Below are 57,671 nucleotides of genomic sequence, written 5' to 3'. Positions count from 1 at the left end.
CTGGAAAGAGAATCACAGCCAACAGAAGAGCGAACTGAAGCAACTGGAACAGGATATCGGCAATCTGATTCATCAGGTGCGTTCGGTACATCCGGCAATTGGTCAGGTGCTCGAATTACTGAACCGCAAACTCAATCTGCTGAACGGCAACAGTACCACCCATCCGGAGCTCAACCTGTCGATGACGGAAGCCCGGGTAAGGGTCAACCTCAGCGCCTGTGGTATGGCTTTTAACACCGACGCCGACCTGCGCGGCAGCAGCCACCTGCTGTTTAACCTGCAACTGAAACCGTCCAATGCCATTCTGTCACTGGCGGGTAATATTGTTTCTATCGATGACAGCGGTGAAAGCGATGCTCCTTATATGGTGCGGGTTAACTTTGAAGGCCTGAAAGAAACCGAGCAGGAACTGCTGATTCAGCACCTGTTCCAGCTGCAGAGCCGGACCTTACGCCAGCAACGCGATCACGAATAAAATACCAGCGCCGGGCCAGCCTGGCGCCGCCCGATTCTCTGTCCACTCTCTGATTTCTGCACTTTTTTGTTATCATGCAGAGCTCTACCTTCTGCAGGAATCCGTTCATTATGTCCGGCCCCCGTATTTATTCTGCCGCCGATCTCAGCAGCGGTCTGCGCACTGAACTGGATGATCAGGCCTTTGCCCACCTGATCCGCGTGCTGCGCATGAACGACGGCGATCCTGTCCGCCTGTTTAATGGTGACGGCCATGAATACGCCGGACAACTGTGTGATGTGCAGAAAAAAAGTGCGTCGGTGCTGGTTGGCGACATTCTGCGCAGTGAAGCAGATACCCCACTTAAGCTGCAACTTGGGCAGGTGGTATCCAAGGGTGACCGCATGGATTTCACTATTCAGAAAGCGACCGAACTGGGCATCAGCGATATTACCCCGCTGTGGAGTGAGCGCTGTGAAGTCCGTTTAAAAGGCGAGCGACTGGATAAAAAAATGGAGCACTGGCAGAAAGTGGCGATTTCCGCCTGTGAGCAGAGTGGTCGTAACCGCATACCAACCATTCATCAGCCGCAATATTTTGCCGACTGGGCAAAAAACAATAACGCCGATGTGCGTCTGTTACTGCATCCTCACCGGCAGAAACCACTGCGTGACTATCCGCAGCCGGCAAGCGTCGCCCTGCTGGTCGGACCGGAAGGTGGATTCAGTGAACAGGAAGTGGAAATGGCCATGAGCAGCGGCTTTGCCGGACTGACACTGGGCCCGCGAATTCTGCGTACCGAAACCGCAGCCCTTGCAGCGCTGAGCGTGTTTCAGTTTCAGTGGGGAGATTTCAGCTGAGCAGACGCTCAGCTGAGATTTCAGAACTCAGCCGCGCAATATCTGTAAAACGTTCTGCACATGCTCGGCGGCATCCAGTCCCAGACTGGTGAGATAACCACCATCAGCCTGATCAATCAGGCCTTTATCAAACAACCGCTGTGCAGCAGCGACAATTTCCGGCGCGGCATCAGAATGTACTTTAATTCCCTGCTGCATGCTGTGCAGATCAAACTGTGCCAGCAGATTCATCTCCTGCAGTAAATCCTGAGAAATCGGCATAGGGTCTGTCCTCTTGTTCTTGTCAGTGAGCGGTTTCAATACACCCGCCAGGAAAACACAGCATAAACCGCTGCCGCCGCCGGAGCTATGATTCCGGTCAGTTATTCTGTATCTGTCAGGCGAAAATCCGCCCAGTCACGATAGCTGGTCAGGTAAAACAGCCCTATCAACAACGCCATCCACCATTCAACCACGTTTTTCCAGCGATCATCGCTATCGGCAACCTGCAGCACGATCATTACCCCAAGGAAAAACCACTGGGCATACACCAGAATAAATTTCTGCGGCAGGCTGGAACCAATATCCACACCGCGTTTGGCCAGATGTTTCAGCCAGTAAGTGATACGCGTCTGTACCATCAGTGAAATCAGGAAAAATAAAGCCGCACCAACGGTATGCAATATCCAGGGTAAATTGCCTTTATCGGGCCTTAATACGGCCGTTGCGATAATCAGGCAGACCGAGCTGATAATGCCGGCGGTTACCATATAACGTACCGTCCAGATCGGCCGCTCAGGAGCAATTTCAATCAGCCAGGCCTGCATGCAGTACCACCAGACAATAAACAGAACGCAGGCAGCAATTAAACCACCGCGAAAAATAAACGCCTGCGGATCGGGGATACCTGTAGCGGTAATGCTGGTACATCCGGTCAGATAAGGAATACAAATATCGGTTACCCCCCAGGCCATACTCAGCGCCAGAGTCAGCCAGAAGGTAAGATGTGATAACCAGAAACTGCTTAAGGCAATGCGTTGCGGTAAAGTCATGCGGTCACCTCCTGCAGAGTTTCATCCTGTTGCAACGCCAGCTCTTTTTCCCGCCGGGTCAGACGGAAATCGCGCCAGTCATGGAAGGTAGTGTAAAAATATAAGCAACTGAAGGTTGCCAGCCACCATTCAAAAATCTCTTCCACGCCATCGGTTTTTAAATCCAGCAGCAGAATCAGTACAAAGGCTGCCAGTAATAACAACTGCAAAACCGCCAGAATCTGTTTGCTGGCAATACGGCTGAATTTAATATTCAGCTCACGCTGCAACTGACGCATACGCAGCGTCATCATGATCTGGCACAACGCCGTTACCAGAAAAAACAACCCCGCCGTCACCGTGTGAAAACGCCATAAAAAACGATGATCAGAAGGCGGCAGCATATGCTCTCCCAGCACCGCAATGGAGGCGATCAGCAGCATGCTGGCAATAATGGCGAAAGTAACAATACGGTGAATCCACGGATGATGCTCAGGGCGGCCAACACTTTCCAGCCAGGCGCGCACGCAATACCACCAGAGAATAAACACTACGGCGGCACTGATTAACCCGGCGCGGAATACATAGGCCGCCGGATAATAAATACCGGTCGCGGTAATGGTGGTACACCCCTCAAAATAGGGAATACACCAAGGCTTATGTCCGCCCTGCACGGTAAGAAAATAACTCAGCGCAATAGTAATTATTGGCAGCAGGCAAGCTACCAGCGCCGTTCGTTGCGGTAAGGTCATAACAACATCCTTGTTCCGTTATTTTACAGTTGCGGTTTAATAATGACTGAGACGAACCCGTTGCCAGTCCCAATAAGAGGTCAAAAAGTACAGGCCAATAAAGAGCGTGGCCCACCACTCGATAATGCGTTTGCCGTTACTCATTTCCACGCCGACAGTCACACCGGCAAAGGCGACAAACATCAGCCAGAGAATAGCCATCAGTACGCTTTTGGCGATAAACGACGGCACTTCCAGTCCGGCCTTACGGGCGCGGAAAATCAATACATAGTTAATTGTCAGTGCAATCAGCATGCCCTGAAAAAACAGATTAGCGCCACGCACATGCACACCCCAGCGGGTTGCGTCTTTTTCCGGCACCAGCACCGCAGTCCCGACCAGCAAACCAACAGCAGCGATCACACCAAAAAACTGCATGGCATTTAAAGCCATACGGCCACTGTGTCCGGCCAGCCAGGTACGCATTACCTGCCACCAGACAATAAAAAATGCGCATCCGGCAATCATGCCACCACGGAAAATAAATCCGGCATCGCCTTTCATTCCGGTATGGGTAATGTCAGTACAGCCATCAAAGAAAGGATTACAGGCAACAGCAGTACCTTCGTTTACGCCAACGGCATAAGTCACGGCAATGGTGCCGAGTGATAGTACTGTGCAGATCAGGGCAACAAACTGACCAAAAGACATAACCAAAAAACTCCGGAGAATGTCCGGCGCACCGCGCCGGACGTTTTCAGATACAACCTGCTCAGAGAGCAGCTTTCAGCGCCTGCTCAACGTCGGCAATAATATCGTCAACGTGCTCGATACCAATCGACAGACGCACCAGATCGGTGCTGACACCGGCAGATGCCAGTTCTTTTTCATTCAGCTGACGGTGTGTGGTGGTTGCCGGATGACAGGCCAGACTCTTGGCATCACCGATATTTACCAGACGCTTGATCATCTGCAGGGCATCAATAAATTTAGCGCCGGCTTCGGCACCGCCTTTGATACCAAAGCTGAGAATCGCCGATGGCTTACCATTCAGCATACGCTGTGCCAGTTCGTGGTATTTGCTGGTTTTAAGGCCAGCATAATTCACCCAGGAAACCTGCTCATGGGCGGCCAGGTATTCAGCCACTTTTTGCGCATTTTCCACATGGCGATCCATACGCAGAGCCAGGGTTTCCAGCCCCTGCAGAATCATAAAGGCATTAAACGGCGACAGGGCTGCACCCATATTGCGCAGCGGCACCACGCGGGCGCGACCGATAAAGGCCGCGTCACCAAAGGCATCGGCATACACCACGCCGTGGTAAGACGGATCAGGCTGGTTAAAGTGCGGGAAGCGTGGGTTATCTTTCCATGGGAATTTACCGGAATCGACAATCGCGCCGCCAACGGTGGTACCGTGACCACCGATGTATTTGGTCAGCGAGTGCACCACAATATCGGCACCGAATTCAAACGGACGGCACAGGTAAGGGGTGGCAACGGTGTTATCGACGATCACCGGTACGCCATGCTTATGTGCCATATCGGCCAGCGCCTGAATGTCTACCACGTTACCCGCCGGGTTACCGATCGACTCACAGAATAATGCGCGGGTTTTATCGTCAATTAACGCTTCCAGTGCAGCAACGTCATCACCGGAGGCCATGCGTACTTCGATGCCCTGCTGCGGGAAGGTGTGGGCAAACAGGTTATAGCTGCCGCCGTATAACTGGCTAACGCTGACGATGTTATCGCCGGCACGGGCCAGGGTCTGGATGCTGGCGGTAATGGCGGCCATACCGGAAGCCATGCACAGTGCGGCGATACCGCCTTCCATCGCCGCAACGCGCTGTTCCAGCACATCGTTGGTCGGGTTCATGATGCGGGTGTAAATGTTACCCGGCTCTTTCAGGTCAAACAGGTCAGCACCGTGCTGAGTATCGCGAAAACTGTATGAAGTGGTCTGATAAATAGGCACCGCAACGGCACGGGTTGTCGGATCATCCGCAAAGCCGGCGTGAATCGCCTGAGTTTCAATTTTCATGCTGATCTTATCCTTATTGTCAGGTTTGACGGAAAGCAGGGAGTTTAACAATTTGTACCGCGCCGCCATAGGGAGAATGCAGCCTCTTTACCGAGCCTGACGATGAACACGTAACGGCCCTGACGCTGAACGCGCAATGCCTTACACTCTCCCCTTCCGCTTATTGCACAGAAATCGCTATGGCCAAGAAAAAAACCGCTTACGTCTGCAACGACTGTGGCTCTGAACACGCCAAATGGCAGGGGCAATGTACCGACTGTGGTGCCTGGAATACGCTGCAGGAATTTGTTGTATCGTCATCCAAAACCCCGTCCCGTGATGCCAGTTACGCAGGCTATGCCGGCGCCGCAGGCAGTCAGGGAATTCAGCGTCTGGCTGATGTCGATCTGGCCGAAGTGCCACGCATCAGCAGCGGCATGCAGGAGTTTGACCGGGTACTGGGCGGCGGGCTGGTGCCGGGCTCGGCCATTTTAATCGGCGGCCATCCCGGTGCTGGTAAGTCCACACTCCTGCTGCAGACTATGTGCACGCTGGCCGGGAATATGCCCGCTTTATACGTTACCGGCGAAGAAAGCCTGCAACAGGTAGCCATGCGTGCCAAACGTTTAGGCCTGCCAACCGACCAGCTGAATATGCTGAGTGAAACCAGCGTCGAGCGCCTGCTTAATACCCTGCAGCAGCATAAGCCGAAGATTGTGGTGATCGACTCGATTCAGGTGATGCACGTTGAAGGCGTAGAATCGGCGCCGGGCAGCGTGTCACAGGTACGCGAAAGCGCCGCCGCCCTGACCCGCTACGCCAAACAAACCAACACCGTATTATTTCTCGTCGGCCACGTGACCAAAGACGGGACCCTCGCCGGCCCGAAAGTGCTGGAGCATATGATCGATTGCTCGATCATGCTCGAAGGCTCCGGCGACAGCCGCTTCCGTACCCTGCGCGGTATTAAAAACCGTTTTGGTGCCATTAATGAGCTGGGCGTCTTTGCCATGCTCGACAGCGGCTTAAAAGAAGTCAAAAACCCCAGTTCGATTTTTTTAAGCCGCAGCGAAGAGCCCGCCGCCGGCAGCGTGGTGATGGTGATCTGGGAAGGTACGCGGCCGTTGCTGGTCGAAATTCAGGCGCTGGTCGATGACAGCCACTTTGGCCATCCGAAACGGGTGGCCGTGGGTCTCGACCAGAACCGTATGAATTTATTGCTGGCAGCACTGCATCGCCATGGTGGCGTGCATCTGGGTGACCAGGATGTGTATATCAACGTGGTGGGCGGGGTAAAAGTCGGAGAAACCGCTGCCGATCTGGCCTTGTTGCTGTCAGCGTTATCCAGCTTCCGTAATCAGCCATTGCCGCAGGAGTTAATCGTGTTTGGTGAGGTGGGTTTATCCGGAGAAATCCGGCCGGTGCCCTCCGGTCAGGAACGCATTAAAGAAGCCGCCAAGCATGGCTTTACCCGCGCTATCGTGCCGAAAGCCAATGTTCCGCGTCAGGCAATACCCGGCATGACCATTATTGGTGTGGATAAATTACAGGAAGCCATCAACGCCGTTTAACAGCAGCGCTGATAAGCCGGCAGGGAAATCGTCGCAGGAATCCGTTTTAATTCTGGCGGCGGCTTTCCACACCGGGAATCACATCACCGCGTTCAACCTGCTCAGCACCACGCAGCATGGCATGAATCAGTTCGGCGGCATCAAATTTCGTCAGCGCTTCATTGGCACCCACCTGATGGGCACGATCAACGCTGATTTCGCTGGAAAGCGAGGTGTGCAGAATAATGTACATGCCCTGAGTCGTGCTGTTATTACGCACTTCAAAAGCCAGTTCATAACCATCCAGCCCCGGCATCTCAATATCGCTGACCAGAATATCGAACGGTGTACCGCGTGCTGCAGCTTCGGTCAGCAGCGTTAACGCCTGCTTACCATCGGAGCAAACCTCAAACGGCACATCCACATGATTCAGTGCTTCCGCCAGCTGCCGGCGTGCGACGCTGGAATCATCCACCAATAAAATAGGATGCGCGCGCAAGCGACTCTGCTCTTCACGGCTGATATCAGCATGCAATGCTTCTTCGTCGGCCGGAAAGATAGTCGACAGTACCATCTCAATATCCAGCAGCTGAATCAGCTTTTTGTCATATTCAATAATACCGGTGGAATAAATATGCCGCCCGGCAGCACTGGGGGGCGGGCTGATATTGCGCCAGCTGTAATCAATAATGCGGTCAATTTTACGCACCAGAAAACCAACATTCTGCCGTTGGCAGTCGGTAATAATAATAAAGCAGTCTTTCATTTCTGCCGGACTGACCGGGCGATAACCAATAGCAGCCGCCAGGTCGATTACCGAAATAGTAACGCCACGGATATAAGCCGTACCGGCAACAACTGCATGGGATTGTGGAATAGAAGTTAATGGCTGCCAGGGCACAATTTCTTTTACTTTAAGAGTGCCGAGGCCAAAGGTCTGCCGTTCGTTGATTTTAAACAGCAGCAACCCCTGGGATTGCTGGTACTGACTGCCATTACGCATGTTGATTCCGGTGGTGATTTGCCCAGACGGCAGAATCTTCTCAGACTATATACTGATAAGTATAGCAATGATCTGTAATCTGCCCGGCGAAAATCACTCCGGTGTTTTCTGCTCTGCCGCCTTCGGTGCCAGTTGTGCATTTTTGCTGTGATCAAGCAATTTCACCCGGCGATGCAGTGCCGCCTTGGCCAACATATGTGCAGATACCGGCGCGGTAATAAACAAAAACAGGCTGATGACCAGCTCATGAATGCTCAGACGACCATCGCGCATGGTCGTCAGTACCATAGAGGCCAGCAGAATCGCGCCAATACCCATTGTGGTCGCCTTGGTTGGTGCATGCAGGCGGGTAAAAAAGTCAGGCAATTTCAACAGGCCGACAGAGCCGACAAAAACAAAGAAACCACCCGTTAACAACAGCACCGCAGCGATAATATGTACTACAGATTCCATAAGCATTACTCGATAATGTCGCCACGCAACAGGTATTTACACAACGCCGCCGTGCTGACAAAACCCAGCATGGCAATCAGCAGTGCGCCTTCAAAGTACAGGGCCGAACCGTTATACAGGCCAAGCAGGATAATCAGCGCAATGCTGTTTATGTAAAGCGTATCCAGAGCCAGAATACGGTCAGTGATATCCGGACCACGCAACATACGCCAGATATTTAAAATCAGCGCCACCACAACCAGAGTCGATGTCAGTAAAACGGCACCCTGCAATATTGTCAGGCTCAGCATGAAAATATCTCCTGCAGGGGTTTTTCGTAATGCTGCTTAATATCGTTAATCAGTGCCTGCTCATCGGTAATATGCAATGCATGAATATACAGCCACTGTTTATCTTCGGAAAAATCAACACTCACCGTACCGGGAGTCAGGGAAATCGTACTGGCTAAAACCGTCAGCGGAAAATCCCCCTGCAGTGCCAGGGGAAAAGCAACAAAGCCCGGCTGCAGGCTCCGGTTGGATTTCAGCACCCGCCGTGCGACATCAATATTCGACAACACAATATCCAGCAACAGACGCAGGACATAACGGATAACCACCAGTGGCTTTCCGGCCCGGCTCTGATGATCCGAATAAGGTGCGGTTAATAGCGGAATAAGCCAGGCGAGAAAGCCACCGAGAACAAAGTGCCCGGCAGAAAAACCATTCAGCAACAGCCAGACCAGCAATAGCAGCAAAGTGTGCAGTGGCATCGGTAACCAACGTTTCATTTCAGCACCTCCTGCACTGTGCTTACCGCCGGACTCAGCGGTTGGGGTAACCGGTGTAATTCATTGGCAGCGGCGATTGTCATATCTGTCAGAGCACCACCCCAGATCACCATCAAAGGCGACGTCAGCAATAACACAATGATCGCTGTAATCTGCAGCGGATGTGCCATAACCTGATTTTGTGACGTTCCCTGCACACGCCAGAATAAAGTGGTTCCCGCGCGGGAAAACATAATCAGCGCTGCCAGACCGGAAATAAGCAGCGGCGGCCAGATCCAGGCAGCGTCTGCTCCCGCACCCGCAGCCTGCAATAACATGATTTTGCCGACAAAGCCGGACAGCGGTGGCATACCGATTAATGCCAGAGCTGCGATAAAAAATAAGCCACCAAGCAGTGCCGGCTGGTTCACCGGACGCGAACGCACAAAACGATCCTGTGCCTGCCCGCGCTGTTCATGTACAAGGCCCGCAATCAGGAACAAAGCAGCGGCCATCAGCGTGCTGTGAATTAAATAATACAATCCTGCCGCCGTCGCCTGCGGAGTATTAAGCGCAATCGTCAGCAGCAATGAACCCGCAGAAACCACCACCAGATTAGCCGCCAGCATTTTCAGTGTCTGGCTGGCCAGCAAAGCGATAATGCCGGCAACCAACGTTGCCAGTGCCAGCGGCCACAACCAGCTGATGGCAATATTTGCCAGTTCACCACCAAATTCACCGAACACCGCCGTATGCACGCGCCAGATACTGTAAATGCCCACTTTGGTCATAATGGCAAACAACGCGGCAACCGGTGTGGAGGTATGGGCGTAAGTGCGCGGCAGCCAGAAGTGCAGAGGTAATAACGCGGCTTTAAGACCAAATACAACCAGTAATAACAGCCCGCCAGCTTTTGCCAGTGCGACATCTTCACTGTTTAACTGCGCAGCCTTATGCGCCATATCGGCCAGATTGAGCGTGCCGAACGTGGCGTAAATAATACCCAGACCAAAGAGGAAAAAGGCCGAGCCCACCAGATTCAGAAACACATAATGTACAGCAGCCTGAGTCCGCTGCTTACCACCGCCATGGATCAGCAACGAGTATGAAGCGATCAGCAGAATTTCGAAGAATACGAAGAGGTTAAATACATCGCCGGTTAAAAATGCACCGTTAATCCCCATCAGCTGAAACATAAACAACGGATGGAAAAAAGGTCCTCGCTGATCATCGCCGGCGCAGGCGTATAAATGCACGGCAAAGCCCAACACTGCACTTAACAGCAACATAATGGCCGCCAGCTTATCGTTAACCAGAGCGATACCAAACGGCGCCTGCCAGTTACCCATCATGTACATTTGCGGTTCGTGCTGCAGGCTTTGCTGCAACAGCAGCACGGCACTGGCCAGCAGCAGAATATTGACCAGAAATACGGTCACACGCTGGCGCTGAACATGCCCATGCAGTGGCGGCAGTAATAAGAAAATACCTGCCAGCAGAGGCAATAAAACCGGGAAAAAGATCAGATGCTGCAGCATATTCAGTCGTTATCTCCATCAACCTGATCATTACCCAGATCAGCACGGGCACGCAGTGCCAGAATCAAGGCAAAAGCCGTCATGGCGAAACCAATTACAATCGCAGTTAATACCAGCGCCTGTGGTAAGGGGTCGGCGTACACCTCCGACTCACCAAGAATGGCGGCCCCGTTAATGACCAGACGTCCACTGGCAAATAAGAACAGATTGACCGCGTAAGACAGCAGTGTCAGCCCCAGCACCACCGCGAAGGTGTAACCACGCAGCACCAGAAACACACCACCCGCAGTCATTATGCCTACACAGATTGCATAAATTGTTTCCATTATTTTCCTCCCGGCAGTGGCCGCTCACTGGTGGTTAGCTGACCAAGGTTTGCCAGAATCAGAAGTGTTGCACCGATCACCGTAAAATAAACCCCTAAATCAAATACCATGGCACTGGCCAGTTCGAATTTACCAATCCAGGGCAGCGAAAAATAATCAAACCAGGTGGTTAAGAAGGGTTGGTCAAACAGCCAGCTACCCAAACCAGAGAACGTTGCCAACAGTAAACCTGCAGCAATCAGCCAGTGATACGGGAAATTCAGTCTGATTTTCATCCACGCCACACCATGAGCTATGTACTGCTGGATTAAAGCAATGGCGGTAATCAGGCCCGCGATAAAACCACCGCCCGGCATGTTATGGCCACGCAGGAAAATATAAGCCGACACCAGCAAAGCGAGCGGCAGCAGACTCTGTGAAATCAGCGCCAGCATCATCGGGTTTTTATCTTTAGCCCAGGGCCGGCCTTCAGAATCTGCAGCAGGAACGTATAAGCGCATTCCGGCCAGCAGTTTATAAATACCCAGACCGGCAATCGCCAGAACGGTAATTTCACCCAGCGTATCGAAACCACGGAAGTCCACCAGAATCACGTTCACCACATTGGTGCCGCCGCCTCCGGTTTTACTGTTAGCAATAAAGAACTCGGAAATACTGTGCAATGGCCGGGTCAGCATGGCATAACACAGAGTACCAATCACCGCCCCCACCAGCGAGGCAATGCTCAGATCACGCACAATCCGCCGTGGTGAGCTGTCACGCAGTGGCGTTTTCTGTGGCAGAAAATACAGTGCCAGCAAAAACAGGATAATGGTCGCCACCTCTACCGACAGCTGAGTCAGGGCAAGATCGGGAGCAGAAAAGTAAGCGAAGGCGATAGCCACAATCAGGCCGACAATAGAAATCATAATCAGCGCCAGTAAGCGCAGATGACTGAAGATTACCGTTGCCAGTGTGCCGATAATCAGCAATCCGGCAGCCACCAGTACTATGCCATTAACCGGTAACTGTGGCCGGCTGCCCTGAGCATTTTCCAGCTGCAGCAGTGGCCAGGCGGTAACAAACAGCGAGAACATAATCAGCAGGAAAACATAACGCTGCAGTGAGGCATTATCGAGCCAGCGGTGAATAACGGCGGCTTTCTCGGTGGTCCACTGAATGCCTTTTTCAAATTCGATTTTTGCATCGAAGTCGGCAAATTGCCCCTGAAAGGCAAACAGATGGCGGCGGTTATAATACAGCGTAGCGCCACCAGCCACCGCCAGCAGGCTCATCAGCAAAGGGCCGTTAAAACCATGCCATACCGCCAGACTGAAATCCGGCAGTGGCTTATGCAGCACAGCACTGGCAGCCGCATTTAATAAATCACCAACGGCAAAGTCAGGGACGATACCGACCAGCAGACAGAGCACAACGAGAATTTCTACCGGTACACGCATATAGCGTGGTGGCTCATGAGGTGTGCGCGGCAGATTAATGGGTTCACCATTAAAAAATACGTCGTGAATAAAACGCAGAGAATAAGCAACCGCCAACGCTCCACCGATGGTTGCCAGCAATGGAATCAACCAGGATAACGACCCAAGCGTGGCCTGATGCAGAGTTTCGGCAAACAGCATTTCTTTCGATAAGAAGCCATTCAGCAAAGGGACGCCCGCCATGGATGCTGCAGCCACCATCGCTAACGTTGCGGTATACGGCATATATTTCCACAGACCATTCAGCTGACGCATATCACGCGAACCGGACTCGTGGTCAATAATCCCCGCCGCCATAAACAATGACGCCTTGAATACTGCGTGGTTAATAATGTGGAATACCGCGGCAATGGCCGCCAGCTCGGTATCCAGACCAAATAACAGCGTAATCAGACCCAGATGACTGATGGTGGAATACGCCAGCAGTCCTTTTAAATCGTGTTTGAACAAGGCGGTATAAGCGCCCAGCAGCAAGGTAGCCAGACCCACCATACTGACAATCACAAACCACAGATCAGTATCCGCCAGCACCGGATAAAAACGCGCCAGCAGGAATACACCGGCTTTCACCATAGTGGCCGAGTGCAGATAGGCGGAAACCGGCGTCGGTGCCGCCATGGCATGCGGCAGCCAGAAATGGAACGGAAACTGTGCTGACTTAGTAAACGCTCCCAGCAGGAACAGCACAATAATGACCGGATACACCGCACTCTCACGCAGTACATCACCACTCGCCAACACGGTGCGTAAGTCGTAGCTGCCCACCGTCTGACCAATAAGAATCAGCGCGCCCAGTAAAGCCAGACCACCTGCACCGGTGATGGTCAGTGCCATACGGGCACCCTTACGGGCATCGGTTTTATGTGACCAGAAACTGATCAGCAGAAAAGAGCTGATACTGGTCAGCTCCCAGAAGAACCACAGCTGCAGCAGGTTATTCGACAGCACCACGCCGAGCATGGCGGTCATAAACAGAATCAGATACGAATAAAAGCGCCCCATATGATCGTTATCAGACAGGTAATAACGCGCATACAGAATAACCAGCAGACCAATCCCCAGAATCAGCAGGCTGAACAGCAGAGCCAGACCATCAAGATGAAAGGCCAGATTAAGGCCAATCTGCGGAATCCAGCTGGCCTGCCAGGTTAAAGCCTCACCGGCAAAAACCGCCGGAATAGCCTGCACCACCAGAATCAGTGATATCGCCGGCAGTAATGCGGTCAGCGCGGCCGTTGCCGTACGACCAAAGCGATAGCTGAGTAATGGCACCAAAGTTCCCAGCAATGGCAGCAACGGAATCCAGAGCAGATTCATAAAAATGAAAGCCTCATACCTGAAGGTGACGGTCATCCACCATGACCTGAACCGCCAAAAGATAGCATGATCAGCGCCCGCGCTACACAAAAGGCGACATTGCGATGCAAAGAATTGTCAGCCGTGCCTAACCTGATAACCAGAATAAATACAAAGAAATCATACAGTTATAAAAAAGCCGGAGTTCCCTACGAAACTCCGGCCCGGATAGCTAAGGGATAATCGTCGCGCTCAGCCCTGGTGGTACTCAGGACTTAACTCAACCACAGCCTCAACAAAGGCCTTGGCATGTTCCGGATCGACAAACTGATGAATGCCATGACCCAGGTTAAACACATGGCCAGAGCCATTGCCGTAGCTGTCGAGGATGCGTTTAACTTCGGCACGGATGGTTTTCGGTGAAGCGTACAGCACAGACGGATCCATATTACCCTGCAGCGCCACCCGGTTACCCACGCGACCACGGGCGTTACCCAGATCCGTTGTCCAGTCGAGGCCCAGAGCATCGGCACCGGTATCGGCCATGGCTTCCAGCCATTGACCACCGCCTTTGGTGAACAGAATAACCGGAATTTTCTGGCCATCGTGTTCGCGGATCAGACCAGCCACAATCTGCTGCATATACTTCAGCGAGAATTCACGATAAGCAACATCGCTCAAACTGCCGCCCCAGGTATCAAAGATCTGTACCGCCTGGGCACCGGCTTTGATCTGTGCATTCAGATAATCGATAACCGATTTTGCCAGCACATCCAGCAGCTGATGCATCACTTCCGGCGTGTCATACATCATCGCCTTCACGTGGCGGAAATCTTTCGACGAGCCACCTTCAACCATATAGGTCGCCAGCGTCCATGGGCTACCGGAGAAGCCGATCAGCGGTACGCGGCCATTCAGTTCGCGGCGGATGGTGGAAACCGCTTTCAGCACGTAATCCAGATCGGCGGCGGTATTCACCACATTCAGACTCTGCACATCGGCTTCGGTGCGGATGATTTTATTGAAGCGCGGGCCTTCGCCGGTCTCAAAATACAGACCCAGTCCCATCGCATCAGGAATGGTCAGGATATCGGAGAACAGAATCGCCGCATCCAGCGGAAAGCGGTCCAGTGGCTGAATGGTGACTTCGCAGGCCAGCTCAGGGTTCTTACACAGCGACATAAAGTCACCGGCCTGAGCACGGCTGGCGCGGTATTCCGGCAGGTAACGCCCGGCCTGACGCATCATCCACACCGGAGTGCGGTCAACCGGTTGACGGAGCAAAGCCTTAAGAAAGCGATCATTTTTCAGTTCAGACATGGAATACCTAAATCAGCACCAGAGAATTTGCGCGCTATCATACCAAAAAATCGCCTAGGCGATTTTTGACTTTGCGCAGCAAAGGGCAGAACAGCGCCTGTCAGCAGATTGCAGGCACAAAAAACCCGGCCGGAGCCGGGTTTTTTGTGCCAAGGATGGTTACGGGAACAGTACATTCACGTAATTAGTAGATGCCCCACCTGGATACCCTGCAGAAGACTCTAGCAATATACTGATGTCTGTGTTTTTAGTAACAGTAAACTCATACACAGCAGCCCCCGCATTGAAGCTAGAAACCGGGAAGTTTACTCCAACCTGGTAAATGCTCTTTTTCGTCGCCACACCAATAGCTGCATCACCCGAAGTCGAGGCCGAAAAGACCACCATATCAGGCACAACGCCCGTATCGGGATCTTCGACAACAGCCCAGAAAGTCACAGGAGAGACTCCCAATTGCTGCCCTTCGTATAAGGCAAACTCCTCACCCAGATCGCTGGTATCACCATCCGCATTTTGGTCGGCATTGCTAGCCTGATACAGCAACCTCACTGTAGGCTCATTGCGAATTCCAATACTGGACTTTTTGGTTCCTCCAGCAAAGGATACCGATGTTTCAAGTGGTCCTCGCTTGGTTGGGTCATCAAGTGTAATCGACATGCCGTAGCGCGCACCACGCGTAGTAGGGAAACCTCCCAACGCGACCGGAACAGCTGCTTCGTTCAGGAAGCCAATGCTATTAGGAACGGCACCAGAATCGCCATTAATTTTATACCCCTCTGCGGAAAAGGTTGCAGACGTTCCACCTGCAGGAATATTCCCATTAGGATCTTGCAGTAAGACAACTACATAATTTGCATAGGTGAAGCCATCATCGGTTATTTCTGTGTAAGTACCATCCGTATTGAGAACAAAATAACGCACCGTCGGAGCAACATTTGCAACTGATTGAACGATGCGGCCACTTGCTCGCACATTCATCAGACCTGCACAGTTCCCTGCAGTCTTAGCCGCCTCAGAACACAAAAGTCCCTGGTAAACGGAAGGAGCTGCGGAGTAAGAGCCGTCATTATTAAAATCAGCAAAGAATTCAATTGGATTTCCACTGGTACCGTTATCAATCGCGATACTCCAGTTATCATCTTCAAACGCCTCTGGATAGCTGACAAACGGCTCACCAACATCGAACAAACCATTACCATTGCCGTCGGTATATCCACTTTCACCTTGTGTATAAGCCAGAATTGTCGTCATACCTTTAATCGTTTGAGTGGTAAAAGCGTCGTTTTCATTCACCCTTTGCAGGGCAGCGTCATGATTACCAGAACGCACCCCGGAGCTTTGCCAGTTAACGGAACATTTACCACCAGCCGTCTGACAAACCGAAGGGATCAACCCACTTTCTGCAGTAAAGTTAATAACGGTGCCATCTGGTACCGGGTTCTGGAACTGATCAGCAGCATAAACGGTGACAACAACGGTTGTACCATCCACATCGTAAGCGCCGGGATTAAACAAGCCGAAGGATATTGAAAAACTATCCTGATCTGCATATCCCGTCGTAACCGATAGCGGGAGTGAACTGGTGCGTAACTCCTCTCCAAGATCCGTTATCACTCTGGCGATTACGCTGAACGTCACATGCGCAGAACCAGCTCTTACAATCGCTGTTGCAATCCCACGAGCATCCGTAATGTCGGATACATTTGTAAGTGAGATACCACCAACATCACTGGTTAGTTCAAAAGATACTTCCTGATTCGCGACTGGATCACCATTCCTATCCAGCACAGCAAAGCTGACTTTGGACTGAGACGGAAGCGCCGGATTCCCAATTCCATCAATAGAGAGGAACTGACTGGAAGCAGAATCAAAAGCAATGGCGCCTATTTCAGCCTTGTTAACGGTAATAGTGCCAGAAGTAGTTCTGAGCAAACGAGTTTTATCAATCGCGCCATCTGTAATCGCGTAAAGATTGACCGTAAAGGAATCCGTACCCACACACCCCTTAGCGCTGTAGCTGAATCGCACTTCGCCTTGGTACACAATTGCTTCTGTTTCTGTGAACTCCGCCTGCCCTTGCAATGCACAATCACTAGTAATTGTTAAGCCATAAGCTTTGTTAGTAATTAGAACATCTGAGTTATTACCATCGACAATATTGGCAGATATCAGCGCCGTACCACCAGCAGCCAAAGTAGCGGGCGATACCTGCAGAGAATTTTCAATGAACGAACCTCCGGAACCAAGTCCTAACTTCGCATCAACCCCCAAAGAAACCATAATATCTTTAGTTGCTGTGGCTAATATGACAGACGGGGTGTTTCGCTCATATAAAGACAATGAAACTGTATCAGTACCAACGCAGCTATTGGGGTCGCTAAAATAACGGGTGCGAATATCTGGATCAGAAAGATTCTGCTCAGATAAAGTAAATATTCCAGTTCCACAATTAGAACTCCATACAAGCTCATAATTACTACCAGATACAACAGCATTATTGCTTAAGGGGTTTACTACGGTCGCTGACAACTCAAGAGAGTCGGAGCCCTCCAAAGTGTCATCACCTGTAATTAATCCATTAATAAAATCGGAATCTATGCCTGACCCCAATTTTGGTAAAGCTGTTTTTATCGCTAGAGTTGCTGATGCAGTGGCATTGGCATTATTAGATGTATCCACACCTGGAGCAAAAAGTCGGGCAGTAATCGTATCAGTACCATTACAATTGATATTAACATACTCACTAGCCCCAGCACCTGCACTTAACAACGATGCTTTACTCGTAAACTGAGCCGTACCAGCAGCTTCACAAGTTGAACTAAATTTATAGCTGTAGTCACCAGTCAGTAACGTATTACCTTTGTTCTTATCTACGGCAGATATCGAGATAGGCAGACTACCACCAGCGATAACCGCAAAGGAGTCTGCTGCGATTTGACTCTCTCTGAACGCTGCACCAGAACCGCTGCCCAGTGATGGCAAAGGCGTATCAACAGAAGGAACGGTACTATCAATACTTCCTGATGCCGAACCTATTAGAGTTGTCCCCCCAAAAGGATAAACAGAAACGCTAATAGTATCAGTAGTACAATTTGACGTGTTTCTGAAATGTTTGGTAATACTACTATTATTTTGGATGATTGCTTCAGCACCATTGACAGGTACAAAACAACTCGCAGCAAAGACGCCGCGGTAATTACCACTTACCGCTGCGCTGCCATTATTTTTATCAGTCACAGTAACAGTAACATCCAGATCTGTCGTTGACTCTGATACGGTGACATCAATTACTCCTGGAATAAAATCTGCACCAAAACCCGAACCGACCTGTAACACTACAGGAATTGTTGTATCCACCGGTGGAGTTATATCAGTGAGATCGACCGATGCAGTCCCGATTAAAGTTGTGCCGCCCAAGGGGTAAACATTGGCACTTATTGTATCCGAAGTACAATTTGCCTCATTCTTGAAGCGCTTGGTAATGCTGCTACTGCTCTGAATGATTGCGGTATCAGTATTCAGAGGAACCAGACATCCCGCCTCGAAAACACCGCGATAGTTACCACTGACCAGAGCATTAGAGTTATTTTGATCTGTTACAGTTACAGTTACGTCAATATCCGTTGAACCAGATACAGCAAGAAAGCTCATAACTCCTGACGTAAACCCGACACCATCCCCTGAACCAACCTGCAACACAATTGGGATACTGGTATCCGGGTTTCCATCGCCACCAGTACCAGGCGTATTATCATCAGGATCAGTATTAGATCCACCAACCACCGAACCACCACTATCACCACCACAGGCGGTCAGAAGAAGGGTCAGCAGAAGACTGATTAATGCAGTGGGCTTGAACATGCGCGCGCGCTCCATTTGTAATTGTCCCAACAGTATTCTTATTGCCGGTTAGGATAGCATTGCTGCGGTTAAAGAGGCCATAAACAAAAACGCGGCTACCCACCGGGTAAGCCGCGTTTTATGCCGTTTGTCACATTCTGCCTAAAACAGGCAGAAAATGGCTTATACGTCGAGGTAGTCGAGAATACCTTCAGCGGCGTTACGGCCTTCCCAGATGGCAGTAACCACCAGATCAGAACCACGTACCATATCGCCACCGGCAAACACTTTCGGATTAGAGGTCTGGAACTTGAATTCCTGCTCTTCCGGTGCAACCACACCATCCCAGCTGTTCAGTTCGATACCGAAATCCTTAAACCATGGCGCCGGGCTTGGACGGAAACCGAAAGCCACCAGTACCGCGTCTGCTGGCAGGATCTCTTCAGAACCTTCCACCACCTCCGGACGGCGACGGCCGTTTTCATCAGGCTCACCCATCTGCGTGGTCACGACTTTTACGCCTTCCACTTTGCCATCGCCAACAATGGCAACAGGCTGACGGTTGAACAGGAAGTTCACACCTTCTTCACGGGCGTTAACCACTTCGCGCTTGGAACCCGGCATGTTGTCTTCATCACGACGGTAAGCACAGGTTACTTTGGCTGCGCCCTGACGGATGGAGGTACGGTTACAGTCCATCGCTGTATCACCACCACCGAGAACCACAACTTTTTTGCCTTTAACGCTAACAAAATCCGCGGCGTCTTTCTCAAAGCCGAGGTTACGGTTGACGTTGGAGATGAGGAAATCCAGTGCGTCATGAACGCCCGGCAGATCTTCACCCGGGAAACCGCCCTTCATGTAGTTGTAGGTACCCATACCCAGGAACACGGCGTCGAATTCATCGATGATGCTCTGGAAATCAACGTCTTTGCCCACCTCAGTGTTCAGACGGAATTCCACCCCCATGCCTTCGAAGACTTTGCGACGGTTAACCATCACGCTCTTTTCCAGCTTGAATTCAGGGATACCGAAGGTCAGCAGACCACCGATTTCCGGGTACTTGTCGAATACCACCGGGGTAACACCGTTACGCACCAGCACATCCGCCGCACCCAGACCTGCAGGGCCGGCACCGATGATGGCAACGCGCTTACCGGTTGGCACCACCTTAGACATATCTGGTTTCCAGCCCATGGCGAAGGCCGTATCGGTGATGTATTTCTCAACATTACCAATGGTTACTGCGCCAAAGCCGTCGTTCAGGGTACAGGCCCCTTCACACAGACGGTCCTGCGGACATACACGGCCACAGACTTCCGGCAGGGTATTGGTCTGATGGCTCAGCTCTACCGCTTCCAGAATGTTGCCTTCGCTGGCCAGTTTCAGCCAGTTAGGAATGTAGTTGTGTACCGGGCACTTCCACTCGCAGTATGGGTTACCACACGCCAGGCAGCGGTGTGCCTGGTCATTAACCTGTTCCTGTTTGAAAGGCTCATAAATCTCCACGAACTGCGCTTTGCGCAGATCGATGGATTTTTTTGCCGGGTCCTGACGACCCACTTCGACAAACTGGAAATTATTGTTCAGACGTTGCGCCATCTCGAACCTCTCTCTCTCGTCCTGTACCGATTACTCAGGACGAGCACGGGTGTTATTCAGCAATTGTTGTAAGTCGGCCGCTTTTGGTTTCACCAGCCAGAATTTGCCGATGAAGCCATCGAAGTCATCCAGAATGGTCTGACCCCAGGCGCTGCCGGTCTCGCCGACGAACTCACGCAGCACGCCGCGCAGATGGCTGCGGTGTGCTTCGGTCAGTTCGTTGGAGATACGATGGATATCCACCAGCTCGTGGTTGTACTTGTCGACAAAGCTGTTATCGAGGTCGAGTACATACGCAAAACCACCGGTCATACCTGCACCGAAGTTATAGCCGGTTGCGCCCAGCACACAGACCATACCGCCGGTCATGTATTCGCAGCAGTGATCGCCTGCGCCTTCAACAACCGCATGCGCACCGGAGTTACGTACACCGAAACGCTCACCGGCACGGCCGGCCGCCAGCAATTTACCGCCAGTCGCACCATACAGACAGGTGTTACCAACGATGGAGGTGTCATTCGAGTTAAAGGCCGAACCTTTTGGTGGGAAGATCACCAGCTTACCGCCGGTCATACCTTTACCCACGTAATCGTTGGCATCACCTTCCAGCACCATTTCCAGACCACCAGCGTTCCACACGCCGAATGACTGACCGGCAACCCCGGTCAGATTCATGCGTACTGGCTTGTCAGCCATGCCCTGGTTGCCATAACGCTTGGCAATCTCACCGGACAGACGCGCACCGATAGAGCGGTCACAGTTGGTGATGCGGAAACTGAATTCACCGCCAGCTTTATTTTCAATAGCTGGCAGAACATCCTGCACCATGCGCTCAGCCAACAGGCCTTCATCGTACGGAGTGTTGCGCTCGACCTTAACGGTATGCGGCTTATCAGCAGGAATATGGTCGTTAGCCAGTAACGGCATCAGATCCAGATTACGCTGCTTGCTGGTCAGGCCTTCCAGCATATCCAGCAGATCAGTACGGCCAACCAGTTCTTCCATGCTGCGCACACCCAGCTGAGCCATCCAGCCGCGTACTTCTTCAGCGAGGAAGCGGAAGTAGTTTTTCACCATCTCGGCGGTACCGATGTAGTGCTCTTCACGCAGACCATCGTTCTGGGTGGCAACACCGGTCGCACAGTTGTTCAGGTGACAGATACGCAGGTACTTACAACCCACAGCCACCATTGGCAGCGTACCGAAACCGAAAGATTCAGCACCCAGAATCGCCGCTTTCACCACGTCCAGACCAGACTTCAGACCACCATCGGTCTGTACACGGACCTTGCCACGCAAGTCGTTGGCACGCAGCGCCTGGTGAGCTTCGGACAGACCCAGCTCCCATGGCGAACCAGCATATTTAATCGAGGTGATCGGCGAAGCCGCAGTACCACCGTCATAACCGGAGATGGTGATCAGGTCGGCGTACGCCTTGGCAACACCGGCCGCGATCGTGCCCACACCCGGCTCAGATACCAGCTTCACCGATACCAGAGCATTCGGATTCACCTGCTTCAGGTCAAAGATCAGCTGTGCCAGATCTTCAATCGAGTAGATGTCGTGGTGCGGTGGAGGCGAAATCAGGGTTACACCAGGCACGGAGTAACGCAGGGTCGCGATCAGGTCATTAACCTTACCACCCGGCAGCTGACCACCTTCACCCGGCTTGGCACCCTGAGCGACTTTAATCTGCAGCACATCAGCGCTGGCCAGATAGGCCGGGGTTACACCAAAACGACCGGAAGCAATCTGCTTGATCTTGGAGTTTTTGTTGGTGCCGTAACGGGCCGGATCTTCACCGCCCTCACCAGAGTTGGAACGGCCACCCAGTTCGTTCATGGCTTCAGCCAGTGCTTCGTGCGCTTCAGGCGACAACGCACCCAGAGACATCGCGGCGGTATCAAAGCGTGGGAACAGCTTCTCAGCCGGTTCCACTTCGCTGATATCGATTGGCGTGATGTCTTTACGCAGGCTCAGCAGGTCACGGATAGTCGCTACCGGACGCTTATTCACCAGATCGGCGAAACGGTCGTAAGCTGCCTGACTGTTGGTCTGTACGGCTTCCTGAATGTTTTTCACAACATCCGGGTTATAGGCGTGGTACTCACCGCCGTGCACGTATTTGATCAGGCCACCCTGGTCGATTTTCTTACGGGTCTTCCAGGCGTTCTTACGCACCAGCTCGAGATCTTCTTCGAAATCGGCAAAGGTTGCGCCCTGAATACGGCTGGTAACACCACAGAAGCACAAATCCACAACTTCTCTGCTCAGACCCACAGCTTCAAACAGCTGCGAACCACGGTAAGAGGCCACGGTCGAGATACCCATTTTGGACATCACTTTCAGCAGGCCCTTACGGATGGCTTTGCGGAAGTTCTGCTGAGACTTCAGCGGATCGCCCAGTAATTCGTTGGTGCGGTGCAGATCGGTCAGTACGTCATAAGCCAGCCACGGATAAACCGCGGTCGCGCCGAAGCCCAACAGCACAGCAAACTGGTGCGCGTCACGGGCAGAACCGGTTTCAACGATGATATTACCGTTGGTACGCAGGCCCTGTTTAACCAGACGGTGATGCACAGCACCGGTTGCCATAACCGCAGGAATAACCCATTGGCTGTCGTTCACATCGCGGTCCGACAGGATGATCATAACGGTACCGTTACGCATCGCCTGTTCTGCCTGATCGGCCAGGTTGATCACCGCCTGCTGTAGACCAACTGCCGGGTCAAATGCCAGTGACAGGGTGGTATGAGAAAACGCTTCCAGACCGGTGGTTTTCAGGCCATGGAATTTCAGCGGTGACAGTACCGGTGAGGTCAGGATGATGCGATTGGCATGATCAGCACCGGTTTCGAACACGTTTTTCTCGGCGCCGATGCAGGTTTCCAGCGACATCACGATAGCTTCACGCAGCGGATCGATCGGCGGGTTAGTAACCTGCGCAAACTGTTGGCGGAAGTAATCGGCCATATGGCGTACGCGCTGAGACAGCACGGCCATTGGCGTGTCATCGCCCATAGAGCCAGTCGCTTCCTGACCTTCTTCGCCCATAGGGCGCAGCACCTGATCACGCTCTTCGTTGGTAACCAGTTGCAGCTTCTGATGAGTATTGAGCTGATCGCCGGACAGCGCTTCTGCATCATCAACTTTTTGCAGCAACAGCTGACTTTCCATACGGATGGCATTTTCTTTCAGCCATTTTTTGTACGGGAACTCAGACTTCAGTGCATTGTCGATGTCTGCGGCGTTAAGCAACTTACCTTCTTTGGTATCAATCGCGAGGATTTCACCCGGGCCGACACGGCCTTTAGCCACGACGTCTTCCGGCTTGTAGCCGTAAACACCGACTTCAGATGCAACGGTGATGAAGTTGTCTTTGGTGATAACCCAGCGCGATGGACGCAGACCATTGCGGTCAAGGCCACAAACGGCGTAACGACCATCGGTAATAACCAGACCGGCCGGGCCGTCCCACGGCTCCATATGCATGGAGTTGTATTCATAGAAAGAACGCAGATCGGCATCCATGGTTTCGACGTTCTGCCAGGCAGGCGGAATCATCATACGGATGGCACGGAACAGGTTCATACCACCGGTAACCAGCAATTCCAGCATGTTGTCCATGGAGGAAGAGTCAGAACCTGTGGTGTTAACAATAGGAGCAAGATCACTCAGGTTAGGCAGCAGATCGCTCTGGTACTTACCGGTACGGGCATTGGCCCAGCTGCGGTTACCCTGAATGGTGTTGATCTCACCGTTGTGCGCCAGCATGCGGAACGGCTGAGCCAGCTGCCAGCGCGGCATGGTGTTGGTAGAGAAACGCTGATGGAATACGCAGATAGCGGTTTCCATACGCTCGTCACCGAGATCCAGGAAGAAGTTCGGCAGATCGACCGGCATGGTCAGACCTTTATAGGACAGCACGCGGTCTGACAGACTGGCGATGTAGAAATCCGGGTATTCGCTCAGTGCTTTCTCGGCGTAGCGACGCGCGTAGAACAGCTTCACGGCAAACGTGGTTTCGTCCAGCTCAGAGTCGGCAGCAATAAATACCTGCTCAAAACGCGGCAGGCAGTCGATAGCCATCGGTCCCAGGCAGTCATTATTGGTTGGCACGGTGCGCCAGCCCAATACAGACAGACCCTGACTGCTGAGAGCTTGCTCAACGGCGGTTTTCTGCTTGCTGAAAATGGCATCATCAAGATCCATAAACAGCATACCAACAGCGTACTGAGCCGGTAATTCAATACCTGCTTGTGCAGATACAGCACGCAGGAAAGAATCCGGCTTCTGGATCAACAGACCGCATCCGTCACCGGTTTTGCCATCCGCAGCAATACCGCCACGGTGTGTCATACAGGTTAAGGATTCGATTGCTGTCGTTAACAGCTTGTGACTCGGCTGCCCTTCCAGATGGGCTAACAAACCGAATCCACAGTTGTCCTTAAAGTCGCCTGGAGTATACAGACCAGTTCTCATAGAACAGCTCTCATCAGTAAAAACAATTGAAAAATCAAGGGCTTACAACAGCCTAATGCTCAAAATTTAAGCAGCATCGAGACAAAAGGACGCTCATTCTACACATCTGAGGGCCCTGTCACAAATATGAGCGTTTTTGCGTATTGTTGTAAGGCAGCGACGGAAGGCTGCCTGAGGAGTCAAATAGCAGTCAGAAAAGCCTTCTCAGCGCAGTACATCCTGCACCGCAGAAACCTCACGAATCCAGGGAGACTGCGTACGCAGTTCCCGCGGCAGCGCATTTACCGCAGCTTTGGCTTCAGCGCGATTGCCATAAACACCCGCCACCACGACAAACCACGGACGGTTATTATGCTCGGTACGGTACTGGTACAGCGAACCTGCAATCTGCGATTGCCACTGCTGGCGGAAACCTTTGGCATTCTCCGCCTGATAACTACCAAACAGCTGCACAACAAAACCACTGTTCGCTGCCAGCAAGGCACGCTCATCGGGGCTGCGCTGTGGTTTTACAACGGCAGGCGCGGTCACTTCAGCTGCAGCAGGAGTGCTGACCGGCTGTCTGGTCACCGGCGTGGCGATAGCGGTTGTTTCTGCAACCGGCACCTGAGTCGGCGCAGAGGCCACAGTTTCGGGCTGTGTTTCGGCACTTCCGGCAGAGGTTTCTGCTGCGGAATAATTGTAATCAGGCTCTCCGGCTGAACTGTCGGTTTTCACCACAGGTGGAGTGATTTCTGTTGTTTCAATACTTTCAGCTTCAATACTCTCATTGCCGCTCGCGGGAGTACTGATAAAAGGTGATTGCTCACTGTCAGTGAGTGTATCCGTAACCGCCAGTGAGTTATCCGACAAGGTGGCGGGAACAAGCGTCGCCGGCTCATCAGCATCGCGGTACAGAAAGGAAACAATCAGTGCCGCAGCCACACCGGCAATCGCCAGCATATGCAATAAAGGAAAACGGTTGGCCTGAGCCGTTGCTTTGGCTGCCGGTACCACTTCAGCCATTCCGGGTGACAGCAGGTAATCTTCAGCCTGATGCAACAGCGACTGCGGCCAGCCACCCGATTGCTGCCAGATAAACAGCAGTTCATCCTGACTCAGCGCCAATGGCTGGCCCGGGCTGAACACCTGCTGAATCAGCGCGGCGGAATCGTCGAGTGACAGAGGCTCAAGATGCAGTACGTGCACAGGCGCCTGCGCCGGGCTTTCGCGGAATGCCAGCTCAAAACCCGGCTGACCAAATAACGCAAAAGATATTGCCTGAGGGGCCAGCAGCGCAAAGTGAGCTATTTCATTAAGAGTATCGGCATCAAGCTGGTCGGCCTGATCAATAATCACCAGCAGGCTGATACCATCGTTGTAGCGCAGCAGAGCAATATCTTTGATGGCTTCGCGGGCATGAACAATATCATCAGCCAGCTGCGGCATATCCCAGTAGCGGGCAATCTGATTGAGGATGGCCGGCATACCCAGCATCAGATCTGCGGTAATAAACAGGCTTTCTTCCGGTTCTTCACGTTGAGCAGCCAGAGCCTGGGACAGAACGGTCTTACCACTGCCTTCAGGCCCGGTTACGGCAACCAAAAGCTCGCTGTAAGACGCCAGATGCGCAAGCAACTCGAGATGCTTGCGCTGACCAGACAGTAACTGCGGCAAAGGCAAATGGTATCCGTTTTCCGGATCTGCAGTGCTGCTGTTGCGATGCGCGTCCAGATCCAGATTAAAATCGGTTTCCATAGTGCCTCCTTCAGGGTCTGAGTTAAGCCGTACCGAGTTTATCCCCTGCCAGCAGGGTTTGCGTCAACAGGTCTTTTGGTACATCCGAGGTCATATAAGCCTCGCCAATACGCTGCAGCAGTACCAGGCGAATGCGACCGTCCAGCACTTTTTTATCCACCTGCATACGTGACAGATAGTCTTCCACTGACATATTGGCCGGACCGACCACAGGCAATTGCGCCGCCTGCAGCAATGAGCGCAGCTCACGCAATTCATCAGCATTGATATGCCCCATCCGCCAGCCAAGGTCAGCTGCCATCAGCATGCCGGCACCAACAGCCTCACCATGCAGCCAGTGACCATAACCCTGATGGGCTTCGATCGCATGACCAAAGGTATGACCCAGATTCAGAATCGCGCGAATACCGGATTCCGTTTCATCCTGCGCCACCACTTCGGCCTTATCCTGGCAGGATCGTTCAATCGCATACGCCAGAGCCTGCGGTTCACGCGCCATCAGAGCCTGAATATTGTCTTTAATCCACTGATAAAAAGCGGAGTCACAGATAAGACCGTATTTGATCACCTCCGCCAGACCGGCTGACAGCTCACGCTCAGGCAGGGTGTGCAGGGTAGTGGTATCGGCGATCACACACTGCGGCTGATGAAAGGCGCCGATCATGTTTTTACCCAGCGGGTGGTTCACGCCGGTCTTACCGCCCACCGAGGAATCTACCTGAGATAACAGCGTGGTCGGCACCTGAATAAAGTTCACCCCACGCTGATACGAAGCGGCAGCATAACCGCACATATCACCAACAACGCCGCCACCAAGGGCCAGCAGAGTTGTCGTACGGTTATGCTGCTTCTGCAGCAGGGCATCATAGATCAGGTTCAGTGTACTGAGATCTTTGTAGGCCTCACCATCCGGCAGGATGACTTCATCCACCTGATAATCCGCCAGCGCCGCTTTTACCTGCTGCAGGTATAAAGGAGCGACGGTTTCATTGGTCACGATAAGAACCTGGCGGCCTTTAATGTAAGGGGTGTATAACGCAGAATCGCCGAGCAGCCCGGCTCCGATAAAAATCGGGTAGCTGCGGTCGCCCAGATCGACGGTCAGGGTATTCATGTGTGTCAGCCTTTTATAAGCCTTTTAAGTTCCTGCACCACCCAGCGCGGGTTGCGCTGGTCGGTTTCAATAATGATGTCTGCAATTTCCCGATACAACGGATCGCGGGCACTGAACAGGTCGCGCAGAATACGCTCCGGGTTTTCAGCCTGCAGCAACGGACGGTTTTTATCCTTGGCCGTACGCGCAAGCTGTTGCTCGACCGAGGTGCAAAGATAAACGACCGTACCGCGTGCGCTCAGATGGCGACGGTTCGCTTCACGCATAACCACACCACCGCCTGTCGCGAGGACGATTGAGCCCATCTGAGTCAGCTCATCAATGGCCTGCTCTTCACGCTCACGAAATCCACTTTCCCCTTCCATATCAAAAATCCAGGGAATATTGGCACCACAGCGCTCTTCAATGACCTTATCAGAGTCAAAGAATTCCAGCTTGAGTTCAGCGGAAAGTAAACGGCCAATGGTGCTTTTTCCAGCACCCATTGGCCCTATAAGAAAGACGGATTGTGATCGCTTCATAGATTAACGATTGCTGAGCGAATCCTTAACCAGACGAGGGGTGATAAATACCAGCAGTTCGCTCTTGTCATCCTGGCGGTTGGTATAGCGGAACAGCGCACCGATTAATGGCAGATCACCAAAGAAAGGGGTCTTGCTGATGGATGTGACTTCTTCAGAACGGAAAATACCGCCCAGCACTACCGTCTCACCGTTATCAACCAAGACCTGAGTTTCTACCGCATTGGTATTGATGCTTGGGCCTGCCGAGGTCAGTTCGCCAACAGAATCCTGATTGATCACCAGATCCATAATAATACGGTCATCCGGAGTAATCTGTGGGGTCACTTCCAGACGTAAAACTGCAGATTTAAAGGCAACGTTGGTTGCACCGCTGGAACTGGCCTGCTGGTATGGAATTTCAGTACCGGACTCGATAGAAGCGGTCTGACCATCGGCAGTAATAACGCGAGGCTGCGATACGATTTCCGCACGGCCATCGGTTTCAATCGCTGCCAATTCCAGATCCAACAGATAGTCAGCAGTCTGGTAACCGACGGCAAAAGTCGTTGCTGCGGCATTGGTCACACCGAAGTTAACAACATTGGCACCGGTAAGATCAATACCATCACTGGTAGCCGCTGCACCTGTCGCACGATCAAATAAAATCTGATTACCTTCGGTCAGGGTCTGCTGACTACCGCCAACAGTAGTCCAGTTGCTGCCATTATTTTTAAAACCAGCACCGCCCCATTTAACACCCATCTCCTCACCGACACTGGTCGTCGCCACAACGATACGCGCTTCAATCAGAACCTGGCGCACCGGCACATCCAGCATATTCAATGCTTCGCGGACTTTTTCCAGATTACCAGCAGTGTCTTTCATCAACAGAGTGTTGGTACGCTCATCAACGACAGCCGAACCACGCTCAGATAACAAGCCCTGCTCAGAAGTCAGCAGCTTAGCCAACTCGCTGGCTTTAGCGTATTTCAACTGCATGTACTCAGTAACCAGAGGAGCCAGCTCTTCAACCTGCTTCACTGCTTCCAGTTCGATTTTTTCACGCGCAGCGATCTCCTCGGATGGCGCGATCAGCAGTACAGACCCCATCTGGCGCTTGCCCAAGCCTTTGGTTTTCAGCACCAGATCCAGCGCCTGATCCCATGGCACATTTTGCAGACGCAATGTAATACTGCCCTGAACGGTATCTGATGCCACCAGGTTCAAACCGGTGAAGTCGGCAATCAACTGCAACACGGCACGAACTTCAATATTCTGGAAATTAAGCGACAGTTTCTCGCCGGTAAACGGGAATTGTTTCTTACGTTCTTCTCTCTGCTCTTCCGGGACGACAGATACATTAATAGAAAGAAGTTTATCTGTCTGATAGGCCAGATATTCGAAATCATCGCCCGCAGGCTCAATCACAATACGGGTAGAGTTATCTTCACGCTTGGTGTCAACATAACGAACCGGCGTGGCAAAATCGGTGACATCCAGACGACGACTCAAAGCTTCCGGCAGGCGTACGCCTTTAAGATCGGCAATAATTTTATTGCCCTCACGGCGAATATTGGCAGATGCGCGAGGGTCATTCAGCATAATCTGAACCTGACCTTCTCCCAGCTCACCACGACGAAAATCAACATTAACTACTTTCAGGTCATTATTAAGCATGCCTGTTGGGGAACTGGATTTAACATCAGCAGCAAATACCTTGTCGCCTTCCGTCTGTCCAATCCGTAGCAGCAGAGTATTCCCCTCAACCTTAGTGGTATAACCCACCAGGCGGGTCAGATTCACAACCAGACGGGAACGATCTTTGGTAGATACCAGCGTGGCGCTGCGTGCATTACCGGAACCAATCTGATGGCGCTTTGTTTTCAGCGTACTGACCACACCTGGCAAATCCAGCGCAATACGGGCTGGCTGTTCAATGGTATAGCCACTGACCTGTGGCGGTGTTCCATCAAACTCCATCCGGATCTCGGTCACATCACCGGGTAAAGATGAAAAACGGAGATCATTAAGTGTCGTTGCAGAAGCAAGCGAGGCCATAAAAGCCAGCATCAGGACTGGTAGCGCCTTTATCATTGCGTGAAAACCTTTCACCGTATTCATAAAATTACTCTCCACCCAGTCCTTCCAGAGCCAAGGTTCTCGGCCGCTCAATCCAGCCACCAAGACCATTAGGTACAATTTCAATTAGATTTATTCTGTATTCAGAAATGGACAATATACGACCATGATTCTGGCCCATATAGTTGCCTTCTTTTACCCGGACAACGCTGTTATCGCCATCCTTGATTAAAGCCCAGAGCACTCCGTCGTCGCGCGCAAGCGTTCCCACCATAGAAAGAGAGCCCAGAGCGTATTGCTCAAGATGTTCCCGGGGGCGTTCAAGATCCGGACGAATGTCACTGCCTGGCTGCACGTTAATTTCCGTATCAGCAATCACTGGTAACTCGAAAGGAGAGCGTAAGCCGGCGGCACTATAGCTGAAAAACTCATAAGGCTTAAACACAGGTATAGGCTCAATTCGTCCACGGGGCTTATTCAGGGTATCTTCGGCAAAACGTTTCAGGTCAGAGGTATCTTCAGACCCTGAACATGACACCAGAAAAACAGACAAACCGGCGACGATAAGAGACGGCAGCAATTTATTCATATTACTTAACCTCCTCATCACCACTATATTGGTAAGTCTTAGCCAGAATATTCATTTTCAGAGCACCGTCATTGCCTGACTTTCCAATCGAAAAATCATGCAAGGTCACGATACGCGGCAGAGAAGCTACCGAAGAAACAAAAGCTCCCATCTCATGATAACCACCAACCACTTCAATATTGATTGGCAATTCATTATAAAACTCTGTCTTAGTCATTTTCTGCGGATCGATGGCATTCAGTTTAAGACCAGCACTCAACGCCGCCGAGCTGATATCATCAATCAGACCTGGGACTTCAGTATCCCGCGGTAACTGTTTAAGCAACGAGCCAAAGCTTTCTTCCATCTCAACCATCTGCGCTTTATATGCTGCCAGATTAGCGACCCGGAATGCCTTATTTTCGAAATCTTTCTTCAGCGTTTCCTCCCGCTGAACGGCACTGCTCAGAGTATCCAGATTACTTTCTATAAGGCCAAAATACCCGCCGGTCAGCACCGCAAAGAAAATCAGAACACAAAATACAACTTTACCGGGAAAAGGCCATGAGCCCATATTCTCCCAATCGATATTGTTCAGATCATCCAGCTGAAACTCATTCAGCTTTTCAGTCAGTGCCTTCAAATCTATTTTTTTCAGGTCAGCCATGCTGTCACTCCTCCGCCGCTTTTGGCTGAACACGCTTCATAGTAACCTCAAACTCATTCACACCCTCAGACTTTGCCTGCACCCGGATAAGGATAGGGTCAGAGAACCAGTCGGACTGATCAAAGTTACGCATTAACGCAGACACCCGATTATTCGACTTCGCTAACCCTTTAACCGTTACATCGGTATTTTTAATTTCCACTGATGTGAAATACAGATCTTCAGGAACCGAGCGGGCCATTTCATCGAACACACGCACGATAATTGGCCGGTTTCCCTGCAAAGCCTGAATAAGCTCCATCCTCTCGATTAACTTTTTGCGTGTATCCCGCAGCTGGCGGATCTCATCAATCTTGGCATCCAGCACTTTCATTTCATTCTGGATAAATCCATTACGGCTATTCTGCGTTGCAATACTGCTTTCATAATGACCGTTGATAAAATAAATAATCGCAGCCGCAGCAAAAGCGACCAGAGCAATCACGCCGTAAAATTCATTCTGTTTTTCTTTCCGCAGCGCCTGACGCCACGGCAGCAGGTTAATATTGGCCATTAATCAAAGCTCCTCATCGCCAGCCCGCACGCAATCATCAACGAAGGCGCGTCGCCATTCAGCAGATTTGCGTTAACCTTCTGCGATAACGTCATATTCACAAAGGGATTGGCAATCACAGTTGCGATACCCATCGCGTCCTGAACCTGGTCGGACAAGTGAGGGATAGAAGAAGTACCACCGGCAAGAATGATGTAATCAACATCATTAAACTGGCTGGACGAGTAAAAAAACTGCAGCGAACGGCTGACCTGCTGAACTACCGCACGGCGGAAAGGCTCCAGAACCTCACTTTCGTAGTCATCCGGTAAACCACCTTCCAGCTTAGCCCGTGTCGCTTCTTCTTCGCTGAGGCCATAGCGGCGCATGATATCTTCACTCAGCTGCTTACCACCGAATAACTGTTCACGGGTATAAATGGATTTGCCTTCATGCAACACGCTGAGCGTGGTCATAGTGGCACCGATATCCAGAATAGCGACGGTTTCAATCTCGTCACCATCCAGCTGACCTGCCAATAAAGAGAAGGCGCGCTCGGTACAGAAAGCTTCAACATCCACAACCGCAGCTTCAAGGTTAGCGTATTCAACCGCGTCTTTACGGCGCTCAACGGTTTCAGAACGGCAGGCCGCCAGCAGAACATCCACCATGTCATTGCCAGAGTCGGACGGGCCCTGGATTTCCCAATCCAGCGCGACTTCTTCCAGAGGATAGGGAATATACTGATCCGCTTCAGCGCGGATCTGAAAATCCATTTCATCATCTTTCAGCTTGCCGTTCATCTGCACTGTTTTGGTGATTACCGCAGAGCCGGCAACAGCAATAGCTGCACGCTTGGCACCGGCACGGGAACGACTCAAAGCACGACGTATTGCTTCGCCAACCGCTTCGTCATTGCTGATGCTTTGCTCAACCACAGCGTTGGCAGGCAGGGGTTCAGCGGCATAAGCTTCAACCTGATAGCGATCGTTATTGCGACTCAACTCAAGGACTTTTACCGAGGTGGAACTGATATCCACCCCGAGAATTGCCTTGTTCTTCTTATTAAACAAGTTAGCCAGCACGACAAAATCCCCATCAAATTCGCGAACTTGCACGCACAAGCTCACTCAGATCCTATATAGTCGAAGTCATTATAAGCACATTCCTATTAAAAGAACAAAAAACCCTTATAATGCCGCAACCCGCATATTCACTGGCTTCCCGAGGCGATGACAATCTTTTTTTATGACTAAGTCACACCCGCTCCTGCAATTGTTTTTTTGGCTCGTAATGTCCATTTTTGCCGGCGCCGGCATACTGATGATGGCAATTTACCTTTATCTCGCTCCGACCCTGCCGGATACCGAAGAACTGAAGGACATCGAACTGCAGACGCCACTGCGGGTGTACTCCGCTGACGGTAAGCTGATCAGTGAGTTTGGCGAGAAGCGCCGTACACCTCTGACCTTTGCTGAAACACCGCCACAATTCATCAATGCCCTGCTCGCCTCTGAAGATGACGGCTTCTTTGAACACTTCGGGATCGACCTGAAAGGCCTTGCCCGCGCGGTGTTCGAGCTGATTCGCACCGGCAAGAAAAAATCCGGTGGCAGTACCATCACTATGCAGGTGGCCAAGAACTATTACCTGTCATCGGAGAAGACCTTTGCGCGTAAATTCACCGAGATTCTGCTGGCTCTGAAAATTGAACAAAGTTTGAGCAAACAGGAAATCCTCGAGCTCTACATCAATAAAATCTATCTGGGCAAGCGCGCCTACGGTATCGAAGCGGCGGCGCAGGTTTACTACGGCAAATCCATCAAGGAGCTGAATCTGGCGCAATTGGCCATGATCGCTGGCCTGCCCCAGGCACCCTCAGCGGCCAACCCGGTTAACAACCCGCGCCGCGCCCTCGATCGTCGCAACTATGTACTGGCACGTATGCGCACCCTTGAAATGATCAGTGCCGAAGAGTTTGACCAGGCTGCGCGAGCTCCGGTTACCGCCCGCTATCATGGCGCAACCTCCGAAGTTCTTGCCCCCTACGTTGCCGAGATGGTGCGCCGCGAAATGGTCGAGCGCTATGGTGATGATGCCTACACTGCAGGCTACAACGTCTACACAACCGTTGATGCCAGCCGCCAGCTGGCAGCCAACCGGGCACTGCAGACCGGATTGCTGAAATATGACCGCGATCACGGTTACCGCCAGCCCAAACCGATGGCCCCGGTCATGACCCTTGAAGTGGCTGACAATCCCGAACTGGAACCCTGGCTCAGCAAGGCCGACAAGGCTCATGATACCGACTGGCCACAAACCCTCGACCAGTGGAATGACATTCTGCGCGATCAGGATGATATGGGGCTGATTTCTCCGGCAATTGTCCGCAGCGTCGAACACGATGGCGCCTGGATCTACCAGAACAACAGCGAACGCTGGCTGCCATTCAGCGGCATGCTCTGGGCCAAACCCTACGTTGACGTCAACATCATTGGTGCCGAGCCCAAGCAACCATCCGATGTACTCAGTATTGGTCAGCGCATCTGGGTAGAAGAAAGCCGCGACGGCCTGCTGCTCGCCCAGGTTCCCGAGGTTGAAGGCTCCATCGTTTCTTTGCGTCCAAAAGATGGCGCCATACAGGCTCTGGTTGGAGGCTTCTCTTTTGGCAGCAACAAATTCAACCGCGCAATCCAGGCCGAGCGCCAGCCAGGCTCTGCATTCAAGCCGTTCATATACAGTTCTGCGCTGGCTAACGGTTTCACCCCCGCCAGCATTATTAATGATGCGCCGGTGGTATTCGAAGACGCCAGTCTGGAAAACACCTGGCGCCCACAGAATAACAGCGGCAAGTTTTACGGCCCGACCCGTCTGCGTGAAGCGCTCTATAAGTCGCAGAATCTGGTGTCTATCCGTATTCTGAAGCAGGTCGGACCAGGCAAAGCCGTCAATTATATTGAGCCCTTCGGCTTCCCGCGCAGCAAGCTGAATGCCGACCTGTCGCTGGCTCTGGGGGCATCAGCCGTTACTCCTATGGAGCTGGCCACCGGTTACTGCGTACTGGCTAACGGCGGCTATGCCGTCGATCCTTATCTGATCAGCCGTATCGAAGACAGCAGCGGGAACATCCTGTTTAGTGCCAAACCCCGTACCGTGTGTCACGAGTGCGAGAAACAGCAGGCGACCGAAGCTGGCCAGGCACAACTTGCCGCCAGCGAATTGCTGGAGCAGCAACTGCAACAACAGCTGAACCCGGAAACAGAATCGCAGCCGGAAGAGCAGGAAGAAGCGCTGCCCACCGCACCACGCGTCATGGACTCACGCACCCACTTCCTGATGATCAGCATGCTGAAAGACGTGGTGCGCCTGGGAACCGGTAAACGCGCGCTGGCACTGAACCGTGATGATCTGGCCGGTAAAACCGGTACTACCAATGATCAGAAGGATGCCTGGTTCTCCGGCTTCAGCCCCGATCTGGTAACTACCGTATGGATTGGCTTTGACCAGCCGAAAACCCTCGGCCGCTGGGCATTTGGCTCCAACACCGCCTTGCCGGTGTGGGTCGATTATATGGGCAGCGCCCTGAGCGGTGTGCCTGAGCATCCATTCGAGCAACCGGAAGGAATCGTCAGCGTACGCATTGATCCGGAAACCGGCTTACTGGCAGCACCGGGGCAAAACAATGCCATTTTTGAATACTTCAGAGAAGAAGATGTGCCCAGCCAGCCGGTTAAAATCACACCGACCAATGGCAGTGGTGAAACTGAGCTGGTGCCGGAGCAGCTGTTCTAACGAGCGCTGCTGAGGACGAAATACAGACATAAAAAAGGCCGGATCAACCGGCCTTTTTTGTGCTTATTTCAAACGATAAAACGGCGCTTACAAATCCACCAGCTTACCCGGGTTCATCACGTTATTCGGATCGAATACCGCTTTCACCGCTTTCATATAAGCCAGCTCAGCCGCTGAGCGGGTATATTCCAGATACGGCTTTTTGGTCATGCCTACGCCGTGTTCGGCGGAAACCGAGCCGTCGTATTTCTGCACGATTTCAAATACCCATTTGGATACCTTGGCACAACGCTCGAAGAACTCTTCTTTCGCCAGCGCATCCGGCTTAAGAATATTCAGGTGCAGGTTGCCATCACCGATATGGCCGAACCAGATAATCTCAAAATCCGGATATTCACGGGTTACGATTTCATCAATATCGTTCAGGAATGGCGGTACTTTGGAAACAACCACGGAAATGTCGTTTTTGTACGGTGTCCACTCGGAAATGGTTTCAGAAATATCCTCACGCAGACGCCACAGATTCGCCGCCTGGGTTTCACTCTGACTGATCACACCATCAACCACCCAGCCGTTTTCCACACACTGCTCGAACAGGCTCATGGAAAGATCCATGTCGGCATCGGTGACGGCTTCAAATTCGATCAGCGCATAAAAATCGGCACTGCTGTCGAACGGCGCAGGCACATCGCCGCGCGCCAGTACTTTACGCATGGCTTTATCGGAGAAGAACTCAAATGCAGTCAGATCCATGCTGCCCTGGAACTGGTTCAGCACCTTCATCACGTCGTCCAGTTCAGGAATCGCCAGCACCAGTACAGTCAGGTTTTTCGGTGTACGGGTCAGGCGCATGGTGGCTTCCGTAATAAAGCCGAGCGTGCCTTCACCGCCGATGAACAGCTGACGCATATCGTAGCCGGTGTTGTTTTTCAGCAGGTCCTTATTCAGACGCAGAATTTCGCCCTGACCGGTTACTACGGTCAGACCAGCCACCCAGTCACGGGTCATACCCCAGCGGATTACTTTAATACCGCCGGCATTGGTGCTGATATTACCGCCAATCTGACTGGAGCCCGCAGAAGCGAAATCCACCGGATAAAACAGACCCTGCTCTTCGGCATAATTCTGCAGCTGCTCGGTAATCACCCCGGCACCGCATTTAACGGTACGGTCAACGGCATTAAAGTCGCTGATCTGATTCATATAATCGAAGGCCACAACGATTTCGCCATTGGCTGCCACCGCGCCGGCACTCAGACCGGTACGGCCACCGGATGGCACCAGTGCCAGCTGATGCTCATTGGCCAGCAGTACAATATCGCGCACCTGCTCGGTGGTTTTCGGGAACACGATCGCAGTTGGCTTGGGCGCGTAGATTTTGGTCCAGTCTTTACCGAAGGTTTCCAGAGAGTCTGCATCGGTACGAACCTTATCGGCACCAACAATGGCCGATAACCGTTCAATCAGGGCGTCTTGAGTCAGGGCAGTCATGGGAGATTCCGCATAGATGAATGTCATTCACCTCAAATTGAGTATTCTTCGCGATGAAAAGCGAGTTTGAGGCTCACGTTAACAGGCCGGGTATGCTAGCATACGCGCCTTATTTTTCGGAGTGGTTTTCGCTCCGGAAGTGAGTCCGGCGCCTGTCGTTACCTGTGCTGTACCGTGCAAGCACCGGCCGGATTCACCGCAACGGTTCTACATACTGCATATAGGTACCATCATGGCTCAAACCTCCCTCGATAAAAGCAAGATCAAATTTCTCTTGTTGGAAGGCGTACACCAGTCGGCTCTCGAGACCCTGAATGCCGCCGGTTACACCAACATCGAGTACCTGAAGACCTCGCTGCCGGATGACGAGCTGAAAGCCCGCATCAAAGACGCACACTTTGTCGGCATCCGCTCCCGCACTCAGCTGACCGACGAAATCTTCGAAGCTGCCGAAAAACTGATCGCCGTGGGCTGCTTCTGTATCGGTACCAACCAGGTTGACCTGAAAGCGGCCACCAAGCGTGGTGTTGCGGTTTTCAACGCACCTTATTCCAACACCCGTTCCGTTGCCGAACTGTCTCTGGCCGAAATCATCATGCTGATGCGCGGTATTCCTGAGCGTAATGCCCAGTGTCACCGTGGCGGCTGGAACAAGTCTGCGGATAACTCTTACGAAATCCGTGGTAAGAAACTGGGCATCATCGGTTACGGTTCCATCGGTACTCAGCTGTCTGTAATGGCTGAGAGCATGGGTATGGACGTGTACTTCTACGACGTGGTTACCAAACTGCCACTGGGTAACGCCAAGCAGGTTGGTTCCCTGAACGAACTGCTGAATCTGGCCGATGTTGTTTCCCTGCACGTACCGGAAACCGCAGCCACTAAGTGGATGATGGGTCCTGAGCAGTTCGCACAGATGAAACAGGGTTCTATCCTGCTCAACGCCTCGCGCGGTACCGTGGTTGATATCGACGCTCTGGCCGAAGCCATCCGCAGCAAAAAACTGCTGGGTGCAGCGATCGACGTATTCCCGGTTGAGCCACGCGCTAACGGCGAAGAGTTCATTACTCCGCTGCGTGAATTCGACAACGTCATCCTGACTCCGCACGTGGGTGGTTCTACCCTTGAAGCACAGGAAAACATCGGTAAAGAAGTGGGCGAGAAGCTGGCTCAGTACAGTGATAACGGTACCACTACCTCTTCTGTTAACTTCCCGGAAGTGGCTTTGCCAGGCAACAAAAACGTGCACCGTATCCTGCACATTCACCAGAACGTTCCTGGCGTGATGAATGCGATCAACAGCATTTTCGCCGAGAACGGTATCAATATCTCAGGTCAGTACCTGCAGACTGTTGAAGAAGTGGGTTATGTGGTGATTGATGTTGCTGCTGACGCTTCTGAACTGGCTCTGGAAAAGATCAAAACTGTCGAAGGCACTATCCGCGCCCGCGTACTGTACTGATCGGTTCCGCTGTAATCCCTGTGATTGCGGCAATAAAAAACGGCAGCCCTGGCTGCCGTTTTTTATGCCTGCTGTTTATCTGTTACTTCGTACCGCTATCACCAGCTCATCTGCCAGCCAAGGCGATTCAGCCAGCGCGGCGTGGTTTCATACAGTACCTGCTCAGGCAAGGCATCATACTGACTGCTGAGCGACCACTCTCCAAGCCAGGTACGCCAGCTCCAGCGTGCCAGCAAACGCTGCTGCCGGTAGCGCCCCTGTGCGATATAGCCCGGATCGTTCTCCTGCTTACCCGCATCCCAAATGATGCCAAGCATCTGCTCCTGCTGTTCGCCGCTATGGCTCCAGACAAGCCGCGCACTGCTCTCTGCCCCCAGCACCAGCTCTCCGGCGCGATTACTGTAACGCTGCTGGCGCAATGTACTAAACCAGATATTGTGATTAGTCAGCGGTTGCCACTGCAGCTGTGACTCAACACCCTTCAGGGTCATCTGGCCTTCGTTGGCAAGCGAGGCGCTGCTCAGGGTCACGTTACTGCCAATCAGATCATCCAGCTGTTCGCGGAAAACCTTGATATCCAGCTGCAATGCCGCCTGCGGTAAATGTAAAAAGTAGCCCAATTCCCAGGCCTGAATACGTTCATCGCGCAAACCATCACGCCAGCCATCGGCGTTGGCATTAATAAATAAGCCACCCTGATCCAGATTGAGATAATTAGCGCTGACATCACTCAGCACAGCGCGTCCGTTCAGATAACGCTCGGCAATATCCGGAGTGCGGCGGCTGCGCGAATACTGCACGCGGATACTCTGATCGGCGGCGGGCAGATAATTCAGCGCCAGTCGTGGCAGGTAGCTGACTTCCTCTTCGCTCTGATACTGTGCCATCAGTCCGGCTGACAGCAGCCAGTGTGGTGCCGGGCGATATTCCGCACTGGCAAAAGCCAGCCACTGGTCGTTGCGGACTTCACCCTGCAAATAAGTTGCTGAATTCACCAGATCACGTCGCAACCCGATCCCCTGCACCGAACGCAATTGCTCGCTCCAGCGCCGGGTATCCTGCAGTTCAATATCAAAGCGCTGCTCATAGACATCCAGATCACCACGCCCGCATAGCATCTGATCCAGAGCATTGGCAGCCACGGCACGCTGCACAATCTGCTGCGCCGAGCTGTATTCACCGGCCGTTACCGCCGCTGTTAATCCCAGCCCCCGCTGTAATTGCGCGGCATCAAATACACCCGCTGCCAGCCCCTGATAGAACTGAGTAATCGCACTGCGCTCGCTGCTGCTTAACGCCGGATTCTGCAGCGGCATCAGGCCATAACCGAGCTGCTCTGCCAGCTGCGGATGCTGCTGATACAACTCACTCAGCTGTGCATCAAATGCCATGGACGGCGCACAGGCGTGGTAATCCACTTCACTGTTATCGGCCTGCCAATAGGCCTGCAACTGAACTTCATGATCGGCCGAACGCTGACTGCGCCAGCGCAGCCAGCCCAGATCTGACTGTGCCCACTGCTGTGGCGAGTCGGTCTGAAAATTACTGTCAGCGAGATAATCACGCTGCAATTGCTGGCGCCCAATCTGCCAGCGCAGCTCGTTATCCATATCCGCCTGCCAGGCTCCGGACCAGTTCAGCCCACGCACCTGACGCAGATCCGGAAATCCACCCTGATCGCCAGCATCGGCATGGTAGCCACCATGCTCACCTTCCCTCCAGCCAAACAGACTGAGGCGGCTTTGTTGCTGCGCCCCCTGCTGGCTGATGCTGGCATAGAATTGCGGACGTTGCTCTGAGCCAAAGCTGCCATTCAGGCGCAAACGCGCACTGTCAGCCGGGTGTCGGGTAATAATGTGAATAACGCCCTGCAGGGCATTCATACCGTAACTGGCCGCACTCGGACCGCGGGTAATTTCAATGCGTTCAATATCCTGCAGGGCAATACCGAGCTGATCCCAGTCGACATTGGCAAAGGAGGCTTTATAAACCGAGCGGCCATCCACCAGAACTTCCAGCCGCCGCGCCAGTGATACCCCGCCACTGTGATAAACCACACTGGTGCGATTGGAATCCAGTTCGCGGGCGACAAACAACCCGGGAACAAAGCGGAATAAAGAAGGGATATCGGCCGCGCCCCAGAGACGGATCTGTTCGGCGGTAATAACGGTAACAGCGGCGGGAACTTCAGCCAGCGGTTGCTGCAGACGAACCGGGGTTAAAACCTGAGGGATATCGGGCTCGAATTCAAAGGCATCAAACTCTGCAGCCACAGAGGTGACGGATATTACCATGCATGAGCAAAGCAGTATCCGGCCCGCATACCCGCGCCTGTTCCCCGATTTCATTATGCATCCCTGCCCCATATAAGTGGCCAGATAGTACACAATTACGGCATGCCTGTTAATACCGTAACAAATCAGCCAGAGCCCATAAACACAGGGCGGAAGCTATACAGAATGCTTGTGCAGCAGCGATTCAGGACGACAGAACTTACCGACTGGTATCACTGACCTGACAATTTTTATGTGATGAATAATATTTTACGGCAGCTTATAAAAAAACAGACCGCCAATATGCGGTCTGTTTTTTTATTACAAGAAGAGCGTCGTTACTTAAAGTGCGTTTTCGATAACTTCCCGAATGGTTTTCGCACGATCCTGCACCTGATTCTCTGCATTGATAATTGGCGAGTGGTTAATCGTTAACACACCATCGCTGTATGAGGCACATTTATCGGAGTTATGAATATCGCCATCATTTTCAATAACTATTTTTTTCAGATCGGCCTGGACGGCTTCCTGGCAAAAATCATCGGCGCACAATTCTTTAAGTGCAATAATTACTGGCTCAAAATAAATCAAAGGCCAGGTTTGATCATACAGGTGTGAGTAACCATCAATGGTAATGGTGTCCCACTTAATTTCAATTTCGAACTCGAACTTAGCAGCTTCGAAGATCTGAGCCTTCAATGAATCCAAACGATCCTGTTCGAAATCACGTGCTGCTTTTTTTTCCTTAAGTCCCATTGTCATTCCTTAAATTCTGACAGGCTAATTAACATAAAAAGATCCGCCTCCCAGCGAATCTTTTTCATTGACCTGCAGAACCAGCATCACCGTTTCTGCAGATGGTCGTTAATCAAGCCGCATTTCGATGCCCGCCGCAGCCATATGCTGCTTGGCTTGCTGCACTGTGTATTCGCCAAAGTGGAAAATACTGGCGGCCAGCACCGCATCGGCATGACCGATCTTCACGCCATCCACCAGATGGTCGAGGTTGCCCACACCACCCGAGGCGATCACCGGTATATTAACAGAATCAACAATAGCACGAGTAACACCGAGGTCGAAACCCGATTTCACGCCATCACGGTCCATAGACGTCAGCAGGATTTCACCAGCGCCGAATTCAGCCATTTTTACCGCCCACTCTACCGCATTAATACCGGTCGCCTTGCGGCCACCGTGGGTAAAGATTTCCCAGTGATTATCACCGACCTGCTTGGCGTCAATCGCAACGACAATACACTGCGCACCAAATTTATCTGACGCCGCTTTAACAAACTCCGGGTTGTATACCGCGGCAGAGTTAATCGACACCTTATCAGCGCCAGCATTCAGCATACGGCGAATATCGTCCAGCTCGCGGATGCCACCACCAACGGTCAGCGGAATAAATACCTGTTCGGCGATGGCTTCCACCATATGCACCGTGGTGTCACGACCTTCGTGACTGGCGGTAATATCGAGGAAGGTAATTTCGTCGGCGCCCTGGTCGTTATAACGCTTGGCGATTTCCACCGGGTCACCGGCATCGCGGATACCAACAAAGTTCACGCCTTTAACAACACGTCCTTTATCAACATCCAGACAAGGAATAATACGTTTGGCGAGCGCCATATCAGGCTCCTGTTAACTCGTCAGCCAGCGTCTGAGCTTCGGCGACGTCCAACGTGCCTTCGTAAATCGCACGGCCGGTAATGGCACCCAGAATGCCCTGGCTGGCCACTTTGGACAGCGCACGGATATCTTCGATATTGGTGACGCCACCGGAGGCGATCACCGGAATGCCACCCTCAACCGCCAGCTGCAGCGTGGCTTCCACGTTAACGCCCTGCATCATGCCGTCACGGGCAATATCGGTATAAACGATGGAGGTTACACCGTCGTTTTTGAACTGCTTGGCCAGGTCGACAGCTTTAACGTCAGACACTTCAGCCCAACCATCGGTCGCCACAAAGCCATCCTGCGCATCCAGACCGACAATGACAGTGCCCGGAAATGCCTTACAGGCTTCTTTAACAAACTCCGGCTCTTTAACCGCCTTGGTACCGATAATCACATAGCTGACGCCAGCCTTAATGTAATGCTCGATGGTTTCCAGCGTGCGGATACCGCCACCAATCTGAATCGGCAAACCCGGAAACGCTTTGGCGATTGCCGTCACCGCTTCACCGTTAACCGGAGTACCGGCGAATGCACCGTTCAGATCCACCAGATGCAGGCGGCGACAGCCGGCATCGACCCAGCGCTTGGCCATAGAAACCGGATCATCACCAAAGACGGTAGAATCTTCCATACGGCCCTGACGCAAACGCACACACTGACCATCTTTTAAATCAATCGCAGGAATTACCAGCATTGTTTTACCTTACATTCTGAATTTGGAATCAGGCCTGACCATCCCAGGCGAGGAAGTTTTTCAGTAACGCCAGACCGGCGTTGTGACTTTTTTCAGGGTGAAACTGCACCGCAAAGACGTTGTCTTCGCCCATGGCCGCCGCAAAGTCGACGCCGTAATGGCCACGGCCTTTCACCTGGGCAGCATTAGCCGCCTGCACATAATAGGAATGCACAAAGTAGAAACGGCTGTTATCGGCGATACCGGCCCAGAGCGGGTGCGCAACCTGCTCAACACGGTTCCAGCCCATATGCGGGACTTTCAGCTGTTCGCCGTTTTCCACCAGATCATTGCCGAAGAATTTTACTTCGCCGGGAAATAATCCCATGCATTCGACGCCGCCGTTTTCTTCGCTGCGTTCCATCATGGCCTGCAGGCCCACACAGATGCCCAGCAGTGGCTTGCTTTTACGCACTTCGGCCACGACCTGATCGATTCCCTGGCGGCGGATTTCTGCCATACAGTCACGGATAGCACCGACACCGGGCAATACCACGTGATCGGCTTTGCGGATCACGTCGGCATCGCTGGTAACCACCACTTTGGTATCCGGCGCCACAGTCTGCAGCGCGCCATGGGCGGAGTGCAGATTGCCCATGCCGTAATCGATCACTGCACAGAGTTTACTGCTCATTCATTTATCCCTTGTGCTTACAGGCAACCTTTAGTGGACGGCATCACACCGGCCATGCGTGGATCCAGCTCCAGCGCCATACGCAGTGCGCGGCCGAAGGCTTTGAAAATGGTTTCGGCCTGATGGTGGGCGTTAAAGCCTTTCAGGTTATCGATATGCAGAGTCACACCAGCGTGGTTAACAAAGCCCTGGAAGAACTCCCAGAACAGCTGAGTATCCAGCTTGCCGATGCTGGCGCGGGTGAATTCTACCTTCATATCCAGACCGGGACGGCCGGAGAAGTCGACAACCACCCGCGACAACGCCTCATCCAGCGGCACGTAGGAATGGCCATAACGGACGATGCCTTTTTTATCACCGACGGCCTTGGCGAATGCCTGACCGAGGGTAATACCGATGTCTTCCACGCTGTGGTGATCGTCGATGTGGTTATCACCTTTACAGGTGATATCGAGGTCGATCAGACCATGGCGGGCAATCTGATCCATCATATGTTCCAGAAAAGGTACGCCAGTATCAAAGCGTGCTTTACCGGTGCCGTCCAGGTTGATGGTGACGCTGATCTGGGTCTCCAGCGTATTACGCTCGACCGTTGCGCTGCGGGCCATGGGCTTGCTCCAACTCTCGCAAAAAGGAAAAGAAAGCATTATAAAGCAAAGCGCTTAAGAAAATAGGCCGGGACAAGGCGGCGGGACAAATTCCCGGCAATATTCCGCTCCGGCCTGCTATCCCGCCATCCTATGGAGCCATGCTGTGCCCGTTAAATTGGAACATATCCAGTCACCGGCCGATGCCGACTGGAACGATCTCGACAAAATTCATCAGGAAACCGCAACCAACGGCCTGCTTTCTGACCGCACCGCACTGGAGCAACACCTGCAGAGTGGTGGCTGGATTATGGCCGGACGTTTTAACGACCGTATTATCGGCGTGATTCTGGCAAACGAAAGCAACGAGGGAGTACTTCTGCAACAGGCGGCGGTACGCACCATCACCCAGCGCCGTGGCGTGATGCACCAGTTACTGCATTTTATTCAGCAGTGGGCGACCGGCGAAGGTAAAACACTCCGTGTTGAAGCCTGCCCGGACGACCTTACTGCTGCTCTGCAGCACCGCGGATTCACGCTGAAAGATAACTTATGGACATACAATCCAGACAAATAACCCATCATCGTTGCATGGACGCAACAAAAAATTCATAAACCGCCACCTTTTCATCTCCGGCGCCGATAGCCATACTGGTCAAACTGTAAGTCTCCTGACGGATAACCAATATGCGAATCGCCATCCAGACATTATCAACCTTTGCGGTTTTTTTAGCCGCATTGCTTGCCTGCTCCGGTGTTGCAGCCAATGAGACTGGTACGACAGCCGTTACGGCTGAAGTTGCACCGCGCGATGTAGTTGCTTCAGCAACGCTGGGCATCATTAACGAGCTGAACAAACTGCAGCCGGAACAGCGCACCGAAGAGGAAGTCCGCCGCCTGGTGCAGACCTATATCGTGCCAGCTATCGATCAGGAAAAAATAGCCATGGGCGCACTGGGCAAGTACTGGCGCCGCGCCAACCCGGAGCAGCGTCAGGCTTTTATTGACCGTTTCCGTGAGCTGCAGATCCGCACCTACAGTGGCGCCTTTAAAGCCTTTAATGGCGAACAGTTTGAATTTGATGAAGCGCGCTTTAACGACAGCGGCGATAAAGCACTGGTTAAAGGCACGCTGAAACAGAACAATGGCAACACAATTCCTGTGGACTTTCGCCTGTACCGCGATAAAGACAGTCAGGAATGGCGTATCTACGATGCCGTCATTGCCGGCCTGGGTATGGTGAAAACCTACCGCGAGCAACTGAGCGAGCGTCTGCAAAATATCAGCATGAATGAACTGCTGGCGGAACTTTCTGCACAGGACGCCAACTAAGTTACAGCAAGTCTCTCTTTCTTGTTTTTTTCCTCCCCTATTACTGGCCCTTGCGGCCAGTTTTTTTATGCCTGCGTTTCGCCAGACAATGGTAATCCTCACACTCCTTACCTAAGCTGAAGAAGGTGCCGTACGCAGGCGGACATACTCGGCAAAGCCCGCCTCCACCGCGAAGGAATCTCTTCCGCAATCCGGCACAGCAGTTTATTGTCTGTCTCCGGCCGCCAGAATCATGCAGATGCCTCTGTCGCGGCCACTCAACAGGATTGTTGGCAGGTATTCAGCCTGGGGCATATTGCCAGCAGCAGGGAATCGGAGAGTGTTGTGCAGCAGGGTCGCATGAGCAGTTTTATTCAACGGGAGAATCGTATCCATCCGATGATTTGCACACAGGGTTATCCCGGGCATGCGCAGGAGAGTGAGCTGTGATCCGCTCTCTCAGCGCACAGTCGCTGCGCCGTAAGCTGGTTATCATCGCTCTGATTACCACAGGCCTGACCCTGCTGGTTTCAAACCTCGCCTTTATTTCTCTCGAATACTATCTGAGCCGCCAGGACACCCAGAAAAAACTGACCGTACTGGGTGAAGTTATTGCCAACCGTGCTACCGCCGCCCTGACCTTCAGCGACTTCGCCTTACTGCGCACCAATCTGAATACCCTGCGTGCCGATAGCAGTGTTGTGCGTGGCTGTATCTATGCCGAAAGCCAGGCGCTGGCAGCGTCTTATCATCCGGAAGACGGCGCAACACAGTGCCCGGAAATCCTGCAGGGCCTGCAAAATAATCAGCACAGTAATTTCGCCCAGTTTTTCCCCATTCTGCTGGACAACAACCCCATAGGTACTCTCTATATAGAGATCAGCCACAAAGACCTGCTACAACGAATTAATCAGTTTCTGATTTTTTCACTGCTGATTCTCGCAGCAGCGGTTTTGCTGGCAATTTTCCTGGCGACCAAGCTGCAGGACGTCGTCGCCAGGCCCATGAAAGACCTGGGCAATACCCTGCGCCATATTATGCTCAACAAGGACTACTCCATCCGCGCGGCCAAAGAAAATAACGATGAACTGGGCGATCTGGTCGATCTGTTCAACGGTCTGCTGCTGACTATTGAAGACGAAAACGCCTCGCTGAAAACCAGCGAAGAACGCTTCCGCAAACTCACCGCCCTCTCACCCGTTGGTATTTTTCAGGTCGATGGCAAGCAGCGTTTGCAATATGTGAATCAGCGCTGGCGCGATATTCATGGCATCCCCGATGAATTACCCAGCCTGCAGGACTGGTTTGCCCGTATTCACCCGGATGATCTCAGCACCACCCAGCAAGCCTGGAACCGGCTGATCTGCGAGCAGGAAAGTATCGCACTGGAATTGCGTCTGGTACGCCGCGATCACAGTCATACCTGGATTCAGTTACTGGCCAGTGCCCTGCACGACCGTCATGGCGAATTATTGGGTTATTTAGGGGCTATTTCAGATATTTCCGAGCTGAAAGCCGCCCAGATTCAGATGGAAAACCTCGCCTTTTACGACCCGCTGACCGGCCTTGCCAACCGCCGCCTGTTTAAAAACCGTCTGGAAAAGGCCGTTAAAAGCGTACTGCGTTCCGGCTCTTCGATGGCGCTGATGTTCCTCGATATGGATCAGTTCAAACGCATCAACGACACTCTGGGTCACGATGCCGGCGATATTCTGCTGAAAGAAGTTTCCAACCGCTTAAGCGCTACCGTGCGCGAAAATGACACCGTATCGCGCATCGGCGGTGACGAATTCACCATCCTGCTGACCGATGTTCATCACACCTCCGACGTATTGGTGGTCGCCGAAAAACTGCTGCTGGCACTGGCCAAGCCTATCCGCATCAAAGGCCAGGACATCGTCACCACCGTCAGTATTGGTATCACCCTGACACCGGATGACTCGACCGACGTTAACACCCTGATGAAAAACGCCGACCTGGCCATGTATCGTGCCAAAGAGCTTGGACGCAACAATTTCCAGTTTTTCTCCGAGGATATGAACCAGTCGATTCTCGAACACCTGTCACTGGAAAAAGAAATCAACGAAGCCATTAACCGCGAACAATTCAGTCTGGTATTCCAGCCTAAAATCAGCCTGTTCGATTACAGCGTTACCGGTGTCGAAACCCTGATCCGCTGGCAGCACCCGGATAAAGGCATGATTACTCCCGACCGTTTTATCCCCGTTGCCGAAGAAACCGGACAAATTATTGAAATCGGCAGCTGGGTACTGGAACAAAGCTGTCGTCAGATCAGCTCACTGATCCGCAGCAATGTACTGCCCAATACCGCCAAGGTTGCGGTTAACCTCTCGGCCCGTCAGTTTACCGACCCGAGCCTGCTGGCCCGTATTAACAGTGTGATCGAAATCAGCCAGATCCCGCCCCACTGTCTGGAGCTGGAAATTACCGAAAGCACGCTGATGGAAGACGTAGAAAGCGCGATTCAGATCATGCAGGAAATCAAGAAAATCGGCGTGGCCATCGCCATCGATGACTTTGGTACCGGCTACTCCTCTCTGGCTTATATCAAACGCTTCCCGATTGACGTACTGAAGGTCGACCGCTCCTTTGTTATGGATATCCCGGACGACAAGAACGATATGGCAATCACCGCCGCGGTAATCGCCATGGCGCATAAACTGAGTATGACGGTGGTAGCTGAAGGCGTTGAAACCCAGGAGCAGCTGCACTTTTTACGGCAGAACAACTGCGACGAGGGCCAGGGCTATCTGTTCAGCCGGCCACTGTCTTTGGGCCAGCTGCATCAGTTCCTCAATGAAAATGAGCGCATGCGTCAGCAGGGCAACCATATCAGCCTGCTGCAATAAGCCCTCGTTCCACAACGCTGAAATACCTATACTGGCGCCCAAATCTTAATCATCTGTATTTATGACGCGCTCATTTTCTTTCGCCGATGCCGTGCTCGGCTGGTATCACAAACACGGCCGCAAAGACCTGCCCTGGCAGCAGCAGATTAACCCTTACCGGGTCTGGGTTTCCGAAATCATGCTGCAGCAAACTCAGGTCAGCACCGTTATTCCCTATTTTGAACGCTTTATGCAGCGTTTCCCCGATGTGCAGGCGCTGGCCGCCGCGACTCAGGACGACGTTCTGCACCTTTGGACCGGCCTCGGTTACTACGCCCGCGGACGCAACCTGCACGCCTGCGCTCAGGCCGTGGTGCATGACTTTAACGGCGAGTTTCCGCGCAGCGTCGAAGCCTTAAGCGAACTGCCGGGCATCGGCCGCTCCACCGCCGCCGCCATCGCCTCCATCAGCATGAATATCAATGCGCCGATTCTCGACGGCAACGTCAAACGCGTTCTGACCCGCTTCTTCGCGATTGAAGGCTGGCCCGGCGAAACGAAAGTACAGAACCAGCTGTGGACGCTGGCGGAAGAACTGACGCCGCAACACAGTTCACGCGAATACACCCAAGCGATGATGGATCTGGGCGCCACCCTCTGCACACGCAGCAAGCCCGCCTGTGGTATCTGCCCGCTGCAGCCACAATGTGAGGGCTTACAAACCGGCAAGCCAACACAGTTCCCGAACAGCAAACCGAAAAAGGAAAAACCGGAAAAGCACAGCCTGTTGCTGATGATTCAGAACCCGGCTGGCGAATACCTGCTGCTGCAGCGTCCGCAGAAAGGTATCTGGGGTGGCTTATGGAGCTTTCCGGAGGCGCAGGACATACAACAGGCCCGGCAACTGCTGCAGGAACAGCTCAATCATCACAGCGGCGATGATGAAGAGCAGTGGCTGACCCCTTTCCGCCACACATTCAGCCACTATCACCTGCATATTCAGCCGATACTCATCCGTCTGCCGCACAGCCATCTCGCCGTAGGCGAAACTGGCGACCAGCAGCAACACTGGTACAATCCCCGCAACCCCAGCACGCTGGGCCTGGCAGCACCGGTAAAAATGCTGCTGCAAAGCATGGCCGGCACCAGCGCCGAATCCGGCATACCGTCCGAGGAATTGTTATGACCCGCACCGTTTTCTGCAAAAAGTACCAACAGGAACTTGAAGGCCTGAGCAGCCAGCCCTTCCCCGGCCCGAAAGGCGAAGAGATCTTCCAGCATGTGTCAAAGAAGGCTTGGGATGAGTGGACCGTGCACCAGACCCGCCTGATTAACGAGAAACACCTCAATATGATGGACATGCAGGCGCGCAAATATCTGACCGAACAACGGGACAAATTCTTCAGCGGCGACGAGTTCGACAAGGCCGAAGGCTATGTTCCTGAAAATAAAGATAAATAAACCGATTGCGAGGGGTTGACACTCCCTCAGCCAACGGGTTTAATACGCGCCACTTGACGAACACAACGTTGTTCAACAAGACGCCCAGATAGCTCAGTCGGTAGAGCAGGGGATTGAAAATCCCCGTGTCGGTGGTTCGATTCCGCCTCTGGGCACCACGAATATTAAAGAGCCCGCATAGCAATATGCGGGCTTTTTTATTGCCTGAAATCCGGCGTCATCTCAGGTTCGATTCATCAGAGCCACCTATAGCTCTCCTCCTGCGGACAGTCTGCGGCTGTGCAAATCTGTTCCCGGCCGATTTGTTCACCTCTGGGCACCACGCTTTCTAAGAGCACTCGCTAGTGCGCAACTTTTTTATGCACGCCTTTCAGCTTGTCACACATATGGTACACATTTGTGAGCCTCTCTGATCAGGCTCAATTCCGTTTCTACTTCAATCGCCGATTGCACGGCAAGCGCCTCTGCTTCTCTCAGAGAGTCACAGAGAACAGGCAAACAGGACGAATAAAAAACGACCGCCGGTTTGATAGCCCATTGGTTGATAATGATTTACTGCCGCCCATATTAGTGTGCACGATATCCTTATAATAAAATCTACGTCACTCCATCCTGAGTAGCTATACAACCCTTGCTAATAACTGAATTGCCGCGTTTAAATCTTCTGGCTTGCAATAGCTAAAGTTAAGTCTGATAGCCGGAGATTGAATGTCATCAGCACTATAAAAAACATCTCCTGGCACAACGGCTACGCCTTTCTCCAAAGCATTTTTTGCAATTTCCATTGGATCTCCCTGAGCAAGCCTCAACCAGAGAAACATGCCACCCTCAACTTCCGCATATGATATCTCTGACGGAAGATGCTGATTAATTGCCTGTGCCAGCGCTTGATAACGCTGGCGATAGTGGCTTCGAACATTACGGAGATGCGCTTCAAATTCAGGGTGAGTGAAAACTTCCAGCAAAACAGCCTGCATCGGTAAACTGCTATGCAGATCAGATGTCTGTTTAACCCTTATCAGGTGAGTAATCCATTCCTCTGGCCCGGTTACAGAACCAAGCCGCAAACCCGGCGCTGATATTTTTGATGATGACCGTAACACCATGGCATTTTCAGGGCAGAAAGATGATACGAGGGGAAGATCTTCACCTGAAAATCTAAGGTCCCGGTAAGGGGCATCTTCAATCAGCGTAACATTAAAAGCCTGACACAGATTTGCTACCTTTTTGCGAGTTTGCAATGACCAGCTGATGCCGGTTGGATTATGAAAATCCGGTACGGCATAAAACAGTTTGACTGGCCTTGATGTAAATAATTGTTCCAGCGCCATGAGATCCGGGCCATTTGGCGTCTGAACTACGGTATTGATGTTTGCCTGTGCCAGGGTAAATACCTGCAAAGCACCAAGATAACTCGGAGCTTCCAGAACAATGTGATCCCCTGGATTAATGTACGTTCTGGCAATAAGGTCTAATCCCTGCTGAGACCCGGTTGTCACCAGCGTGCCGTGCGATTCCTTCAGATCACAGGTTACCCTCAGGTGCTCCAGCAGCGGTGCATAACCCCGCGTCTCGCCATACTGAAAAACCTGTTTATTACCTGCCACCTTAATCATCGCTTCCTGCAGCAAGGCATGGGGAAATAAATCCGCCGCAGGCAGGCCTCCGGCTAAAGATATAACGCCATCAGCAGTGGCCGCCCGGAGAATTTCGCGTATATAGGATGAGCGCAGTTGTTGTACGTGTTTTGCCGTCTGCATATGGCTCTCCGCCTGAATCAACTCTGTTATTAGTAATAAAAGACGGTGTTGATAATATACTTCTCAAATAATCTGAAGATTGTTGGTATAACGCACATCTATTGTCGAAACATGCGCTTTCACATGTCGATATATGATGTCGGGGGAGAGAATCTGTTGGACTATCATCAACGATCGCGGATAAATAATGCGCTGTACGCTATCCACAAAGACATCTCAGCAGAACTGACAGCTAAAGCATTGGCAGATGTTGCCTCTTATTCCGAGCAGCACTTTCATCGTATTTTTCGTCAAGTTGTTGGTGAATCTGTTCATCAATACATCCGCCGCACACGGCTGGAGCATGCCGCCAACCAACTGATGTTTGAGCACCGCAGCAGCGTTCAGGAAATTGCCGAAAAGTGTGGCTTCCATTCGGTATCCTCATTCAGCCATGCCTTTAAGCAACTGTTTTCCGTTTCACCAGGAGCCTGGCGCTCTACCGGAAGCAAAAGTACCGAACCGCCTTATCTGAACGATCCTGAAATTTCAGCCGGCTATCAGCGGGTACAAAGTCGGGAATTACCTCAGCCGGATATTGTCATCCTGGAAAACCAGCCCGTTGCCTATGTCAGACACCAGGGCTATGGGCGAGACATTCGCCAGGCCTGGCAGACACTACAAGCCTGGGCGGCATCAGAAGGACGCGATAGCACACAACAAATCGCACTCCACCACAGCAATCCGGCCTGGGTGCCTCTGCCCAGATGCCGTTATGTTGCATGCATTGGCATTGAAAAGCCGCTCACTCGTAGCGGAGTTGTGAACAGCATGGTTATTCCGGGAGGCGTGCATGCAGCATTTCGTCTGGAAGGTTGCTATGGCGATTTATTACCTTATCTGAGTCGTATTATGGAGGAATGGCTCCCTCAGTCCGGTTTTAAGATGCAGACAACTCCAGCGCTGATCTGCTATGAAAAGAATCACTTTTTAACTGAAGATGCTCATTTCAGGCTGGTCTTCAATTTGCCGGTTTCACTGATGTAAAGCCGTGGATAGATCAAACCAACATTGGCTGATGCTGCAACTCAGGACATTTGCCAAACACAAGGCATAAGGCCTCTTTAGCAAAACAGACCAACTCCTCTCCTGAGAAACGACCATCGAAGCCTGGCACGCTCTTACTTCAACTGACTCCTCAGCCAAGTTCGCCGGCAAAGACAAAGCAAACTCTCAGTTAGTGTCAGGATTTCCGGACATAAAAGTGGCGCCTTAGCAGCTTTACTCTGTGCCATTCTTTAGCATCCTCCAACATGTCACGGAAAAAGGCATAATCGCTGTTTGCCCGAATGAAAGCGTCAAACTCAAACGTATTAAGATCTTCTTCCTTCAGCACCCCTCCATACTTTGATATCAAGTCTGAGAAACTTGAAAAAACCGTATGGTGAGAAAGAAACTCCTCGTTCAGCAGATCTTTCAACATCACTTTCTCTGAGGGTAAAGGCAGGGCCGCACAACGAGCACAAACCCTAACAGCATCATCCCCGATCCTGAACATTATCCCCTCGGAAACTTCCAATGAGGCTCCGCATCGAACACATGCCTCCGCTTTTCCACCAATCAACCAAGCCTGAAAGCACGGATTGCAACAGGCCTTCTCTTCCAGTTTTTCTGTTTTTGGATTGGTGACAAACAGTGTCCAGCGCAGATCACTGGTGGGAAGATATTCCCGGCATACACTGCAACGGCTCTTACTTGAGAATCTGTATACAATATAGCCAAAGAAGGCCGTTAATAAGCTGACCAGCACTGCTTCCAGAGCTGCTGTATATGCTGCATCCATCCTGTTTACCCTCCTCACTGTTCAATTAAGAGCCACACAAGCTCAGACGCAACAAATAGTCCCTGAACAGTCTGATACTCTTTCTCACTCGCTTAGTGATAATTTATAGCTTTAATCTATATTCCATAAAATACACAAGCCCACAAAGCAGCCATCAAATCCAGCTGGATATTGCAGTATTAGCCAACCTCCTCGCTTCCTTCGCTCTGATTTTCATCGGGCTGCAGATTGATTATTTTTTAAACAATTTAAACGGGTGTTACAAAGCGTGGGGGACAGGGGGATTTTTCTTCAACTTATACTCAAAGTTATCCACAGATTCTGTGGGTAAACCGTAACAGAATCGCCATATAAAGAGTTTTTCTGTTAAAAACAACTCTTAATTCTGCTGATTATTAAAAAAAATGACTTGCCAACGCATTACTCTGAAAAACCTGACGGCTGTGTAAAAAACACCATAAAAGCCTTGATTTTCAAGGGTTTCCGGTAATCCGGCCGATGCCGGACTGGCACCATGGCAAAGCGTTGCAGGCCTGTTGCGGGCTGCAGGCAGTTATCGCCAGCTTATCCCTTAGTTATACACAGCATTCTGTGTATAAATAAACAGACTTTCACTGAACAACCTCTGTCAGGGTGAAATTCCGATCAGGTTATTCACACAAAGAACTGCTTTTTCAGCGACTTAGATCAACGTCTGCAGATACTGCTACAGCAATTTCCCTTGCTGAACAAAAGGCCATTGGGTTAACTGACAGCTCTGCCCGGAACTACAGGATTACCCCCGTTGGAATTGCTCAAGCGCATGCTCTTTCCGGTCATTATGCTGCTGCTGGCGTTCAGCCTGTGGAGCAGTCCCCAGCTGCAGCAGATTGCTGCCGGTGTCGCTATCTTCCTGTTCGGCATGCTGTCACTGGAACGTGGCTTCCAGAGTTTCAGTGGCGGCCTGATCGAACGTGTCCTGCAGCGCTCCACCAATACCACCGGCAAAGCCCTGCTCTTTGGTGTGGCCGCCACCACCCTGATGCAATCCAGCTCACTGGTATCGGTGCTGAGCATCTCCTTTCTGTCGGCCGGGCTGATCAACCTCGGTGCCGGACTGGGCGTTATTTTTGGTGCAAATCTGGGCACTACCACCGGCGCCTGGCTGATTGCCGGTTTTGGTCTCGATATCAACCTTTCCCAGCTGGCGATGCCAATGCTGGTGTTTGGCGTCATGCTGCTGTTTCAGCCCAATCAGAGCCGCGCCGGTATCGGCCATATTCTGGCCGGCATGGGGTTTCTGTTTCTCGGCATTGATTACATGAAGGATGGCTTTGCCACGCTGCAGGGCAGTCTGGATCTCAGCACCATCAGCCCACAGGGCATTGCCGGGCTGCTGCTGTTCACCCTGTTCGGCATTATTGCCACGGTGGTGATGCAATCCAGCCATGCCACGCTGGTATTAACTCTGACCGCGCTGGCGGCCGGTCATGTGCAGTATATGGATGCGCTGGCACTGGCTATCGGCGCCAACGTAGGCACCACGGTTACCGCCGTGCTGGGCAGCCTTGGCGCCAATACGGCAGGCAAGCGGCTTGCTCTCGGACATTTGCTGTTTAACCTGCTGACCGGTGTGGTGGCATTGGTGTTAATGCCGGTGCTGTTGTGGCTGGTTGAACATCTCAGCGTGCTGCTGGGTATCGGCGCCGATAACTACACACTGAAGCTGGCCCTGTTCCATACCCTGTTTAACCTGCTGGGCGTCATGCTGATGGTGCCTCAGCTGCCACGTCTGCAAGGCTGGTTGTTGCGTCTGGTGCCGGAACGGGCCACCAGCCGTATGCAGCCGCAATATCTGAATCAATCGGCGATGGAATCCCCTTCTGCTGCCGTTGCGGTAACCCGCAGCGAAAGCATCCGCCTGTACGCGTTATCCACCGATCTGGTACTGCAGGGGCTTGGCTGGCAGGCCGATGAATTTCACCGAGGACAGCCTATTGCACTGTTAAGCGACCAGAGCCACTCAGCCATTCATACCAACCTGCAACAGCTGTACGAACAACAGGTGAAAGGGATTTACTCGGCCATCATCAGTTTTATCAGCAGCGCACGGGAAAAAGCCAGCGGTCGCCAGGACGAACAGCTGCGCGAGTTGCGCGCCGCCGATCACTATCTGATTGAGGCTATCAAGGGCGTCAAACATCTGCAGCGCAACCTGCTGTTTTATATTCACAGCGAAAACCCGGATATGGCGCAGGCCTATCAGCAATTGCGGCAGCAGATCGGCGACGTGCTGCGCGCCATTCAGCAGGTACGCCAGATCGATGACGTGGTGGAAAGCCGCCTCGCTCTAGACCACCAGCTGCTGCTGACCGAACGCGAGCGCGAACAGTCCGACAGCCTGATCGAAGGGTTAATCCGCACCCGTAAAATCAGCGCTGAGATGGCCACCTCACTGATGACCGATAAAGGCTACTGCCAGGAAGTCTGCCGCGCGCTGATTCAGGCTGCGCGCTATCTGTTTATTGATGAGCAGAGCCCACAGGGCGACACACCGGAAAGCCTGCAACTGGAACACGCCGACCTGTCAGCCATTAACAAGCAACTGGAACAGCAACGCAGTGATGAAGACACTGCCACCCCGCCACCGGAGCAAGGCTTATGAAATTTTCCCGACTGGTGAAAAAGCTCAATGCGCTGTTTAACCAGCAGCAAAGACACCAGCAGCGCCAGCGCAAAGAGCTGGCTGCCGCGCTGAATAAGCTCAAACACAAACAGCATGAACTGAAAGCTAAGTTACAGAATTGCGACAGCGAACTGGAACGGGCGGAACTGGAAGAAAAGATTTCCATTCTCGCCACACAACGGCGCAAAGGGCTGGAAATGCTGCGCGAACTGGACAATAACGAAGACGATAACCTTTAGCCGCGCCCCGCCCTAAAGAGGTCCGCTGCGTCCTTTACCCGCAACGCAGAAACCGCTAGAGTCTTTGCCGCTTGCATGACTGCACGATTTATCTGGCACCAGAAAAGGAATTCACTATGTCGAACGTCGCCGGCAAAGCCTATGGTATGAATGTACTCACCCCGCTGCGGTGGTGGACTGCCCTCTGGCAAAAACTGATTTTCTGGGTGGTGGTAAAAACCTTCCCCTACTTCCTCAAGGGTTTACTGACCCTGTCGCTGATTCACTACGCACGCTGGACCATTATTAACCGCTGGTCATTTCCACGCTTAGACAAAAGCCAGCCGAAAGAAAAACTGACCTACAGCTACATGCTGTTTGAAAGTAATTTTAACGGCAGCTGGGATCAGTACATCGACTCCTTTTCTTTTGCGATTCCCTCCGGCCTCGACATGTTCTGGCGCTGGAATATCAAGTATCCGAAATCCATTCCGCTGCACGATTTTTATAACTACATCCGTTTTAACCAGATAGAGAGCGGCCATTACTACAACGCCTATCCGCTGGCCGCGGCCAACGATGTAAAAACGGCGCAGAAGTTATTCACCAATCTGAACAATTTCCAGAAAAATACTGCGAACCTCAGTGACGAAGAGTTTTTCCAGGCTTACCAGCAGTTTCTTGCCAGCAACCAGCACAACCTTGGCAGCATGGGTGAAAGCCCGCTGATGAGCGCATCGCACGAACTGGTGCAGGAACACCAGCACGCCAATCTTATGATGGCCCGCGTGGCCGGCAAGCAGGAGGCCTGAGCATGGCAAACACTTTCGGAAATTCCTACGGCCTGACCACGCTCTGTCCGCTGATCAACGGCGTCCATGACGAACAGACCTCATTCGACAAAATTACCCGTCGCCGCATTCAGCGTCTGGAAGAAGATGCCGGCAGCCCTTTTGCCCGTATTCCCAATACCTATTTTGCCCGTCTGTTTATTCTTAACGACGTGTTTTTTCAGCAGGGTA

General features: G+C 52.2%; 48 protein-coding genes and 1 tRNA gene (2 of these 49 cut by a window edge). 16 read left to right on the top strand and 33 right to left on the bottom strand.

The features are described 5' to 3' along the window. Window positions 1–475 carry the 3' portion of a PilZ domain-containing protein gene (locus tag HUF18_RS12410; protein WP_145470781.1) on the top strand. Its footprint begins 83 nt before the window's first position, so only the last 475 of its 558 coding nucleotides appear in the window; its start codon lies beyond the left edge, outside the window; the stop codon is at window positions 473–475. A 110-nt stretch (window positions 476–585) separates the two neighbouring features. Then, window positions 586–1,314, top strand: a complete 729-nt coding sequence (locus HUF18_RS12405; protein ID WP_225692416.1) for a 16S rRNA (uracil(1498)-N(3))-methyltransferase — start codon at window positions 586–588, stop codon at window positions 1,312–1,314. Window positions 1,315–1,341: 27 nt separating this feature from the next. On the opposite strand, the gene HUF18_RS12400 is transcribed toward HUF18_RS12405, so the two are convergent. From HUF18_RS12400 to HUF18_RS12380, 5 genes are all read right to left on the bottom strand, one after another. Beyond that, complete coding sequence (locus HUF18_RS12400; protein WP_225692415.1) at window positions 1,342–1,575, bottom strand: TIGR02647 family protein; 234 nt, start codon at window positions 1,573–1,575, stop codon at window positions 1,342–1,344. 101 nt (window positions 1,576–1,676) lie between these two features. Beyond that, the gene (locus tag HUF18_RS12395) at window positions 1,677–2,345 is read right to left on the bottom strand and encodes a Frag1/DRAM/Sfk1 family protein (protein ID WP_225692414.1); all 669 of its coding nucleotides are present in this window, start codon (window positions 2,343–2,345) and stop codon (window positions 1,677–1,679) included. After that, window positions 2,342–3,076, bottom strand: coding sequence for a hypothetical protein (locus tag HUF18_RS12390; protein ID WP_145470773.1), 735 nt, complete (start codon window positions 3,074–3,076; stop codon window positions 2,342–2,344). Before HUF18_RS12390 ends, HUF18_RS12395 begins: the two co-directional genes overlap by 4 nt. Window positions 3,077–3,112: 36 nt before the next feature. After that, window positions 3,113–3,766: a Frag1/DRAM/Sfk1 family protein gene (locus HUF18_RS12385; protein ID WP_225692413.1), complete on the bottom strand. Its 654-nt coding sequence runs from the start codon at window positions 3,764–3,766 to the stop codon at window positions 3,113–3,115. 61 nt (window positions 3,767–3,827) lie between these two features. Beyond that, window positions 3,828–5,099, bottom strand: a complete 1,272-nt coding sequence (locus HUF18_RS12380) for a bifunctional O-acetylhomoserine aminocarboxypropyltransferase/cysteine synthase (RefSeq protein ID WP_225692412.1) — start codon at window positions 5,097–5,099, stop codon at window positions 3,828–3,830. A gap of 179 nt (window positions 5,100–5,278) precedes the next feature. On the opposite strand from HUF18_RS12380, the gene radA reads away from it, so the two are divergent. Further along, complete coding sequence (gene radA / locus HUF18_RS12375) at window positions 5,279–6,649, top strand: DNA repair protein RadA (protein WP_225692411.1); 1,371 nt, start codon at window positions 5,279–5,281, stop codon at window positions 6,647–6,649. 46 nt (window positions 6,650–6,695) lie between these two features. Here radA and HUF18_RS12370 read toward each other — a convergent pair whose 3' ends face one another. The 19 genes from HUF18_RS12370 to HUF18_RS12280 all read right to left on the bottom strand — a co-directional run bounded on the left by HUF18_RS12370 (window position 6,696) and on the right by HUF18_RS12280 (window position 33,032). Next, window positions 6,696–7,631: a chemotaxis protein gene (locus tag HUF18_RS12370; RefSeq protein ID WP_225692410.1), complete on the bottom strand. Its 936-nt coding sequence runs from the start codon at window positions 7,629–7,631 to the stop codon at window positions 6,696–6,698. Window positions 7,632–7,724: 93 nt separating this feature from the next. After that, complete coding sequence (locus HUF18_RS12365; RefSeq protein ID WP_145470763.1) at window positions 7,725–8,084, bottom strand: Na+/H+ antiporter subunit G; 360 nt, start codon at window positions 8,082–8,084, stop codon at window positions 7,725–7,727. A 5-nt stretch (window positions 8,085–8,089) separates the two neighbouring features. After that, window positions 8,090–8,374 carry a K+/H+ antiporter subunit F gene (locus HUF18_RS12360; protein ID WP_145470761.1) on the bottom strand — a complete coding sequence of 95 codons (285 nt, stop codon included), beginning with the start codon at window positions 8,372–8,374 and terminating at the stop codon, window positions 8,090–8,092. After that, window positions 8,368–8,853, bottom strand: coding sequence for a Na+/H+ antiporter subunit E (locus HUF18_RS12355; protein WP_225692409.1), 486 nt, complete (start codon window positions 8,851–8,853; stop codon window positions 8,368–8,370). Before HUF18_RS12355 ends, HUF18_RS12360 begins: the two co-directional genes overlap by 7 nt. Continuing rightward, window positions 8,850–10,370 (bottom strand): monovalent cation/H+ antiporter subunit D, encoded by a 1,521-nt coding sequence (locus tag HUF18_RS12350; protein WP_225692408.1) that lies wholly within the window; start codon window positions 10,368–10,370, stop codon window positions 8,850–8,852. Before HUF18_RS12350 ends, HUF18_RS12355 begins: the two co-directional genes overlap by 4 nt. Before the next feature lie 2 nt (window positions 10,371–10,372). Continuing rightward, window positions 10,373–10,696 (bottom strand): Na+/H+ antiporter subunit C, encoded by a 324-nt coding sequence (locus tag HUF18_RS12345; RefSeq protein ID WP_145470755.1) that lies wholly within the window; start codon window positions 10,694–10,696, stop codon window positions 10,373–10,375. Further along, complete coding sequence (locus HUF18_RS12340; RefSeq protein WP_225692407.1) at window positions 10,696–13,491, bottom strand: monovalent cation/H+ antiporter subunit A; 2,796 nt, start codon at window positions 13,489–13,491, stop codon at window positions 10,696–10,698. The genes HUF18_RS12345 and HUF18_RS12340 overlap by 1 nt, the downstream gene beginning before the upstream one ends. 231 nt (window positions 13,492–13,722) lie before the next feature. Continuing rightward, a complete protein-coding gene (gene hemE / locus HUF18_RS12335; protein WP_225692406.1) occupies window positions 13,723–14,790 on the bottom strand; it encodes a uroporphyrinogen decarboxylase in 1,068 nt (355 codons plus the stop codon). A gap of 159 nt (window positions 14,791–14,949) precedes the next feature. Beyond that, the gene (locus tag HUF18_RS12330; protein WP_225692405.1) at window positions 14,950–18,651 is read right to left on the bottom strand and encodes an Ig-like domain-containing protein; all 3,702 of its coding nucleotides are present in this window, start codon (window positions 18,649–18,651) and stop codon (window positions 14,950–14,952) included. A gap of 162 nt (window positions 18,652–18,813) precedes the next feature. Further along, a complete protein-coding gene (locus tag HUF18_RS12325) occupies window positions 18,814–20,232 on the bottom strand; it encodes an FAD-dependent oxidoreductase (protein ID WP_145470748.1) in 1,419 nt (472 codons plus the stop codon). Window positions 20,233–20,262: 30 nt separating this feature from the next. Continuing rightward, the gene (gene gltB / locus HUF18_RS12320; protein ID WP_225692404.1) at window positions 20,263–24,714 is read right to left on the bottom strand and encodes a glutamate synthase large subunit; all 4,452 of its coding nucleotides are present in this window, start codon (window positions 24,712–24,714) and stop codon (window positions 20,263–20,265) included. A gap of 204 nt (window positions 24,715–24,918) precedes the next feature. Continuing rightward, window positions 24,919–26,451 carry an SPOR domain-containing protein gene (locus tag HUF18_RS12315; protein ID WP_225692403.1) on the bottom strand — a complete coding sequence of 511 codons (1,533 nt, stop codon included), beginning with the start codon at window positions 26,449–26,451 and terminating at the stop codon, window positions 24,919–24,921. 22 nt (window positions 26,452–26,473) lie between these two features. Then, a complete protein-coding gene (aroB, locus tag HUF18_RS12310; protein WP_225692402.1) occupies window positions 26,474–27,565 on the bottom strand; it encodes a 3-dehydroquinate synthase in 1,092 nt (363 codons plus the stop codon). A gap of 5 nt (window positions 27,566–27,570) precedes the next feature. Next, on the bottom strand, window positions 27,571–28,086 hold the full coding sequence (gene aroK, locus HUF18_RS12305; RefSeq protein ID WP_145470740.1) for a shikimate kinase AroK: 516 nt from the start codon (window positions 28,084–28,086) through the stop codon (window positions 27,571–27,573). 3 nt (window positions 28,087–28,089) lie between these two features. After that, window positions 28,090–30,138 (bottom strand): type IV pilus secretin PilQ, encoded by a 2,049-nt coding sequence (gene pilQ / locus HUF18_RS12300; protein WP_225692401.1) that lies wholly within the window; start codon window positions 30,136–30,138, stop codon window positions 28,090–28,092. Window positions 30,139–30,193: 55 nt separating this feature from the next. Then, the gene (locus HUF18_RS12295; RefSeq protein ID WP_225692400.1) at window positions 30,194–30,736 is read right to left on the bottom strand and encodes a pilus assembly protein PilP; all 543 of its coding nucleotides are present in this window, start codon (window positions 30,734–30,736) and stop codon (window positions 30,194–30,196) included. Between the two features lies 1 nt (window position 30,737). Then, a complete protein-coding gene (locus HUF18_RS12290; protein ID WP_225692399.1) occupies window positions 30,738–31,382 on the bottom strand; it encodes a type 4a pilus biogenesis protein PilO in 645 nt (214 codons plus the stop codon). 4 nt (window positions 31,383–31,386) lie between these two features. Further along, on the bottom strand, window positions 31,387–31,935 hold the full coding sequence (locus HUF18_RS12285) for a PilN domain-containing protein (protein WP_225692398.1): 549 nt from the start codon (window positions 31,933–31,935) through the stop codon (window positions 31,387–31,389). After that, the gene (locus HUF18_RS12280) at window positions 31,935–33,032 is read right to left on the bottom strand and encodes a pilus assembly protein PilM (protein WP_342453571.1); all 1,098 of its coding nucleotides are present in this window, start codon (window positions 33,030–33,032) and stop codon (window positions 31,935–31,937) included. The genes HUF18_RS12285 and HUF18_RS12280 overlap by 1 nt, the downstream gene beginning before the upstream one ends. Window positions 33,033–33,237: 205 nt before the next feature. Here HUF18_RS12280 and HUF18_RS12275 point away from each other — a divergent pair, with 205 nt between their 5' ends. Then, a complete protein-coding gene (locus HUF18_RS12275) occupies window positions 33,238–35,706 on the top strand; it encodes a penicillin-binding protein 1A (protein WP_225692397.1) in 2,469 nt (822 codons plus the stop codon). Between the two features lie 87 nt (window positions 35,707–35,793). Here the strand turns inward: HUF18_RS12275 and HUF18_RS12270 are convergent, their stop codons facing one another. Then, window positions 35,794–37,197 (bottom strand): FAD-binding oxidoreductase, encoded by a 1,404-nt coding sequence (locus tag HUF18_RS12270; RefSeq protein WP_145470729.1) that lies wholly within the window; start codon window positions 37,195–37,197, stop codon window positions 35,794–35,796. A gap of 232 nt (window positions 37,198–37,429) precedes the next feature. Between HUF18_RS12270 and serA the strand changes: the two genes are divergently transcribed. Beyond that, the gene (gene serA, locus HUF18_RS12265; protein WP_145470727.1) at window positions 37,430–38,659 is read left to right on the top strand and encodes a phosphoglycerate dehydrogenase; all 1,230 of its coding nucleotides are present in this window, start codon (window positions 37,430–37,432) and stop codon (window positions 38,657–38,659) included. A gap of 98 nt (window positions 38,660–38,757) precedes the next feature. Here serA and HUF18_RS12260 read toward each other — a convergent pair whose 3' ends face one another. From HUF18_RS12260 to hisB, 6 genes are all read right to left on the bottom strand, one after another. Further along, window positions 38,758–40,953 carry a TonB-dependent receptor plug domain-containing protein gene (locus HUF18_RS12260; protein WP_225692396.1) on the bottom strand — a complete coding sequence of 732 codons (2,196 nt, stop codon included), beginning with the start codon at window positions 40,951–40,953 and terminating at the stop codon, window positions 38,758–38,760. Window positions 40,954–41,274: 321 nt separating this feature from the next. Next, a complete protein-coding gene (locus HUF18_RS12255) occupies window positions 41,275–41,688 on the bottom strand; it encodes a hypothetical protein (RefSeq protein ID WP_145470723.1) in 414 nt (137 codons plus the stop codon). 108 nt (window positions 41,689–41,796) lie between these two features. Next, entirely contained in the window at window positions 41,797–42,561 is a 765-nt protein-coding gene (gene hisF, locus HUF18_RS12250; protein WP_145470721.1) for an imidazole glycerol phosphate synthase subunit HisF, read from the bottom strand. Between the two features lies 1 nt (window position 42,562). Then, the gene (hisA, locus tag HUF18_RS12245; RefSeq protein WP_145470719.1) at window positions 42,563–43,303 is read right to left on the bottom strand and encodes a 1-(5-phosphoribosyl)-5-[(5-phosphoribosylamino)methylideneamino]imidazole-4-carboxamide isomerase; all 741 of its coding nucleotides are present in this window, start codon (window positions 43,301–43,303) and stop codon (window positions 42,563–42,565) included. Window positions 43,304–43,331: 28 nt separating this feature from the next. Further along, window positions 43,332–43,976 carry an imidazole glycerol phosphate synthase subunit HisH gene (gene hisH, locus HUF18_RS12240; RefSeq protein ID WP_225692395.1) on the bottom strand — a complete coding sequence of 215 codons (645 nt, stop codon included), beginning with the start codon at window positions 43,974–43,976 and terminating at the stop codon, window positions 43,332–43,334. A gap of 17 nt (window positions 43,977–43,993) precedes the next feature. Next, window positions 43,994–44,584, bottom strand: coding sequence for an imidazoleglycerol-phosphate dehydratase HisB (gene hisB, locus HUF18_RS12235; RefSeq protein WP_145470716.1), 591 nt, complete (start codon window positions 44,582–44,584; stop codon window positions 43,994–43,996). Window positions 44,585–44,729: 145 nt separating this feature from the next. Here hisB and HUF18_RS12230 point away from each other — a divergent pair, with 145 nt between their 5' ends. The 6 genes from HUF18_RS12230 to HUF18_RS12205 all read left to right on the top strand — a co-directional run bounded on the left by HUF18_RS12230 (window position 44,730) and on the right by HUF18_RS12205 (window position 50,342). Then, entirely contained in the window at window positions 44,730–45,140 is a 411-nt protein-coding gene (locus HUF18_RS12230) for an acetyl-CoA sensor PanZ family protein (protein WP_225692394.1), read from the top strand. A gap of 110 nt (window positions 45,141–45,250) precedes the next feature. Further along, window positions 45,251–45,895, top strand: coding sequence for an MlaC/ttg2D family ABC transporter substrate-binding protein (locus HUF18_RS12225; RefSeq protein ID WP_145470712.1), 645 nt, complete (start codon window positions 45,251–45,253; stop codon window positions 45,893–45,895). Between the two features lie 425 nt (window positions 45,896–46,320). Then, window positions 46,321–48,744 (top strand): bifunctional diguanylate cyclase/phosphodiesterase, encoded by a 2,424-nt coding sequence (locus HUF18_RS12220; RefSeq protein WP_145470710.1) that lies wholly within the window; start codon window positions 46,321–46,323, stop codon window positions 48,742–48,744. A gap of 61 nt (window positions 48,745–48,805) precedes the next feature. Then, the gene (gene mutY / locus HUF18_RS12215) at window positions 48,806–49,909 is read left to right on the top strand and encodes an A/G-specific adenine glycosylase (RefSeq protein ID WP_225692393.1); all 1,104 of its coding nucleotides are present in this window, start codon (window positions 48,806–48,808) and stop codon (window positions 49,907–49,909) included. Then, a complete protein-coding gene (locus tag HUF18_RS12210; RefSeq protein WP_145470706.1) occupies window positions 49,906–50,184 on the top strand; it encodes an oxidative damage protection protein in 279 nt (92 codons plus the stop codon). The genes mutY and HUF18_RS12210 overlap by 4 nt, the downstream gene beginning before the upstream one ends. Window positions 50,185–50,266: 82 nt before the next feature. Beyond that, window positions 50,267–50,342: transfer RNA gene (locus tag HUF18_RS12205), tRNA-Phe, on the top strand. Between the two features lie 462 nt (window positions 50,343–50,804). Here the strand turns inward: HUF18_RS12205 and HUF18_RS12200 are convergent. Then, window positions 50,805–51,944 (bottom strand): aminotransferase-like domain-containing protein, encoded by a 1,140-nt coding sequence (locus tag HUF18_RS12200; RefSeq protein WP_225692392.1) that lies wholly within the window; start codon window positions 51,942–51,944, stop codon window positions 50,805–50,807. A gap of 123 nt (window positions 51,945–52,067) precedes the next feature. Between HUF18_RS12200 and HUF18_RS12195 the strand changes: the two genes are divergently transcribed. Then, window positions 52,068–52,970 carry an AraC family transcriptional regulator gene (locus HUF18_RS12195; protein ID WP_225692391.1) on the top strand — a complete coding sequence of 301 codons (903 nt, stop codon included), beginning with the start codon at window positions 52,068–52,070 and terminating at the stop codon, window positions 52,968–52,970. Between the two features lie 196 nt (window positions 52,971–53,166). Here HUF18_RS12195 and HUF18_RS12190 read toward each other — a convergent pair whose 3' ends face one another. After that, complete coding sequence (locus HUF18_RS12190) at window positions 53,167–53,766, bottom strand: hypothetical protein (protein ID WP_225692390.1); 600 nt, start codon at window positions 53,764–53,766, stop codon at window positions 53,167–53,169. A 784-nt stretch (window positions 53,767–54,550) separates the two neighbouring features. Between HUF18_RS12190 and HUF18_RS12185 the strand changes: the two genes are divergently transcribed. The 4 genes from HUF18_RS12185 to HUF18_RS12170 form a co-directional block, all read left to right on the top strand. Next, on the top strand, window positions 54,551–56,410 hold the full coding sequence (locus HUF18_RS12185) for a Na/Pi cotransporter family protein (protein WP_225692389.1): 1,860 nt from the start codon (window positions 54,551–54,553) through the stop codon (window positions 56,408–56,410). Beyond that, window positions 56,407–56,670, top strand: coding sequence for a hypothetical protein (locus tag HUF18_RS12180; RefSeq protein WP_145470672.1), 264 nt, complete (start codon window positions 56,407–56,409; stop codon window positions 56,668–56,670). Before HUF18_RS12185 ends, HUF18_RS12180 begins: the two co-directional genes overlap by 4 nt. A gap of 116 nt (window positions 56,671–56,786) precedes the next feature. Next, window positions 56,787–57,461: a hypothetical protein gene (locus HUF18_RS12175; RefSeq protein ID WP_225692388.1), complete on the top strand. Its 675-nt coding sequence runs from the start codon at window positions 56,787–56,789 to the stop codon at window positions 57,459–57,461. Window positions 57,462–57,463: 2 nt separating this feature from the next. Beyond that, on the top strand, window positions 57,464–57,671 hold the 5' end (the start) of the coding sequence (locus HUF18_RS12170) for a hypothetical protein (protein WP_145470668.1). Its footprint extends 422 nt past the window's final position; the window shows 208 of its 630 coding nt (coding positions 1–208); it begins with the start codon at window positions 57,464–57,466; its stop codon lies beyond the right edge, outside the window.

This window comes from Thalassolituus sp. ST750PaO-4, from assembly GCF_020320405.1.
Taxonomy (GTDB): domain Bacteria; phylum Pseudomonadota; class Gammaproteobacteria; order Pseudomonadales; family Oceanobacteraceae; genus Venatoribacter; species Venatoribacter alkanivorans.
Note: the sequence above shows the minus strand (reverse complement) of the source record. Positions and strands in the feature narration are given on the sequence as shown.

Bases quoted from the DNA above. Each gene is read 5' to 3' on its own strand.
- hisB (WP_145470716.1), bottom strand. From the start codon at position 44,584: ATGGCCCGCAGCGCAACGGTCGAGCGTAATACGCTGGAGACCCAGATC.
- HUF18_RS12255 (WP_145470723.1), bottom strand. From the start codon at position 41,688: ATGGGACTTAAGGAAAAAAAAGCAGCACGTGATTTCGAACAGGATCGT.
- mutY (WP_225692393.1), top strand. From the start codon at position 48,806: ATGACGCGCTCATTTTCTTTCGCCGATGCCGTGCTCGGCTGGTATCAC.
- HUF18_RS12345 (WP_145470755.1), bottom strand. From the start codon at position 10,696: ATGGAAACAATTTATGCAATCTGTGTAGGCATAATGACTGCGGGTGGT.
- HUF18_RS12200 (WP_225692392.1), bottom strand. From the start codon at position 51,944: ATGCAGACGGCAAAACACGTACAACAACTGCGCTCATCCTATATACGC.
- HUF18_RS12365 (WP_145470763.1), bottom strand. From the start codon at position 8,084: ATGGAATCTGTAGTACATATTATCGCTGCGGTGCTGTTGTTAACGGGT.
- HUF18_RS12325 (WP_145470748.1), bottom strand. From the start codon at position 20,232: ATGGCGCAACGTCTGAACAATAATTTCCAGTTTGTCGAAGTGGGTCGT.
- HUF18_RS12315 (WP_225692403.1), bottom strand. From the start codon at position 26,451: ATGGAAACCGATTTTAATCTGGATCTGGACGCGCATCGCAACAGCAGC.
- HUF18_RS12290 (WP_225692399.1), bottom strand. From the start codon at position 31,382: ATGGCTGACCTGAAAAAAATAGATTTGAAGGCACTGACTGAAAAGCTG.
- HUF18_RS12190 (WP_225692390.1), bottom strand. From the start codon at position 53,766: ATGGATGCAGCATATACAGCAGCTCTGGAAGCAGTGCTGGTCAGCTTA.
- hemE (WP_225692406.1), bottom strand. From the start codon at position 14,790: ATGTCTGAACTGAAAAATGATCGCTTTCTTAAGGCTTTGCTCCGTCAA.
- hisA (WP_145470719.1), bottom strand. From the start codon at position 43,303: ATGCTGGTAATTCCTGCGATTGATTTAAAAGATGGTCAGTGTGTGCGT.
- serA (WP_145470727.1), top strand. From the start codon at position 37,430: ATGGCTCAAACCTCCCTCGATAAAAGCAAGATCAAATTTCTCTTGTTG.
- HUF18_RS12260 (WP_225692396.1), bottom strand. From the start codon at position 40,953: ATGGTAATATCCGTCACCTCTGTGGCTGCAGAGTTTGATGCCTTTGAA.
- HUF18_RS12210 (WP_145470706.1), top strand. From the start codon at position 49,906: ATGACCCGCACCGTTTTCTGCAAAAAGTACCAACAGGAACTTGAAGGC.
- HUF18_RS12340 (WP_225692407.1), bottom strand. From the start codon at position 13,491: ATGAATCTGCTCTGGATTCCGTTGCTGCCATTGCTGGGAACTTTGGTG.
- HUF18_RS12360 (WP_145470761.1), bottom strand. From the start codon at position 8,374: ATGCTGAGCCTGACAATATTGCAGGGTGCCGTTTTACTGACATCGACT.
- HUF18_RS12295 (WP_225692400.1), bottom strand. From the start codon at position 30,736: ATGAATAAATTGCTGCCGTCTCTTATCGTCGCCGGTTTGTCTGTTTTT.
- hisF (WP_145470721.1), bottom strand. From the start codon at position 42,561: ATGGCGCTCGCCAAACGTATTATTCCTTGTCTGGATGTTGATAAAGGA.
- gltB (WP_225692404.1), bottom strand. From the start codon at position 24,714: ATGAGAACTGGTCTGTATACTCCAGGCGACTTTAAGGACAACTGTGGA.
- HUF18_RS12180 (WP_145470672.1), top strand. From the start codon at position 56,407: ATGAAATTTTCCCGACTGGTGAAAAAGCTCAATGCGCTGTTTAACCAG.
- HUF18_RS12270 (WP_145470729.1), bottom strand. From the start codon at position 37,197: ATGACTGCCCTGACTCAAGACGCCCTGATTGAACGGTTATCGGCCATT.
- HUF18_RS12405 (WP_225692416.1), top strand. From the start codon at position 586: ATGTCCGGCCCCCGTATTTATTCTGCCGCCGATCTCAGCAGCGGTCTG.
- aroB (WP_225692402.1), bottom strand. From the start codon at position 27,565: ATGAATACCCTGACCGTCGATCTGGGCGACCGCAGCTACCCGATTTTT.
- HUF18_RS12350 (WP_225692408.1), bottom strand. From the start codon at position 10,370: ATGCTGCAGCATCTGATCTTTTTCCCGGTTTTATTGCCTCTGCTGGCA.
- HUF18_RS12275 (WP_225692397.1), top strand. From the start codon at position 33,238: ATGATGGCAATTTACCTTTATCTCGCTCCGACCCTGCCGGATACCGAA.
- HUF18_RS12330 (WP_225692405.1), bottom strand. From the start codon at position 18,651: ATGTTCAAGCCCACTGCATTAATCAGTCTTCTGCTGACCCTTCTTCTG.
- HUF18_RS12225 (WP_145470712.1), top strand. From the start codon at position 45,251: ATGCGAATCGCCATCCAGACATTATCAACCTTTGCGGTTTTTTTAGCC.
- HUF18_RS12390 (WP_145470773.1), bottom strand. From the start codon at position 3,076: ATGACCTTACCGCAACGAACGGCGCTGGTAGCTTGCCTGCTGCCAATA.
- HUF18_RS12175 (WP_225692388.1), top strand. From the start codon at position 56,787: ATGTCGAACGTCGCCGGCAAAGCCTATGGTATGAATGTACTCACCCCG.
- aroK (WP_145470740.1), bottom strand. From the start codon at position 28,086: ATGAAGCGATCACAATCCGTCTTTCTTATAGGGCCAATGGGTGCTGGA.
- HUF18_RS12285 (WP_225692398.1), bottom strand. From the start codon at position 31,935: ATGGCCAATATTAACCTGCTGCCGTGGCGTCAGGCGCTGCGGAAAGAA.
- pilQ (WP_225692401.1), bottom strand. From the start codon at position 30,138: ATGCTGGCTTTTATGGCCTCGCTTGCTTCTGCAACGACACTTAATGAT.
- HUF18_RS12195 (WP_225692391.1), top strand. From the start codon at position 52,068: ATGTCGATATATGATGTCGGGGGAGAGAATCTGTTGGACTATCATCAA.
- HUF18_RS12400 (WP_225692415.1), bottom strand. From the start codon at position 1,575: ATGCCGATTTCTCAGGATTTACTGCAGGAGATGAATCTGCTGGCACAG.
- HUF18_RS12385 (WP_225692413.1), bottom strand. From the start codon at position 3,766: ATGTCTTTTGGTCAGTTTGTTGCCCTGATCTGCACAGTACTATCACTC.
- HUF18_RS12370 (WP_225692410.1), bottom strand. From the start codon at position 7,631: ATGCGTAATGGCAGTCAGTACCAGCAATCCCAGGGGTTGCTGCTGTTT.
- hisH (WP_225692395.1), bottom strand. From the start codon at position 43,976: ATGAGCAGTAAACTCTGTGCAGTGATCGATTACGGCATGGGCAATCTG.
- radA (WP_225692411.1), top strand. From the start codon at position 5,279: ATGGCCAAGAAAAAAACCGCTTACGTCTGCAACGACTGTGGCTCTGAA.
- HUF18_RS12395 (WP_225692414.1), bottom strand. From the start codon at position 2,345: ATGACTTTACCGCAACGCATTGCCTTAAGCAGTTTCTGGTTATCACAT.
- HUF18_RS12380 (WP_225692412.1), bottom strand. From the start codon at position 5,099: ATGAAAATTGAAACTCAGGCGATTCACGCCGGCTTTGCGGATGATCCG.
- HUF18_RS12355 (WP_225692409.1), bottom strand. From the start codon at position 8,853: ATGAAACGTTGGTTACCGATGCCACTGCACACTTTGCTGCTATTGCTG.